The sequence below is a fragment of the Corallococcus sp. M7 genome (assembly GCF_054512695.1).
Window position 1 is genome coordinate 3,347,672 of the sequence record NZ_CM137252.1, and the last position, 57,671, is coordinate 3,405,342.

Annotated in this window: 46 protein-coding genes and 3 pseudogenes (2 of these 49 running past the window's edge); 17 read left to right on the plus strand and 32 right to left on the minus strand. The window is 68.0% G+C overall.

Annotated features, from left to right (window positions below; genetic code table 11):
- The 4 genes and pseudogenes from ACX114_RS13620 to ada all read right to left on the minus strand — a co-directional run.
- Window positions 1-126: pseudogene (locus ACX114_RS13620) on the minus strand (DUF3103 domain-containing protein) (its annotated part extends 933 nt beyond the left edge of the window); the annotation flags it as partial.
- A gap of 91 nt (window positions 127-217) precedes the next feature.
- Window positions 218-1,057 carry a hypothetical protein gene (locus ACX114_RS13625; RefSeq protein ID WP_459298233.1) on the minus strand — a complete coding sequence of 280 codons (840 nt, stop codon included), beginning with the start codon at window positions 1,055-1,057 and terminating at the stop codon, window positions 218-220.
- 185 nt (window positions 1,058-1,242) lie between these two features.
- Window positions 1,243-1,926, minus strand: coding sequence for a 2OG-Fe(II) oxygenase (locus tag ACX114_RS13630; RefSeq protein WP_459298235.1), 684 nt, complete (start codon window positions 1,924-1,926; stop codon window positions 1,243-1,245).
- Window positions 1,923-2,996, minus strand: coding sequence for a bifunctional DNA-binding transcriptional regulator/O6-methylguanine-DNA methyltransferase Ada (ada, locus tag ACX114_RS13635; protein WP_459298237.1), 1,074 nt, complete (start codon window positions 2,994-2,996; stop codon window positions 1,923-1,925). Before ada ends, ACX114_RS13630 begins: the two co-directional genes overlap by 4 nt.
- 219 nt (window positions 2,997-3,215) lie before the next feature.
- Between ada and ACX114_RS13640 the strand changes: the two genes are divergently transcribed.
- On the plus strand, window positions 3,216-6,488 hold the full coding sequence (locus ACX114_RS13640) for a C45 family autoproteolytic acyltransferase/hydolase (protein WP_459298239.1): 3,273 nt from the start codon (window positions 3,216-3,218) through the stop codon (window positions 6,486-6,488).
- 57 nt (window positions 6,489-6,545) lie between these two features.
- On the opposite strand, the gene ACX114_RS13645 is transcribed toward ACX114_RS13640, so the two are convergent.
- A complete protein-coding gene (locus tag ACX114_RS13645; protein ID WP_459298241.1) occupies window positions 6,546-6,773 on the minus strand; it encodes a GMC oxidoreductase in 228 nt (75 codons plus the stop codon).
- A gap of 11 nt (window positions 6,774-6,784) precedes the next feature.
- Window positions 6,785-8,302: a GMC family oxidoreductase gene (locus tag ACX114_RS13650; protein ID WP_459298243.1), complete on the minus strand. Its 1,518-nt coding sequence runs from the start codon at window positions 8,300-8,302 to the stop codon at window positions 6,785-6,787.
- Window positions 8,303-8,530: 228 nt separating this feature from the next.
- On the opposite strand from ACX114_RS13650, the gene ACX114_RS13655 reads away from it, so the two are divergent.
- From ACX114_RS13655 to ACX114_RS13665, 3 genes are read left to right on the plus strand one after another with little or no spacing between them, the layout of a single operon-like run.
- A complete protein-coding gene (locus ACX114_RS13655; protein WP_459298245.1) occupies window positions 8,531-9,151 on the plus strand; it encodes a TetR/AcrR family transcriptional regulator in 621 nt (206 codons plus the stop codon).
- 1 nt (window position 9,152) lies between these two features.
- Window positions 9,153-10,784: a DHA2 family efflux MFS transporter permease subunit gene (locus ACX114_RS13660; RefSeq protein ID WP_459298247.1), complete on the plus strand. Its 1,632-nt coding sequence runs from the start codon at window positions 9,153-9,155 to the stop codon at window positions 10,782-10,784.
- Window positions 10,785-10,787: 3 nt separating this feature from the next.
- Complete coding sequence (locus tag ACX114_RS13665) at window positions 10,788-12,020, plus strand: HlyD family secretion protein (protein ID WP_459298249.1); 1,233 nt, start codon at window positions 10,788-10,790, stop codon at window positions 12,018-12,020.
- A gap of 67 nt (window positions 12,021-12,087) precedes the next feature.
- On the opposite strand, the gene ACX114_RS13670 is transcribed toward ACX114_RS13665, so the two are convergent.
- The 4 genes from ACX114_RS13670 to ACX114_RS13685 form a co-directional block, all read right to left on the minus strand.
- On the minus strand, window positions 12,088-12,579 hold the full coding sequence (locus ACX114_RS13670) for a GNAT family N-acetyltransferase (protein WP_459298251.1): 492 nt from the start codon (window positions 12,577-12,579) through the stop codon (window positions 12,088-12,090).
- Window positions 12,561-13,496 (minus strand): formylglycine-generating enzyme family protein, encoded by a 936-nt coding sequence (locus ACX114_RS13675; RefSeq protein WP_459298253.1) that lies wholly within the window; start codon window positions 13,494-13,496, stop codon window positions 12,561-12,563. The genes ACX114_RS13670 and ACX114_RS13675 overlap by 19 nt, the downstream gene beginning before the upstream one ends.
- A 146-nt stretch (window positions 13,497-13,642) precedes the next feature.
- The gene (locus tag ACX114_RS13680) at window positions 13,643-16,480 is read right to left on the minus strand and encodes a metallophosphoesterase (RefSeq protein WP_459298255.1); all 2,838 of its coding nucleotides are present in this window, start codon (window positions 16,478-16,480) and stop codon (window positions 13,643-13,645) included.
- Between the two features lie 24 nt (window positions 16,481-16,504).
- Complete coding sequence (locus tag ACX114_RS13685; protein WP_459298257.1) at window positions 16,505-17,791, minus strand: MFS transporter; 1,287 nt, start codon at window positions 17,789-17,791, stop codon at window positions 16,505-16,507.
- 193 nt (window positions 17,792-17,984) lie between these two features.
- Here ACX114_RS13685 and ACX114_RS13690 point away from each other — a divergent pair, with 193 nt between their 5' ends.
- Together ACX114_RS13690 and ACX114_RS13695 are read left to right on the plus strand one after the other, a co-directional pair.
- The gene (locus tag ACX114_RS13690; RefSeq protein ID WP_459298259.1) at window positions 17,985-19,556 is read left to right on the plus strand and encodes a glucan 1,4-alpha-maltotetraohydrolase domain-containing protein; all 1,572 of its coding nucleotides are present in this window, start codon (window positions 17,985-17,987) and stop codon (window positions 19,554-19,556) included.
- A gap of 149 nt (window positions 19,557-19,705) precedes the next feature.
- The gene (locus tag ACX114_RS13695) at window positions 19,706-20,692 is read left to right on the plus strand and encodes a hypothetical protein (protein ID WP_459298261.1); all 987 of its coding nucleotides are present in this window, start codon (window positions 19,706-19,708) and stop codon (window positions 20,690-20,692) included.
- Between the two features lie 97 nt (window positions 20,693-20,789).
- Here ACX114_RS13695 and ACX114_RS13700 read toward each other — a convergent pair whose 3' ends face one another.
- From ACX114_RS13700 to ACX114_RS13710, 3 genes and pseudogenes are all read right to left on the minus strand, one after another.
- Window positions 20,790-23,948 (minus strand): efflux RND transporter permease subunit, encoded by a 3,159-nt coding sequence (locus ACX114_RS13700; protein ID WP_459298263.1) that lies wholly within the window; start codon window positions 23,946-23,948, stop codon window positions 20,790-20,792.
- A 27-nt stretch (window positions 23,949-23,975) separates the two neighbouring features.
- Window positions 23,976-25,162, minus strand: a pseudogene (locus ACX114_RS13705) (efflux RND transporter periplasmic adaptor subunit).
- Between the two features lie 26 nt (window positions 25,163-25,188).
- Complete coding sequence (locus tag ACX114_RS13710; RefSeq protein ID WP_459300163.1) at window positions 25,189-26,619, minus strand: TolC family protein; 1,431 nt, start codon at window positions 26,617-26,619, stop codon at window positions 25,189-25,191.
- A gap of 213 nt (window positions 26,620-26,832) precedes the next feature.
- Here ACX114_RS13710 and ACX114_RS13715 point away from each other — a divergent pair, with 213 nt between their 5' ends.
- Window positions 26,833-27,231 (plus strand): MarR family winged helix-turn-helix transcriptional regulator, encoded by a 399-nt coding sequence (locus tag ACX114_RS13715; RefSeq protein WP_459298265.1) that lies wholly within the window; start codon window positions 26,833-26,835, stop codon window positions 27,229-27,231.
- Window positions 27,232-27,332: 101 nt separating this feature from the next.
- Here the strand turns inward: ACX114_RS13715 and ACX114_RS13720 are convergent, their stop codons facing one another.
- Complete coding sequence (locus ACX114_RS13720; protein WP_459298267.1) at window positions 27,333-27,626, minus strand: SPFH domain-containing protein; 294 nt, start codon at window positions 27,624-27,626, stop codon at window positions 27,333-27,335.
- A gap of 260 nt (window positions 27,627-27,886) precedes the next feature.
- Between ACX114_RS13720 and ACX114_RS13725 the strand changes: the two genes are divergently transcribed.
- On the plus strand, window positions 27,887-28,936 hold the full coding sequence (locus tag ACX114_RS13725; RefSeq protein WP_459300165.1) for a type IV pilus twitching motility protein PilT: 1,050 nt from the start codon (window positions 27,887-27,889) through the stop codon (window positions 28,934-28,936).
- A gap of 33 nt (window positions 28,937-28,969) precedes the next feature.
- Here the strand turns inward: ACX114_RS13725 and ACX114_RS13730 are convergent, their stop codons facing one another.
- From ACX114_RS13730 to ACX114_RS13760, 7 genes are all read right to left on the minus strand, one after another.
- Complete coding sequence (locus ACX114_RS13730; protein WP_459298269.1) at window positions 28,970-30,601, minus strand: fumarate hydratase; 1,632 nt, start codon at window positions 30,599-30,601, stop codon at window positions 28,970-28,972.
- Window positions 30,602-30,643: 42 nt separating this feature from the next.
- Entirely contained in the window at window positions 30,644-31,213 is a 570-nt protein-coding gene (locus ACX114_RS13735) for a class I SAM-dependent methyltransferase (RefSeq protein WP_459298271.1), read from the minus strand.
- A gap of 43 nt (window positions 31,214-31,256) precedes the next feature.
- Complete coding sequence (locus tag ACX114_RS13740) at window positions 31,257-31,445, minus strand: hypothetical protein (RefSeq protein WP_459298273.1); 189 nt, start codon at window positions 31,443-31,445, stop codon at window positions 31,257-31,259.
- Window positions 31,446-31,614: 169 nt separating this feature from the next.
- Window positions 31,615-32,898 carry an MFS transporter gene (locus ACX114_RS13745; protein ID WP_459298275.1) on the minus strand — a complete coding sequence of 428 codons (1,284 nt, stop codon included), beginning with the start codon at window positions 32,896-32,898 and terminating at the stop codon, window positions 31,615-31,617.
- 70 nt (window positions 32,899-32,968) lie between these two features.
- Window positions 32,969-34,075 carry an isopenicillin N synthase family dioxygenase gene (locus ACX114_RS13750; RefSeq protein ID WP_459298277.1) on the minus strand — a complete coding sequence of 369 codons (1,107 nt, stop codon included), beginning with the start codon at window positions 34,073-34,075 and terminating at the stop codon, window positions 32,969-32,971.
- 113 nt (window positions 34,076-34,188) lie between these two features.
- Window positions 34,189-34,824, minus strand: coding sequence for a protease (locus ACX114_RS13755; protein WP_459298279.1), 636 nt, complete (start codon window positions 34,822-34,824; stop codon window positions 34,189-34,191).
- A 90-nt stretch (window positions 34,825-34,914) separates the two neighbouring features.
- Window positions 34,915-36,000, minus strand: coding sequence for a M35 family metallo-endopeptidase (locus ACX114_RS13760; RefSeq protein WP_459298280.1), 1,086 nt, complete (start codon window positions 35,998-36,000; stop codon window positions 34,915-34,917).
- Window positions 36,001-36,237: 237 nt separating this feature from the next.
- Between ACX114_RS13760 and ACX114_RS13765 the strand changes: the two genes are divergently transcribed.
- On the plus strand, window positions 36,238-36,933 hold the full coding sequence (locus tag ACX114_RS13765; RefSeq protein WP_459298282.1) for a glutamine amidotransferase-related protein: 696 nt from the start codon (window positions 36,238-36,240) through the stop codon (window positions 36,931-36,933).
- A 28-nt stretch (window positions 36,934-36,961) separates the two neighbouring features.
- Window positions 36,962-38,248, plus strand: coding sequence for an AAA family ATPase (locus ACX114_RS13770; protein WP_459298284.1), 1,287 nt, complete (start codon window positions 36,962-36,964; stop codon window positions 38,246-38,248).
- A 3-nt stretch (window positions 38,249-38,251) separates the two neighbouring features.
- Here the strand turns inward: ACX114_RS13770 and ACX114_RS13775 are convergent, their stop codons facing one another.
- The 3 genes from ACX114_RS13775 to ACX114_RS13785 all read right to left on the minus strand — a co-directional run bounded on the left by ACX114_RS13775 (window position 38,252) and on the right by ACX114_RS13785 (window position 42,219).
- On the minus strand, window positions 38,252-39,592 hold the full coding sequence (locus ACX114_RS13775; RefSeq protein ID WP_459298286.1) for a hypothetical protein: 1,341 nt from the start codon (window positions 39,590-39,592) through the stop codon (window positions 38,252-38,254).
- Between the two features lie 114 nt (window positions 39,593-39,706).
- Window positions 39,707-40,714 carry a hypothetical protein gene (locus tag ACX114_RS13780; protein ID WP_459298288.1) on the minus strand — a complete coding sequence of 336 codons (1,008 nt, stop codon included), beginning with the start codon at window positions 40,712-40,714 and terminating at the stop codon, window positions 39,707-39,709.
- 164 nt (window positions 40,715-40,878) lie between these two features.
- Window positions 40,879-42,219: an OprO/OprP family phosphate-selective porin gene (locus ACX114_RS13785; RefSeq protein ID WP_459298290.1), complete on the minus strand. Its 1,341-nt coding sequence runs from the start codon at window positions 42,217-42,219 to the stop codon at window positions 40,879-40,881.
- A 178-nt stretch (window positions 42,220-42,397) separates the two neighbouring features.
- On the opposite strand from ACX114_RS13785, the gene coaA reads away from it, so the two are divergent.
- Both coaA and ACX114_RS13795 read left to right on the plus strand, forming a co-directional pair.
- Window positions 42,398-43,351: a type I pantothenate kinase gene (gene coaA, locus ACX114_RS13790; protein WP_459298292.1), complete on the plus strand. Its 954-nt coding sequence runs from the start codon at window positions 42,398-42,400 to the stop codon at window positions 43,349-43,351.
- 17 nt (window positions 43,352-43,368) lie between these two features.
- On the plus strand, window positions 43,369-44,358 hold the full coding sequence (locus tag ACX114_RS13795) for a cysteine synthase A (RefSeq protein WP_459298294.1): 990 nt from the start codon (window positions 43,369-43,371) through the stop codon (window positions 44,356-44,358).
- Here the strand turns inward: ACX114_RS13795 and ACX114_RS13800 are convergent.
- On the minus strand, window positions 44,333-45,604 hold the full coding sequence (locus ACX114_RS13800) for a type I restriction enzyme HsdR N-terminal domain-containing protein (RefSeq protein WP_459298296.1): 1,272 nt from the start codon (window positions 45,602-45,604) through the stop codon (window positions 44,333-44,335). The two genes, ACX114_RS13795 and ACX114_RS13800, sit on opposite strands and share 26 nt — an antisense overlap.
- A 323-nt stretch (window positions 45,605-45,927) precedes the next feature.
- Window positions 45,928-46,666: pseudogene (locus ACX114_RS13805) on the minus strand (FadR/GntR family transcriptional regulator); the annotation flags it as partial.
- 471 nt (window positions 46,667-47,137) lie between these two features.
- Between ACX114_RS13805 and ACX114_RS13810 the strand changes: the two are divergent.
- A complete protein-coding gene (locus ACX114_RS13810; protein WP_459298298.1) occupies window positions 47,138-47,764 on the plus strand; it encodes an SgcJ/EcaC family oxidoreductase in 627 nt (208 codons plus the stop codon).
- On the opposite strand, the gene ACX114_RS13815 is transcribed toward ACX114_RS13810, so the two are convergent.
- The 4 genes from ACX114_RS13815 to ACX114_RS13830 all read right to left on the minus strand — a co-directional run bounded on the left by ACX114_RS13815 (window position 47,727) and on the right by ACX114_RS13830 (window position 52,548).
- Complete coding sequence (locus ACX114_RS13815) at window positions 47,727-48,455, minus strand: DUF418 domain-containing protein (RefSeq protein WP_459298300.1); 729 nt, start codon at window positions 48,453-48,455, stop codon at window positions 47,727-47,729. The genes ACX114_RS13810 and ACX114_RS13815 overlap by 38 nt on opposite strands.
- 685 nt (window positions 48,456-49,140) lie before the next feature.
- On the minus strand, window positions 49,141-50,667 hold the full coding sequence (locus ACX114_RS13820; RefSeq protein ID WP_459298302.1) for a phosphatase PAP2 family protein: 1,527 nt from the start codon (window positions 50,665-50,667) through the stop codon (window positions 49,141-49,143).
- Window positions 50,664-51,575: a fatty acid desaturase family protein gene (locus tag ACX114_RS13825; RefSeq protein ID WP_459298304.1), complete on the minus strand. Its 912-nt coding sequence runs from the start codon at window positions 51,573-51,575 to the stop codon at window positions 50,664-50,666. Before ACX114_RS13825 ends, ACX114_RS13820 begins: the two co-directional genes overlap by 4 nt.
- Window positions 51,562-52,548 carry a Rieske 2Fe-2S domain-containing protein gene (locus ACX114_RS13830; RefSeq protein WP_459298306.1) on the minus strand — a complete coding sequence of 329 codons (987 nt, stop codon included), beginning with the start codon at window positions 52,546-52,548 and terminating at the stop codon, window positions 51,562-51,564. The genes ACX114_RS13825 and ACX114_RS13830 overlap by 14 nt, the downstream gene beginning before the upstream one ends.
- Window positions 52,549-52,693: 145 nt before the next feature.
- On the opposite strand from ACX114_RS13830, the gene ACX114_RS13835 reads away from it, so the two are divergent.
- From ACX114_RS13835 to ACX114_RS13845, 3 genes are all read left to right on the plus strand, one after another.
- Complete coding sequence (locus ACX114_RS13835; protein WP_459298308.1) at window positions 52,694-53,881, plus strand: cyclic nucleotide-binding domain-containing protein; 1,188 nt, start codon at window positions 52,694-52,696, stop codon at window positions 53,879-53,881.
- A gap of 82 nt (window positions 53,882-53,963) precedes the next feature.
- Window positions 53,964-54,557, plus strand: coding sequence for a hypothetical protein (locus ACX114_RS13840; protein ID WP_459298310.1), 594 nt, complete (start codon window positions 53,964-53,966; stop codon window positions 54,555-54,557).
- A gap of 131 nt (window positions 54,558-54,688) precedes the next feature.
- On the plus strand, window positions 54,689-55,006 hold the full coding sequence (locus ACX114_RS13845; RefSeq protein WP_459298312.1) for a hypothetical protein: 318 nt from the start codon (window positions 54,689-54,691) through the stop codon (window positions 55,004-55,006).
- A gap of 3 nt (window positions 55,007-55,009) precedes the next feature.
- On the opposite strand, the gene ACX114_RS13850 is transcribed toward ACX114_RS13845, so the two are convergent.
- Window positions 55,010-55,927, minus strand: a complete 918-nt coding sequence (locus ACX114_RS13850) for a hypothetical protein (RefSeq protein WP_459298314.1) — start codon at window positions 55,925-55,927, stop codon at window positions 55,010-55,012.
- 175 nt (window positions 55,928-56,102) lie between these two features.
- Here ACX114_RS13850 and ACX114_RS13855 point away from each other — a divergent pair, with 175 nt between their 5' ends.
- A complete protein-coding gene (locus ACX114_RS13855) occupies window positions 56,103-56,321 on the plus strand; it encodes a hypothetical protein (RefSeq protein WP_459298316.1) in 219 nt (72 codons plus the stop codon).
- Window positions 56,322-56,436: 115 nt separating this feature from the next.
- Here the strand turns inward: ACX114_RS13855 and ACX114_RS13860 are convergent, their stop codons facing one another.
- Window positions 56,437-57,671 carry the 3' portion of a helicase HerA-like domain-containing protein gene (locus ACX114_RS13860; protein ID WP_459298318.1) on the minus strand. 862 nt of this gene lie beyond the right edge of the window, so only the last 1,235 of its 2,097 coding nucleotides appear in the window; its start codon lies beyond the right edge, outside the window; its stop codon occupies window positions 56,437-56,439.

The window sequence follows — 57,671 nt, forward strand, 5'->3', positions numbered from 1 at the left end:
CTTGTCGGCGGCCAGCGACACGCTGATGCGTTCGCGCAGCGCCGCTGGCTTCATGGCGGCGGCTCGAGCTTGAGAGGCTGCGTTCAGGCAAACGAACAGCGCGATGACCATCCCTATCCGCTTCATTGGATCCTCCGGTGGGTGAGAGAGGGTGCTGCGGCAGCCGCCGCAGGGGACCGGGCCGGATGCGCCCGGTCCCCACGGTTGGCTCACTTCATCAGCGCGACATCGAGGCGTAGCCGTCCACGTACCCGATCGTCGGGGTGTACTGGTCCAGGTGCTCGCGGACCGGACCGGGCAGGTCGGAGTTCAGTGCGCTGGCCGAGTCCTGCACCGTCAGGGGCTGACTCGCGACGACCTGCACGGTGAAGGCACCCTGGTTGTTGGTCTCGTTGCCCTCCGCGATGTCATCGTCCAGGTCCGCCACGAGGACCAGGTAGTAGGTCCCCGGCGCGATGGCGCTCGAGAACGTGATGCCCGTGGACGGAACGGAGAACGTGCCCGCGCCCGTGCCCACGGAAATCCCGCCGATGTAGCTGAGCACGTTGTAGCTGGTGTCCGTCAGGAAGACGCCCAGCGTGGACGAGGTCGTCACGGGGCACGCCGTGTAGAGGTCCGCCGTGAAGTTGACCGTGCCCCCCGGCGTGATGGTCGTGGGCGTCAGCGTTCCCGCCGTGAAATAGAAGTCCGGGAGCTTGGTGGTGCCGATCAGCGTGTCGTCACCCCACGGGAGCCCGAAGTCCGCCTCGACCTGGATGTAGAAGCTCTGCGGAGCGCAGGCGCTCGCGGCCGCCGCCAGCACGGTCTGCGCGCTGGCCTGGACCGTGGCGTAGGAGAAGGACGCTGTCTGGGTCCCCGTGGGCGGCAGGTAGAGCCCGTTTCCGGCCCACCCGAGCGTGATCTGACGCGAGCTCATCAGGACCCGGTTGGAGGTCCCCTGCGGCGTGGTCGCCAGGTAGAAACGGATCTGTGACGTGGCGATCAGGCTGCTTCCATTCAGGCCGTAGCTGATCGTGAAGGTGGAATAGGGATTGGGAACCGTCGCGGGCGCGGTCACCGTCGTGATCCCCACCGCCGCCTGGGCCGGAACCGAGGCAATGCAAACCACTGCGAAGGCCGCCAACAGGAGTTGCCTGAGCTTTGTCATTTGCTCAGAGTGGACAATCTCAGGTGTTCAAATCAAGAACTCTCCGGATGGGTGGGAATAGCCCCAATAGTTGAATGTGTGCCCAATACCAGGAGCTACGCCGCATCATGGAAAATGATGCCAGCCGTGTGCCTCATGCCGGAGCGCACGCGGCTGACGCCGTGACGCAGATTGACGCGGTAGGTGCCTCGCGTGCCCTGGACCGGGCGATGATGCACCGCGAAGACGACCGCGTCTCCCTGACGCAGGGGAACGACTTCCGCGCGAGACTGCATCCGCGGCCGCTGCTCCGTCAGCACGAACTCGCCGCCCGTGAAGTCCCGTCCGGGTTCGGAGAGGAGGATGGCCACCTGGAGCGGGAAGACGTGCTCCCCATACAGGTCCTGGTGCAAGCAGTTGTAGTCGTCCACGCCGTAGCGCAGGAGCAGGGGAGTGGGCCGGACCTGTCCAGCTTCATGGCAACGCGCGAGGAAGTCCGCGTGATTGTCTGGATACCGCACGTCGATGCCCATGGCCGTGTTCCAACGGTTCGCGATGGGCGCCAGGCACGGGTACAGCGCCGTGCGCAGCTCCGTCACGACCTCCGGCAGCGGATGGTCGAAGTATTTGTATTCACCCCGGCCAAATCCGTGCCGTGCCATCACCACGCGGCTGCGGAAGGCATCTTCCAGGTCGTAGAGCAGCGCCAACGCTTCGCACGCGTCAGGCGTGAGCAGTTGCTCCAGCACCGCGCACCCACGGGCATCCAGCTCCCGGCCCGTTTCTTCCCAGTTCCTCACCGCTGGGCCTCACGCTCCAGCAGCGCGCGCTTGCGCTCCACGCCCCAGCGGTAACCAGACAGCGCGCCGTCATTGCGCACCACCCGGTGGCACGGAATCACCACCGCCAGCGCGTTCGCGCCACAGGCCTGCGCCACGGCCCGCACGGACTTCGGTGAACCAATCCGCTCCGCGATGTCCGCGTAGCTCGCCGTCTTCCCCGCCGGAATCTCTCGCAGCGCCTGCCACACGCGCTGCTGGAACGCCGTGCCTCGCACGTCCAGGGGCAGGTCCAGCCCCACGCGCGGCGCCTCCACGAAGCCCACGACCTTGGCCACCAGTTGCTCGAACTTCGCGTCTCCACCCACCAACGTCGCCTGCGGGAAGCGGTCCTGGAGGTCCTTCGCCAGCGCGTCCGGATCATCCCCCATCAGGATGGCGCACACGCCCCGGTCGCTCGTGGCCACCAGGATGGGGCCCAGAGAGCACTCCGCGATGGCGAAGTGGATTTGTGTGTTCGCGCCCCCGGCGCGGAAGTTCGTCGGTGTCATGCCCAGGACCTGGCTGGAGGTTTCGTAGAAGCGGCCGCTCGAATTGAAGCCGGCGTCGTAGATGGCCTCGGTGACGGAGCCGCGCTTCGTCAGCCCCGCGCGGATCCGCTCCGCCCGCTGCGCCGCCGCGTAGCCTTTCGGCGTCAGCCCCGTCACGGCCTTGAACACGCGGTGCAGGTGGTACGGCGACAGCCCCGCGCGCTCCGCCAGCTCCTCCAGGCTCGGCATCTCTTCAGCCGCCTGGATGAAGCGGCACAGCTCGGCCACCCGGTCCGCGTGCTTCACGGCGAGCGAGGGCTCCCCCGGCTTGCACCGCTTGCACGCCCGGAACCCCGCCAGCTCCGCCGCCGCCACCGTCATGTGGAAACCCACATTCTCCGGCCTCGGCGTCCTCGCGCCACACGACGGACGGCAGTACACGCCCGTCGTCCGCACGGAATAGAAGAAGCGCCCGTCCGCCGCCGCGTCCCGGGCGACGACCGCCGCCCAGCGCGGGTCGCCCGCCGTCGCCGCCGCGAGGGCTTCCGTCTTCGTCGCCATGTTCCGCCTCCCTTCAATGTCCACGAGGCGAAACCTAACCCCCGGTGCAAAGGCCAGCACTCCGCGCCTTGCTGTCGAATTCGGCCCGTCATGGAACAGGGCGTCATGGCGTGAAGCGGTCCAACCGCGCGGGGAGTGAACCCCGCGCAATGCGTGGCAGCACGTCCGCGTATGACGTGACAGGATGCCGCACCCATTCCTCCTTCCCATGAGCAAGCCATGTCCCACCTGCGTCTGATGTGGAAACGCTCCCGTCTGCTCTGGCCCACGCTGGCCGCATGCGCCTCGGCCTCCGCCTGGGCGGCCCCCGCGTCCATCGCCGTCCCCAACGCCGGCTTCGAGACCGCCGCCGCCACCGGCCTCCCCCAGGGCTGGACTGCGTCCGGCCAGGGCAAGGTGTCCGCCCGCACCGACGCGAAGTCGGAGGGTAGCCGCAGCCTCGTCATCGAAAGCCCCCAGGGTGGCGCCGAGACCACCGTCGTGTCCGAGCCCGTGAAGCTCCAGGTGGGCCGCCTCTACCGGCTCTCCGCCTGGGTGCGCACCCAGGGCGTCCAGGCGGACGCGCAGGCCCGCTACCCCACGGCGCTGGGCGCGTGTCTGTCCATGCAGAGCTTCCCCTTCACCAACTGCTCGCCGCCGCAGGGCGCGGACCAGAGCGGCCGGGTGCAGGTGCTGTTCTTCGCCACCACGTCCAATGACCGCGTGCGCGCGCACCTGGGCCACAACGGCAAGGCCACCGGCACCGCGTGGTTCGACGACGTGAAGCTGGAGCCGGTGGACGACATCACCCAGTACATCCCCATGGAGAGCGTGCGGTGGGCCGGCAAGGGCTTCCGCTACGACGACGGCGGCTGGGTGTACGTGCACATCGAAGGCGAGCCCTACGAGCGCGGCCGTCAGTACGGCGAGCTCGTGTCGCAGGAGATCGTCCGCTACATCGAGAAGCTGGGCATCCAGAAGGACAAGGCGGATGCCGCGAAGGGCTGGGCGCAGGTGCGCTTGCTCGCGGACTCGCTGTTCCTGCGCCGCTTCGACCCCGAGTACCTGGAGGAGATGAAGGGCATCGCCGACGGCGCGAACGTGGGCGGCGCGAAGTTCAAGAGCCCGGACGGCAAGGAGCGCGACCTGGACGTGCTCGACGTCGTCGCCATCAACTCCGCCGTGGACCTGGGCCAGTTGGAGGACGCGAACCGCGTCACCGCGTCCCCGCTCTCCGGCCGCACCTTCCTCAAGGGCGAGGACGAGAACGGCCGGGCAGGGGAGGGCGACCACTGCTCGTCCTTCGTGGCCACGAAGTCCGCGACGAAGGATGGCCGCGTCGTCATGGGCCAGATCTTCATGTGGAACGGCTACACCGGCGTCCACTGGGACGTGGTGCTGGACGTGCAGCCCACCAAGGGCCACCGCTTCGTGATGCAGACCTTCCCGGGCGGCATCCACAGCGGCTCCGACTGGATGCTCAACGACGCGGGCATCGTCATCGGTGAGACGACGGTGGGCCAGACGCCCTTCAACATCGACGGCACCCCGCAGAGCAACCGCATCCGCAAGGCCGTGCAGTACGCGAACTCCATCGACGACGTGGAGCGCATCCTCAAGGACCGCAACAACGGCCTCTACACCAACGACTGGACGCTCGCGGACACCAAGACGGATGAGGGCGCGTGCCTCCTGCTGGGCACCGCGAAGACGCGGCTGTGGCGTACCGGCAGCAAGGGCAAGGCCTCTGACACGCCCGGAAACCTCAAGGACTTCATCTGGGCCAACAACAACAACCGCGACCCGGAGGTTCGCAAGGAGTCCGTGCCCAACGCGAGCAACGCTCCGGTGGACCTGGCCTTCAACACCTGGAACCGCGACATCGCCTTCCAGGAGTTCTACGCGAAGTACGGCAAGGGCGGCTTCGACGTGGACAGCGCCACGCGCATGATGGCGTCCAGCCCCATCAACCGTCCGCACGCGTGTGACGGGAAGATCACCACCTCGGAGATGACCGAGAAGCTGATGTTCCTGGCCCACTACGGCAAGACGACCCTGCGCGAGAAGATGGTCGGCAGCCGCTGGATTCCGGACCTGCCCGGCGCCACGCCGCACCTGTCCCTGGGCTACACCGCCTTCAGTCCCATCTACGTGGCGGACCAGTTGAAGGCCGCCAAGGCGAAGCAGAAGCCGGAGCCCAAGGCGGACAAGCCCAAGCGCGACTTCGCCCGCGTGAAGGACGCGCTGTCCTTCGACGAGAAGAAGCTCTGGGCCAACACGGTGTTCCCCGCGACGGACGCGGACAACTGGTTCGGCAGCGGCTCCGCCGCGTACTGGACCCAGCTCAAGGACCTGCCGGAAGGGGATGACCTCTCCAAGGCCTTCGACGCCCAGCGCGACGCGCTCGCGGACCTCAACGCCCGCTACCTGTACGTCACGGCCCGCGAGGGCGACGTGGTGCCCACCGCCGCGCGCACGGACTACGGCCGTTATGGCCAGTACGCGGTGCCTCGCATCAAGGGCACGTACCTGCTGCACCAGCTGCGGCTGACCCTGGGCAACGCGAAGTTCGCCAAGGTGATGGGCGCGGTGCACTCGAAGTTCGCGAACAAGAAGCTCACCACCCAGGACTTCATCCGCACCGCTTCGGAGGCCGCGGGCCAGGACGTGGGCCCCTGGGTGAAGCAGTGGGTGGAGCGCGGAGGCCTGCCCGCGCCGCGCCTCACCTCCCGCGCCCAGAAGGCGAAGGAGGGCTACGAGGTGACGCTGAAGGTGGACCAGTCCGGCACGCCCTGGCGCTTCGCCACGCTGGTGGAGGTGCAGACGGAGAAGGGAAGCGTGCTGGAGCGCGTGGAGGTGAAGAGCGGCAGCGACACCTTCACCGTGAAGGTCCCGGACCGGCCGGTGCGCGTGGTGTTCAACGTGGGCAACGACATCCCCGTGGCCCGCGAGCGCTACCAGACCCTGGCCAACACGCTGGATGACTGGGACAAGCTCCTCTTCGTGTACGGCTCCGCGCGCCAGGTGGAGTCCATGCGCACGCTGGCGACGAACTACCGCGAGCAGCTGGCGGACGCGTCCCCGGAGCGCCTGGCCCCGCTCAAGCCGGACGCCGAGGTGACGGACGCGGAGCTGGCGGACCGCGACCTCGTGGTCTTCGGTGGCCTGGAGGACAACGGACTCATGGCGCGGCTGGCGGCGGAGAAGAAGCTGCCGGTGGAGCTGGGCCGGCGCTACTTCCGCTGGCAGGGCAAGACGTACGGCCGCGCGGATGACGGCCTGGCCCTGGCGCTGCCCAACCCCTGGAACCCGAAGCGGACGCTGTACCTCTTCGTCGCCAACAGCGGCCTGGAGCTGTGGCACATGACGCGCTCGTTCCAGCGCGGCCTCCAGAGCTGGGCGCTGTTCCGCGCGGGCGAGGTGAGCGGCAAGGGCTTCCACGCCACCGAGGGCTTCACCCAGGAGCTGTCCGTGGACCTGCCCGCGCCCAAGCTGGGCATGCTCACCCCCTGAAGAAGGGGGCGCCCGGGACCGCGCGGAAGGAGCCATTCCTTCCGCGCGGCAGGACATTCAGGGCGTGGGCGCGGGGCCGTGGTACTTCGGGACCAGCCTGGCCGCGAGGTCCATGGCCAGGGCCACCATGGTCAGGGTCGGGTTCCAGGAGCCGCCCTGGGGCCAGAGCGCGCCTCCCGTGACGTAGACGTTCTTCGTCCCTCGCAACAGGTAGTCCAGGTTGACCGGCGCGCTGTCGTCCTCGCCAATGTGGAGCGTCGAGCTCTCGTGCACGAGGGCGTCCACCCGTCGCTCCTTCACGTCCGGGCGGCTGGAGGTCCAGGTCCCCGCGTCGGGAGGACCGTGCCAGTACTGCACCCGGTCCGGCCCTTCGGGCTGAGCACCTTCTCCAGGACCTCGAAGGTGCTCCGGTCCATGGTCTCCCAGGTCTGCTGGTCGGACCCGTTCACCGTCACCCGGAGCAATGAGTTCGTCGTGGGGTTCGCGTCCGCGCCGTTCGCCCGGAACCACGAGTTCGGATTGCGGTAGTCCAGCTCGCCGAGCACCGCGCAGACGAACACCACGTACTCCTTGGAGGACTGGAGCTGCGCCATGGAGGCGGTGGCCACCACGTCCGGCATGTACCGCAGCGCGGTGCCCGCGTTGCGCTCGGGAGCGCGGTCCGACAGCGCTGAAAGCTGGATGTGGAACTGCTGGGACCAGTCCTGTGCCTTGCCGGCGACGTAGCACGCCCCCAGCTCCAGGCTCCCCAGCTCCCCCTGGGGGTCCAGGTCAGCGCGGGGCACTCGCGCGACCACGGAGGTGATGAAGTGAGCGGAGAAGCGCTCCCCGACATTCTTGAGAGGGGGAAAGGAATTGCGCACCAGCGTCGTCGGAGGAAGCGTGCCCATGGCCAGGACGAGCTTCGCGTCATTGAGCGGCAGCACCCCGCGCGAGGTCACCAGCGCGGTCGCCCGGCCATCCTGCTGCACGATGCTTTCGACGATGCACTCCGTGGCGATGTCCAGCGGCGCGCCCTTGTGCTCCAGGTCCAGCTGCCGCTGCTTCATCACCAGCTCGAGCAGCGGCCCGGTGGCCGCGTACTTCTGGAAGTCGATGCCGTTCGTGTCGGGGTCGCCGGAGGCGAGCGGCGCCGGTTCGGACCGGTAGATGGAAGGCACCTGGCCGCGGCCCTGCTCCAGCAGGCGTTGGACGGTGAGCTGCAGGGCGCCGTACACGGGCCGCTGCTGCTGGATGAGTCTCAACTCCTCCGGGCTCCGGTGGGTGTCCACCTTGTCCGCGGGCCGCACCTGGAGCAGCGCCTCCGCGCGGGCGAAGTTCTCCTCGGCCGCGGCGATGGTGCGCGCCGGCCATCCCTCCAGCTCCTGGTCCTTGGGGCGAGGGCACCACGCGCTCCACTGGATGGACCGCCCTCCGAAGAAGGGCACCATGCCGTGCTGCCACCTGACGGTGCCATCCGCGCCGCTCGCCGTGGACGCCGCCAGCGTCCACGGGAACGTCTCCGACAGGCCGCCCAGCGTCCCGACGAAAGGCAGCGGCAGGTTCTGGAAGTGCTCCGGCAGGAAGAAGGGGCCCCGCTCCAGCATCAGGATGCGGCAATGCGGGTTCTGCTCCAGCGCGCGGTGAGCGACGGCGAGCCCGCAGAAGCCCGTCCCGACAATCACCAGGTCATACTTCTTTTCCTCCCGGGCCTTCTTCCAGCCTTCGTTGGACAGGAAGAAGACATGGTCCATCACCCGCTGCCCCGTGGGCGACTGGGGGCCGGGGGTGGGAAAGCCATGCTGGAAATTGGGAGTCGACGAAGCAGCGGACATGAGCGCTCCTTGTGGACAGTCCCGCGGGCCGGGATTGTCAGACAAAATCCTCTCATCAGGGATGGCGCGTCTGTCAATGATGGTAGGGATTGAAAAGACTGGCACCGCGGTCGCGGGTCTTTGAGGACCTGACATGGCGGGTAGGCCGCCGCCTGCCTGCTCCCCCCCCTCTGGAACCACCGGTCGATTTGACTCTGGCGGGCAAGAGGTTAAATCTCCCTTCAGATAATGAATCGAGATTCAAAATCTGAGGCGCCCGTCAAAAGGCTGCGCTCCCGTCTGAAGGAAGCCACCGCCGACGCCATCCTGGCGGCGGCCGCGGCGGTGTTCGCTCGTGACGGGCTGCACGCGGCGAAGATGGAGTCCATCGCCGAGCAGGCAGGCGTGTCCGTGGGGACGCTCTACAACCACTTCACCGACCGCGCGGCCCTGCTGGACGCGCTGCGCGCGAAGCGCCGCCAGATGATGCTGGACCGCCTGGACACGGCCCTGGCCCCCGTGGAGGGGCGGCCCGCGCGCGAGCAGCTGCGCGCCTTCGTGACGGCGCTGTTCGCCCACGCGGCCGAGCGCGACGCTTTCGTGCGGGTGCTGGTGCAGCTGCCGGAGGACCCGGCGCGCAAGAGCCGCATCCTGGCGGAGCTCGGCAAGCGCGTGGCGGTCATCGTGGAGCGGGGCATCCAGGCCGGGGAGTTCCGCGCCGAGGGGCGCGCGTTCTACCCGAATCTCCTGATGGGAATGGTGCGCGGCGCATTGGACCGCCTGCGCGAGGACGACGCCGCGAACCCTCCGGCAGCCGCCTGGGCGGAGGAGATCCTCCGCGTCTTCTTGAAGGGCATCGAGGTCGACTGACATGGCGACAGCCGTCGCAACACCGGAGGTCCTGGCACCCGTGGTGCCCAAGGCCCCCGTCAACAAGTGGCTCGTCACCCTGTCGGTGACGTTCGGCACGCTGATGGGCGCCATCGACTCGTCCATCGTGAACGTGGCGCTGCCGCAGATCCGCGGCGCGGTCGGCGCCACGGTGCAGGAGATCACCTGGGCCACCACCGGCTTCGTCATCGCCACGGTGATGGTGATGCCGCTCACGGGCTTCCTGGGCCGCATGTTCGGCCAGAAGCGCGTGTATCTGGCGTGTCTGGTGCTCTTCGTGGCGGGCTCGTTCCTGTGCGGGCTCGCGTGGAACCTGCCCACGCTGGTGCTCTTCCGATTCCTGCAAGGGTTGGGCGCGGGCGCGTTGCAACCCACCGAGCAGGCCATCCTCCGCCAGACGTTCCCGCCGAAGGAGCAGGGCACCGCGATGGCCATCTTCGGCATGGCCGTGATGGTGGGCCCGGCCATTGGCCCCACGCTGGGCGGCTACATCGTGGACAACTGGCACTGGTCCTGGATCTTCTTCATCAACGTGCCGGTGGGCATCCTGGGCTTCTTCATGGTGGCCCGCTTCGTCCAGGAGGACGAGCAACTGCGCGCCACCGCGCGCCAGGAGGCCGAGAAGCAGCGCAAGCACATGGACTGGTCCGGCATCACGCTGCTCTGCATGGGCCTGGCCACGCTCCAGTACTTCCTGGAGGAGGGACAGGCGGATGACTGGTTCGAGTCCCCCGTCATCGTCATCTGCGCGATCCTCTCCGCCACGTGCCTCATCGCCTTCGTCATCCGCGAGCTGACCGCGGAGGTCCCCGCGGTGAACCTGCGGCTGTTCAAGGACCCGGTGTTCGCGTCCGGCACGCTGTTGGGCGCGCTGGTGTTCGCGGTGCTGATGGCCAGCATGTTCCTCCTGCCGGTGTTCATGCAGGAGCTCCTGGGCTTCACCGCGACGCAGTCGGGCTTCTCGCTGATGCCTCGCACGCTGGTGATGATGTTGATGATGCCCATCGTCGGGCGGCTGTACGGCAAGGTGCCGGCGCGCATCCTGGTGGGCATCGGCATCGTGTTCGCGGGCTTCGGCGCGTACGAGATGAGCCACTTCTCGCTCGCGACGGGCTCCAACAACATCATCGCGGCCATCGCGCTGCAGGGCGTGGGCTTCAGCCTGATGTTCGTGCCGCTCAGCGCCACGGCGCTCGGCAGCATCCCTCGCGAGCGGATGGCGGACGCGACGGGCCTCAACTCGCTGTTGCGCCAGATTGGCGGGTCCGTGGGGCTGGCCATCTTCACCACGCTCCTGTCGCGCTACACCGTGCTGTCCAAGGCCTCCATCGCCGCGCACGTGAACCCGGAGCGGTGGGAGGTCGCCAGCCGCATGGCCGCCACGCAGAAGGGGCTCATGCAGCACGGCCTGGATGCCGCGAGCGCCAGCATGGCCAGCCTCCAGATGATGGTGGGCAACGTGTCACGGCAGGCCATGGTGCTCGCGTTCGACAAGCTCTTCGTACTGGCGGCGCTGATGTTCGTGGTGGTGCTGCCGCTCATCTACTTCCTCAAGGATCCCCCGAGCGTCGGGGGCTCCCACGAGAAACCGCACATCGACGTGGAGATTTAAGACATGGCAACGACAACGACTGCTCCCCAACTCGTCCCCGAAGCGGCGCCCGCGCCCGCCGCCGCGGCGCAGGCGAAGCGCGGCAAGCGGGGCTTCCTCATCCTCGGCGGCGTCGTGGCCGCGCTCGTGCTGGGCATTGGCGGCTTCAAGCTCGTCACGGCCGGGCAGGAGTCCACCGACGACGCGCAGGTGGAGGCGGACGTGGTGCCCCTGGCGGCGCGCGTGTCCGGCCCCGTGGTGAAGGTGGCCGTGCTGGACAACGCCACCGTGCACCAGGGTGACGTGCTCCTTCAGATCGACCCGCGTCCGTACGAGGCGCGCGTGAAGCAGGCGGAGGCCGAGCTGGAGTCCGCGCGCGCCCAGGCGGCCGCGGCGGACGCGCAGGCCACGGTGGCGGAGGCCGGCGCGAAGGGTGGACTCTCCAGCGCGAAGGCGCTCGTGTCCACGAGCACCTCCGCGGTGAGCGGCGCCCAGGCGCAGGTGGCGGCGGCCCGCGCGGCGCTGTCCCGCGCGGAGGCCCAGGCCCGCAAGGCCACGCTGGACCTGGAGCGCACCCAGAGCCTGCGTCAGCAGAACGTGGTGGCGCAGAGCGCGCTGGATGACGCGCAGACGACCAACGAGACGGCGCAGGCCGCGCTTGAGGGGGCCCGCGCGCAGCTCGCCCTGGCGGAGGAGGGCCGGCGCACCGCGGAGAGCAAAGTGGCGGAGGCCAGGGGCCAGCTCGACGTGAGCGCCCCCATCGACGAGAAGATCGCCGCCGCCCAGGCCAACGCGTCGCTGGCGCACGCCCGGGTGAAGGGCGCGGAGGCGGCGCTCGACCAGGCGAAGCTCCAGTTGGAGGACACGCGCATCATCGCCCCGGCGGACGGTCAGGTGTCCAAGCTGTCCGTGCACGCGGGCCAGTTGCTCACCCCCGGCCAGGCCGTGGCGGAGCTGGTGCCCACGACGACCTACGTGGTGGCGAACTTCAAGGAGACGCAGGTGGGCCACATGCAGCCCGGCCAGCACGTGGAGGTGGAGCTGGACGCCTTCTCCGGTGAGAAGCTGGAGGGCAAGGTGGAGAGCCTGTCCGGAGGCACCGGCTCCCGCTTCTCGCTGCTGCCGCCCGACAACGCGTCTGGCAACTTCGTGAAGGTGGTGCAGCGCGTGCCCGTGCGCATCTCCTGGGTGCACCCGCCGCAGGGGATGGCCCTGCGCGCCGGCCTCTCCGCCGAAGTGACGGTCCACACGAAGTAAGCCTCGGGCCCGAAACACCGCACCCCAGCGCCGCGCCCCTCACGGGTCGCGGCGCTTTTTCATGCCGTCAGAGCGTGACGAACATCTCCACGTCCGCGCGCGAGTAGCCCGTCTCTCGCGCCACCTCGGGGCCCTCTCGCGTGGTGACGAAGCCGTGCTTGCGGTACAGCCCCAGCGCGGGCCCCAGCGCGCTGTTGGTGACGAGGTACATCCGCTTCGCGCCGCGCTCCCGGGCCGTGGCCAGCGCGGCCCGCATCAACGCGTCGCCCAGGTCGCGGCCCCGTGCCTCCGGGGCCACCGCCATCTTGCACAGCTCGAACGTGTCCGCGTCCTCGCGCCTCAGCGCGCACGTGCCCAGCACCTGTCCATCCACGAGCGCGAAGAACACCTCGCCCCCCGGCGCCACGAACATCCCGTGGGGGTCCGCGAACGAGGCCTCGTCCGAGCCCTCGATGCGGAAGTCCTTCTCGATCCACTGCCGGTTGAGCCGCGCGAAGTGCTCGCGCAGCTCCGGCCGGTAGGGGACGATAGTTGTTCTTATTACTCCTCTAGCACACATCGAAATCCCAAGATATCGGCACGCGTATCGGGAAGAACCAGTGGTGCATATCGTTCAATGGTGAATGCGCGAGAATTGTCTGTTCTGTCCATTATTGCGCTGCCGAGAATCCGCACGGCATCCCTTTGATGTATTTTTCGTGCTTTGGGGGCTCCCTTTTTTGGGCGTGCATGGCCGATTGAAACCCTGCCTTCAGTTGCACTCCATTGATATATAACTCCAGTCAAGTCTGCGACACCTCTTGCGTCGCCCTTTAAAAAAGCACCGACTGGGCCAAGATGAAGTCGATGTGTCAGGTCGGAGGGGTCGACCCGTGTGTCCCGCCAAGCAGGCTTGCCCGTTTTCGGATCGATCACAGCCATCACCCATTCATCGGCTGTGGGTAAGCGAACGACGTTGCCGTCACTTCTCTTTGACGTTAGCCAACTGCAGTAGGCAGTTGCTTCAAACCATGTGACGCTAGTAACCGCTGCATTAGGACGACGCAGTTGCTTTTGCCAATTCAGTGGCGAAATAGGGGGCGTTGTATACTTGGTTCGCCCTGTCCACCAATCTGGCGATGTGAAATCAGAAGACTCAACGAACGCACGGTATTGCTGCACTGTTACGGGTGCCCAACCAAAAGATATTCTCTTTCCTCCCTTGGCGCGAATCGGGACCCACCGCTCGTTTCGGAATCTTGGGTCTCCCAGTGCGGAGTCCAATCGCCCAAGTCCCTGCAACAGAAGCAACCTGTCCGCGAGTGGCCACTGCTCGCCCTCTTTCTCGTATTTGTTTGCCATTCTCTGAGCAAGAGAGGAGGTGTCGACTGTTGGGAATAGCGCTCTACTTTCAATGATTGCGGCCGCTATGAGGCCATAGAAACGACCCCATTTGCCTTTTTCTTTCTCGGCGAGCGATTGAAGGCTGTGGAACATTCCCTCGGCTTTTTCTCTAGTTCCGAGAGAGCGAGCCAGAAGTCTTATTACGTCTTCCCAGAACGGGTCGACCAAGCGGCCATTTTGAGCTAACTTTCGAACCAGTTCCGCAACAGTGATGTCTTCTCGGCTAAGCCGGCTCGCAGCTAGGTATTCTCTGAAAAGGCGATGCCAGAATCTGATTTCTTCTGGGCCGTTTTCTGGCTGCTCAAATCGTAATAGACGTCTGTATGTTCGGCTACCCACTGGACATGTCTTGCCGCGCGAGCTGTTCTATCGAGTTCCGAAGCAGGCACCCCACGCAGTGCAACTTCATTGGCTAGAGACACTGCCCAGGATTGGCTGCCAGATTCCTGCATTGCCAGCGCAATGCGTTCTAGTAGGTCGCGTTTATCTGCGTCGCTAAAGGTCCAGCCTCTGTTGGAGTCTTTTGACGTGCGGGAGCGGCATAGGTCGTCTACTAACAATGCGCACAATTCCGCTCGGTCATCAGGTAGGCTTCTATGCCTCTCGTAGACCATGCAAATTGCGGTTAGTGTCAAAGGGTTGCCGGTAAGACTTCGATCGTCGCCCTCTGTCACTGCACTGTCTGCGAGACCTGATACTGCGGAAAGTAGCGCAGTCAGGTAGTCGCGGCGTCGGTGCTGTGTCCAGCGTTCGCAGAAAGCGCTTATTTGAGGGTCGTTGAACGGGGACACGGTAACAACTTCAAATTCTGGCCCAAAAGAGAGTGTGCCAGTATATCTTGCCGAACGCGTGCTGATGATTATGCGTGTTTTTGGGAAGAACTCGCTGCCGGACATGCCTTTGATGATGTTTAACGCTTGTCCTCGTTTTGTTGCGTCCGAAATCTCATCGAGGGCATCAACAAGAAGAAGATAGCGTCCTTCTCTCAGTCCATCCTCAAGGTCGCGCAGGGGAGGGGATGAGCCGTCGGATAATGTTGTCTCATTTGATATCGTTGTCAGTATTGCCGAAATGTTTCCGCAGTCATGGTCTGCGATTCGGCTGGCCTCGATGACAATGGGAATCGGCATTTCGCCGCCGACGCCTCTGAGCGCATTTAGGTCTAGAGTTTCTAGTTTTACGGGACGGCCCAGGCAAAGAGAGCCTAGGTGGGCTGCGATTCGCGTTAAAAAGACCGTTTTCCCGCCGCCAGGAGCCCCAACCATTGCTATTCGTGGGAGTTCTGGGTGCGAAATCCACGCACTTAGGGGGGCGTAGTTGTTTTTCTCTAGTGTGACAGCTTGCTTTTCGTCGGTGGCGACGAATGGTCTGTCGGGTCGCCCATCCTCGCAAAGCCAGCGAGGATTTTCTCCTAACAGGGGGACGTATAGTTCTGGGCGATAAAGCTCAGTCGCCTGTTCTGTGTCTATGAGATGAGTTCTTCCTCCTGCAGTTCTTCCGGTTGTCCAATTGGGGAGGCGAAGCTCAAGATACTTTCGTTCCCACGTCCGCAGTCCTCTGCCTTTCCATCCAGACTTCGAATGTCGTTCTTCAATGATGGATGCTACGTGCTTGCCAATTAGTTCGGGCAGTTTGTCGGGAGAATCAAAGGTGGTAGTTGGCTTCGCGGAGGCGAGAAATGACCGGATTTCTGAGTGGGCTGAAATTTCAGCTAGTTTGAGTGGGGGCCAAGAAACGCCTTCTTCAACTGCTAAGAGAATTCGGTCATGGGATGGCGTTGTGCGCCATTTGTCTGCGGCGACTCCATTGTCCCACCACCATCCTTGTATTAGGAATGAGGCGTCGAAATTGCTTGTTGATGCGCTGCTGGAGCCATTGTCGTGTTCGACGTGAATGCCTAGTACTTGGCTTAGATAGTCGGCAGTGCGCTGGCGGTGTTCTTGTAGGTCTTTGTCTGTTGAAAGAAGGAGGATGCGTAGCGTTTGAGGGCGTGCAGACGTGCGGGCTGGCTGCCTTATGGGGATATTGTCCGGTGTGGTTGCTTCGTCTTCTTGGAGGTCTGCATTGGTGTGGTCTGGGACTATTTTCCAACGACCGGAGGATTCTCTCACTGCTTGTCTGGGCCATTGCCGAAGTTCCGCAACTTCAGCCCCAGGTGCCAGCGAAATTCTGCCGACCGAGTAGCCATGAGTACGAGCCACTTTCCCATTGCCGTACGATTCAAGACCGAAGACCGACGCACCTTGCCACTGTCGCCAAGCAGCTTGCCCCCCCCCAATCGATAGCTTGCGCATGGCCTGTGAGTGCATGTGTCCGAATAAGTGAATGGCGAATCGTCCAGGTGGAGCGATTTCTCCATTAAGCACCTGTTGCGATTCTGCGGAGAGCCAGTCGGGCGGATGGTGTGTCATTAAGATGCAGATATTGTGTTGGCTGGCCCATGAAGGACCGTCTCCTGTAGTTGCTTCCTGAAATTGAGCTGGACTGAGTGCGAGCCGATTTGTGTATCGGCCGGCTGCTATTTGCAGGAATGCTGAGTTTAGGCCAAGGAAGCCGATGCTTAGTTCGTCCTTCTTTAGGGTCGCCGAGAAGTCTCCCGGTAGCGCCCCGTGTTTCATCTGGGAGGGACGAGGGAAGGGATGATTGTTTAGCCAGTCGGTGTATGCCGAAAAGTTGCTGCGGGTGAACGTCCGCAATGCGGAGTCTCTCTTTGACCAGAATTCTCGCCGCATTGAAGCGTTTTTGTGCCATTGCTTTAGCGCGATCGACTCTGGCGCCGTAGTCGATGGGCGAAACAGATCGTGATTCCCGGGGACGGGAAGGAGGACCGGATTCGAACCTAGCTCCCTAAATGTTTTCCAGAGTTTCGATAGTTCCTTGTTTAGGTTTTCAAACTCTTCTTTTGTTCCTTTTTGTGTCAGATCGCCAGTGAATAGAACGGCATCCCATGGGCCCGTTTTTTTGTGAATGGACTTAAGGTCGTTTATTAGGATTTCGCTGACTTGGGGCCAAAGCCACTTTTGGTCTGACATGCCCTGGTGAAGATCGCTGAAGTGTACCCAGGTGAATTTTGTCATGTGTTTTGTTTGGGTGCCTGTGTGTTAGGAAAGAGCAGTGTTTTCGGTGGGCTTCTTGCGCAGGAAGAGCACGAAGATGAGCGCCACGATGCTGATGCCCACCAGGGTGATGAGCCCGTCCGCCGCGATGGTGGCGCGCGTGCCGATGCCCCGGAACTCCGACGCGTGCCCGTCCAGCGCCGTGGTGTAGCTGATGGCGAAGTTGGAGGCCGCGACGAAGAGCGAGTACTTCGTCGTCACCGCCGCGCCGTCGCTCACCATCTCCAGCACCATGCCGGCGAAGGCCGCGAAGCCCGCGCCGTTCGCGAAGCTGTACGCGAGCGAACCCCAGATGTACGTGCTCGTCGTCATGGGCCCCGCCGCCATGGCGAACGCGGCCATCGCCGTGGCGCCGCCCATCAGCGCGTACGCGAGCTTGCGGTTCATCCGGTCGGACAGCCAGCCGCCCATCAACGAGCCCACCGCGCCGGTGACGGCCATGCCCGGGCCGTTCACCATCTCCACCGTGTGCTCCGGCACCTGGTAGGCGCCCGCCATCGCGCTGAAGAGGTTGGTGAGCGCGCCGCAGCTCACCGGCGCCAGACAGAGCACCAGCATGATGAGCCCGTCGCGGCTGAAGGCCGTCCTCACCAGGTCCATCACGATGCTCTTCACCCGGTCCACCGCCGCCTTGAACAGCGGCCCGGTGGGCACGGTGGAGGGGTCATGCCGCTCGGTGATCCAGAAGATGCCCGCGCCGCTCGCCAGCACCAGCGTGGCCAGCACGATGCCCGCCACCTGCCGGGAAAACTGCGTCGCCAGGAAGATGGCCAGCGCGCCCATCATCGCGGTGGAGCCCACGTTGCCCGCCATCTGCCAGCCGCCCGTGCGTCCCTTGTCGGACGGCTTGGACGTCGTGGCCATCAGCCCGTTGAGCGCCGCGTGCGCCGTCGTCGCCGCCGCCTGCAATGCCGTGAGCAGCAGCGTGAAGACGCCCAGGTGCTGCGCGGGCTCCGGGAACATCGCGCACGCCAGCAGCAGCAGCGCGGTGAGCAGCGTGCTCACGCCGTACCAGACGCGGCGCCACGGCCCCAGGTCGATGAGCGGCACCCACAAGAGCTTCCACGCGTGCGGTGAGAAGGCCGTGCCGGACAGCACGCCAATCTCCGCCAGCGGCATCCCATCCTTCGCCAGCCAGTACGGCACCGCCGTCTGCAGGTAGCCCACCGCGGCGCCGAACTGCACCTCCAAGAGGCCGAACAGCGGGGGCCAGGCCCAGCGCGGTTCCTCAGCGGAAGCGGTGGCCGGAAGAGCGGTCTCTTGTTCAATCAAGGGCGACACCTACAGGGGAGGACAGGGGAGGGTGGGATTCTAGACACCTCTGGCGTCCTGCACAGCCCAACGCACCGCGCCGTCCCCTCGGATGCACCGGGTGGGAGGGCCCCCTCCAACGGGGAGTCCTGGTCCGTGTCGGAAGCCGGGACTAGCTTGCCCGCGCTTCCCCCCACAACCCCGAGGTCCCCCGATGACGTTGAAGACCCGACTGCTGGTCGTCTCCACGGCTGGCCTGTTCGCCGCCGCGCCCGCCGTGGCCAAGCCGCTGGATGGCGCCAGCACCGACGTGATGATCCAGGGCTTCCACTGGAACTCCGCCAGCGCGGGCGGGTGGTGGAACACGGTGAAGAACAACGCGGCCGCGGTGAAGGCCGCGGGCTTCACGATGATCTGGCTGCCGCCGCCCTCCGACGCGGCGTCCACGCAGGGCTACCTGCCCCGGCAGCTCAACGTGCTCAACTCCAGCTACGGCACGGAAGCGGAGCTCACCCAGGCGCTGGCCGCGCTCAACGCGCAGGGCGTGAAGCCCATCGCGGACATCGTGGTGAACCACCGCGTGGGCACCGCCAACTGGGCGGACTTCACCAACCCTACCTGGAGCGGTTGCAGCGCGGTGGCCGCCGGTGACGAATGGACCAGTGCCTGCGGCAACGCGGACAGCGGCGAGGGCTACGCCGCGGCGCGCGACCTGGACCACTCGCAGGCGAACGTGCGCGCGGACCTGAAGACGTGGATGGGCACCCGGCTGAAGGGCGTGGGCTTCGCGGGCTGGCGCTTCGACTTCGTGAAGGGCTTCGCGGGCGGCTACGTGAAGGAGTACGTCACCGCGACGGACCCGTGGTTCTGCGTGGGGGAGTTCTGGCCCACGAACTACTTCGACGCGAACAACCCCGCGAACTGGAAGCAGCAGATCACCAACTGGGTGGACGCCACCACGGGCACCTGCGCCGCGTTCGACTTCGCCACCAAGGGCCTGCTCAACGACGCGCTCACCAACAACAACTACACGCGCCTGAAGGCGTCCGACGGCAAGCCCGCGGGCGGCATCGGCTGGTGGGCCAGCCGCCACGTCACCTTCGTGGACAACCACGACACGGGCCCCAGCGAGACCTGCGGCAACGGGCAGAACCACTGGCCGGTGCCGTGCGCCAAGGTGATGACGGGCTACGCCTACGTGCTCACCCACCCGGGCATCCCCACCGTCTACTGGGCGCACTACTTCAACTGGGGCCTGGGCAGCTCCATCAAGACGCTGATGGACATCCGCAAGAACGCGGGCCTCACGTCTGAGTCCACCGTCAGCATCCAGCGCGCGGAGGCCGGTCTGTACGCGGCCATCATCGGCGGCAAGGTGGCGGTGAAGCTGGGCACCGGCTCCTGGACCCCCGGCACCGGCTGGACGCAGGCCGCCTCCGGAACGGACTACACCGTGTGGACCACCGGCACCACGCCGCCCCCCACCGGCACCACCGCCAACGTGGAGTTCGTGTGCAACAACGGCACGACCGTGATGGGCCAGAACGTCTACGTCACCGGCAGCGTCGCGGCGCTCGACAACTGGAGCCCCACCACCACGAAGATTCTCAGCCCCACCGCGTACCCCACCTGGCGCGGCACCTACGCGCTGCCCGCGAACACCACCGTGCAGTGGAAGTGCCTCAAGCGCGACGGCAGCGGCAACGTCGTCTGGCAGGGCGGTAGCAACAACACCGTCACCACCCCGGCGGCAGGCGGCAGCATCACCGCCACCGCCAGCTTCTAAGACGCCGAGACAGGCGCCCCTGTTGCATGGCTTACCGGGGGCGCCTGTGTTTCATCTGTTACTTGAGTTCCAGTCTTCAAGCTGTCACAGGGAGCGTTTCACTCCCAGGGCGGGTTCCCCCCTCCGCCCTCCTTGAAAAGGTGGACGCGATGAAGCGTGGATCCGCAGTGGTGTTGTGCATGTCCGCGGTGGGCCTGATGGGCGCCTGCGGTGGCCAGCCGGAGCAGACCCCGGCCCCCGAGGCCGGCGACACGGTGACGACGGCGACGCAGCCGCTGGTGCCGGCTCCGCCCACGCCGTTCGATTCCTTCCTCTACATCGCGGGCAACCTCTCCGTGGGCAGCGCGGTGACGGGGAACACCGGCACGTCGGCGAACTACGAGGGCTACAAGCTCACCGTCCCGGCGCACACGCAGGTGGCGCTGGAAGTGACTCACCTGGGCACCGGCATGGGCGTGGACACCGGCCTGTACGTGTACGGCCCGAAGACGCAGTACGGCTACGGTTACTGGCCGCGCTACGGGGACGACGACTCCGGCTACGGCGAGCTGAGCAAGATTCCGCTCGCGACCCTCAACCTGCCGGGCGAGTACCTGGTGGTGGTGGGCTGGAGCAACGGCCTGGCCAAGAACTACCGCCTCCAGGCGTCCTGCGTGGGCGGCGCGTGCGTGGCGAATCCCAGCCCGGCGCCCGCCAATGCCCCGGTGACGCTGAAGGCATTCCCGCTCGACGGAGAGCTCAACGCGGTGCTCGGCGGGGGCAATGCGTACCGCGAGGACATGTACTCCTTCCTGGACCGGTATGACTTCGCGTGGCCGTACTCGACGCCCGCGTCGCTGGACGCCGCCGCGGCGGTGATTCTCGCGCGCAGCGAGTACTCGGGCTACCGCAACGACCCGAACCCGGGCACGTACACCTACGCGGCGTTCCTGCCGCGGATGTACAGCCAGTTCCAGCCGCTGCACCAGGCCATCCTCGACCACTACGGCGACAGCGGCGCGAACGCGCAGGTGAAGAGCTACTTCCGCGAGTTCAGCACTGGCCCCAACGGCGACAACTGGCGCACGCTCAACATCATCCTGCTGCCCGAGTCCCGCCACGTCCTCGTGTACGAGCAGACCGCCCACGAGATCTGACGCGCGGCGAGCAGTCCCCCGAAAACACCACCGCCCTCCTCTTCGCGAACCGGAAGGGGAGGGCGGTCTGTTTTCAGCGCTGCGCTGCTTCTTCAGCTCACGGCGCGTGGGCCGGAGCGGGCTCGTGCGACGGGGGCGTCTCCTCCTCACCGCTGGAGCGCTTCGCGTCCCCACGCACCTTCTGCATGAGGATGTAGAGGCCCGGGATGAAGATGAGGTTGACGATGGTGGACACCAGCATGCCGCCGAACACCGCGGTGCCCAGCGAGTTGCGCGCCGCCGCGCCCGCGCCGGACGCCGTCATCAGCGGCACCACGCCCAGGAGGAACGCGATGGACGTCATGAGGATGGGGCGCAGGCGGACTTCCGCCGCCGTCACCACCGCCTCCAGCGCGCTCTTGCCCTGCTCACGCAGCTGCTCCGCGAACTCCACGATGAGGATGGCGTTCTTGGAGGCGAGGCCCACGAGCATCACCAGACCCACCTGGCAGAACACGTCGTTCGCGTAGCCGCGCGCCACCTGCAACCCCAGCGCGCCCATGATGGCCAGAGGCACGGACAGGATGATGACGAACGGGAGGCTGAACGACTCGTACTGCGCCGCCAGCACCAGGAACACGAAGAGGATGCCCAGGCCGAAGATGATCATCGTCTGGCCGCCGGACTCCTTCTGCTCCAGGCTGATGCCCGTCCACTCGGACGACATGCCCTGGGGCAGCGACGCCTGGGCCACCTGCTCCATGGCCTCCAGCGCCTGGCCGGACGACACGCCCGGTGCGCCCTGGCCGTTGATCTCCACGGAGCGGAACAGGTTGTAGTGCTTGATGACCTGCGCGGAGACGATGGGCGTCACCTTCACCAGCGACTCCAGCGGGATCATGTCCCCCGTGTCCGTGCGCGCGTAGAACGAGCCGATGTCCTGGGGGCTGTCGCGGAACTGCTGCTCGGCCTGGACGTACACGCGGTAGGTGCGGCTGGCGTAGTTGAAGTCGTTGACGTACTGGCTGCCCATGTAGAGCTGCATCACGCCGAAGATCTGTTCAATGGGCACGCCCAGCGCCTTGGCCTTCTGGCGGTCCACCTCCACGTCCAGGATGGGCGTGTTGGCGTTGAAGGGGGTGAAGACGCCGCGCAGGCGGCCCTCCTCGTTGCCCTTCTGCACCATCTCCGCCGTGGCGTTGGCCAGGTCCTCCAGCGAGTGGTTGCCGGCGACGTCCTCCACGATGAACTGGAAGCCGCCCACGCTGCCCACGCCGCGGATGGCGGGCGGCTGGAAGGGGATGACTCGCGCGCTGCCAATCTTGCCCAGCGGCCCGCGCAGCCGCTCCACCAGCGCGGCCACGGACTGGTCCTTCCCCGTGCGCTCCTCCCACGGCTTCAGGGCCGTGAAGACGGTGGCGTAGTTGGAGCCGTTGCCGTTGGGGGAGAAGCCACCGATGGCGAACATCACGTTCACCTCCGGCTGGGCCTTGAGCACCGCCTCCACCTCCTGGAGCACCTTCTCCGTCTGGCTGAGGGACATGCCCTCCGGCCCCTGCACGGAGATGATGACGTAGCCCTGGTCCTCATCCGGGATGAAGCCCGTGGGCGCCGAGCGGAACAGCATCACCGTGACGCCGATGCAGGCGAGGAACGCCACCAGCACGATGAGCGGGTGCACCAGCAGCTTGCGCAGCCCCTTGCCGTACATGTCGCGTGTCCAGTCCAGCACCTGGTCCACCTTGCGGAAGAACACCCACTTGGGGCCGTGGTGGTGCTTGAGCAGCCGCGCGGACAGGGCAGGCGTGAGCGTCAGCGCGCAGAAGGTGGACAGGGCCACCGACGCGGCGATGGTGAGCGCGAACTGGCGGTAGATGGAGCCCGTGGTGCCCGGGAAGAGGGCCACCGGGATGAACACCGCCACCAGCACCACGGAGATGGCCACCACCGCGCCGGCCACCTCCTTCATGCCTTCACGCGCCGCCTGGAACGCGTTGAGCCCGCGCTCCGCCATCAGGCGCTCGATGTTCTCGATGACCACGATGGCGTCGTCCACCACGAGGCCCGTGGCCAGGGTGAGGCCGAAGAGCGTCAGCGTGTTGATGGAGAAGCCCATCAGGTAGACGAACGCGAACGTGCCCACGAGCGACACCGGCAGGGTGAGCGCGGTGATGAGAACGCTGCGCCACCCGTGCAGGAACAGGAAGATGACCAGGATGACGAGCGCGATGGCTTCGATGAGGGTGTGGATGACCTCGTTGACGGAGGCGCGCACCGCGAGCGTGGTGTCCGTGCCGGTGCGGTACTCCAGGCCCGGCGGGAAGGACTGCGCCAGGCGGTCCAGCTCCTTGATGACGCCGTCGCGCACGTCCAGCGCGTTGGCGGTGGGCAGCTGGAAGATGGCCAGGCCCACGCCGGTGCGGCCGTTGAAGCGCAGCAGGGTGCCGTAGTTCTCCGCGCCCAATTCCACGCGGCCCACGTCCTTCACCGTGACGGCCTTGCCGTCGTTGTTGCGCATGAGCACGATGTCGCCGAACTCCTCCGGCTCCACCAGGCGGCCCCGGGCGCGCACGGCGATCTGATACGGCTGCTCGTCGCTGGACGGCGGCTGGCCCACCTGGCCCGCGGCCACCTGGAGGTTCTGCTCCTGGAGCGCGCGCACCACGTCCTGCGGCGTCATGTTGCGCCGGGCGAGTTCCGACGGGTCCAACCACAGGCGCATGGAGAACTTGCGCTCACCGAAGATGCGCACCTCGCCCACGCCGCGCACGCGCTTGATGGCGTCCTTGAGGTTCACGTCCGCGTAGTTGGAGAGGAACTTCGCGTCGTAGCGGTTGTCCGGGGAGGACAGGCCCACCGTCAGCAGCATCTGGCTGGAGGCCTTGTTCACCACGATGCCCGTCTGGTTCACCTGCGCGGGCAGGCGGGCCGCGGCGCGGCTGACGCGGTTCTGCACGTCCACCGCCGCCACCTCGATGTTGCGCGTGGGGGCGAAGGTGACGGTGATGGTGCTGGTGCCGTCGTTGCTGCTGGTGGAGGTGATGTAGCGCATGTCCTCCACGCCGTTGAGCTCCTGCTCCAACGGGATGGTGACGGCGGACTCCACCACCTCGGCGCTGGCGCCGACGTAGGTGCTGGTGACGGTGACTTGCGGCGGCGCCAGGTCCGGGTACTGCGCGATGGGCAGCGTCGGGATGGCGATGACGCCCACCAGCGTCAGGATGATGGAGCAGACGATGGCGAAGACAGGCCTGCGGATGAAGAAGTCGACGAACACGGTGTGGCGCCTCTCTGGATCCGCCTGCTAGCGGCTGCCGCCGGTGGTGCCGCCGCCACCGGACGCGGTGCGGGGCAGCTGGGCATTGGTGGGGGTCTCGTCGGCCCGCACGGTGCCCGCCGGCTGGGGGGACTCGTCGTTGTTCAGGGTGACCTGCTTGGGGATGACGGGCATGCCGTCGCGCAGCATGTGCAGCGACGACACCGCGACGAGGTCGCCCTGCTTCAGGCCCCCTCGACGACGTAGGACATGTCACCCAGCTGGCCCAGGGCCACCGGGCGGCGCTCCACCAGCGTCTTGCCGTCCTTCTTCTCCACCACCATGGCGAAGGGCTGGCCGCTCTGGCGCACCACCGCGAGCGCCGGAATCTGGAGCGCGTCCCGCGTGGAGTACACCAGCCGCGCCCGCAGCAGCTCACTGGGGCGCAGGCCCACCGTGTTGCGGAAGGCGGCCTTCACCTCCACCAGCTGCGTGCGCGGATCCGTCTGCGGCGCCACGTAGAAGACGGTGCTGGAGAGGATGACCTTGCCCTGCTGATCCAACAGCTCCAGCTGGGTGTCCGGCTTGAGCGACCGCGCGCGGAACGCCGGCACGGACACGCTGACCTCCAGCGCGTCCGCCTGGGCCACGGACGTGAGCACCGTGGTGGCGCTCACGTAGTCACCCACGCGCACCACCACGTCGCCCATGGTGCCCGCGAACGGCGCGCGCACCACGTGGAATTGGAGCTGCACCTGGCGCTGGGCCACGTTCGCGCCCGCCGCGCGCGCCGCCGCCTCCGCCGCCTTCACCGCCGCCTGGGCGCGCTCCAGCTCCTGCACGCTGGCCAGACCCTCGCGGTTGAGGGACTCGGTGCGCGCGAGGGTGCGCTTCGCCAGCTCCAGCTCCACCGCGGAGGAGCTCTGCTGGGCCTGCGCGCTGTCCAGGGCCGCGGTCTCCTGACGCGCGTCCACCTCAATCAGCGGCGCGCCGGCCTCCACTTTCTGGCCGGGCTTCACGAGAATCTTCCGGATGTAGCCGTTCACCTGCGGCAGCACCGACACGCTCTGCCGCGACAGCAGCGAGCCCAGGTACTCCCCGGTGTCCCGCACCTCGTGCGGCGCCAGGGCCACGACCTGGACCTCGCGCGGCGGAGGAGGGGCCTTCGCCTCCGGCTTCCCCGAGCACCCGGCCACGCCAGCCACCAGCGCCGCGCCCAACACCGTCTTCGTCATCAGCGCCTTCAGGGGGCGTACCCTCGTCACCAGTCGCACCGGGCCTCCGTCAGGAACGCGTCCAGGCGGGCCTGGACGAGCTCGAATTCCCTCAAAACCAAAGCGAGCTGGGCCTGGCGGAGGGCGGCTCCGCTCTGCACCAGCTCCAAGCTGCTACCTCGTCCCACCTCGAAGGCCCGGCGCGTGAGCCGGTCCGTCCGGTCCGCCAGCTCCAGGGACTCAGCGGCGGTCTTCAACAATGCTTCGGCCACTTCCACTCCACGCCGGGCGCGGGAAACCTCCACCCCCACGTTGCGGCGGGTGGCCTCGGCCGACTGGGCGGCCTGCTCTTCAATGCCCTTGCGCTCGCGCACGAGCCCTTCGCGCTGGCCGCCCTCCCACAGGGGGACGGACAGCACCGCGGACACGTTCCAGGTGGCGAAGCGGCCAAAGCCGGGGTCGGTGGTGAAACCCACCAGCGTGCTGCTCAATCCCAGGGTGGGCAGGTAACCGGCGGAAGCCTGGCGCCGGCTCTCCCGGGCCGCGTCCACGTTGGCCCGCTGGGCCACCAGGTCCGGGCGGTTGGCCAGGTCCTGCAGGGGGGTGCACTGCTGGCGCGTCTCCTCCACCAGCCCGCCCAGGTTGAACGCCGGGTTGACGCCCACGCCGTGGTCCTCGCCCAGGGACAGGCCCAGCGACTCGCGCGTCCGGCGCAGCTGCTCGTCCCCGGCCACCAGCGCCTGCCGGGCCACCGCCACGTCCTGGCTCACGCGCACCACGTCCAGCTGCGTGCCGGCGCCCAGCTCGAAGGAGCGTTGGGTGATGGCGTAGCGCTCCAGCGCCTGACGCAGGCCCACGCGGTTGATCTCCGCGGCGCGCTCGGCGGCCACCGTGGCCACCAGCACCTGCGCCAGCCCCTGGGTGAGGCGGCGCTGCACGTCCTGGAGGCTGGCCACGGACGCGGACTCGGAGGACTTCGCGGACGACAGGCCCCGCCACGCGCCCACATCGATGATGGACTGGGTGAGGGACGCGGACACCGTGCCCAGGGGCGCACTGGGAGCGCTGACCCCGGTGCCGGTGTTGGAGCCGCCCACGAAGCCGCCGCCCGCGGCGGAGGGCACGTCCGGGTGGAGCACGTCCACGCCCACGCCCGCGGTGGCCCGCGCGTTGGGCAAGAGCAAACCCAGCGACTGGCGCCACCGGCCCTGCGCGCGCGTCACGCCGGCTTCCGCGTTGCGCAGGTCCGTGGACTTCTGGCGCACCCGGGTGAGGGCGTCATCCCACGTCTTCACCTGCTCCGGCGCGGGCGGGACAGGCGTGAGCATGGGGTCGTCCACCTTCGGCTGGAAGGGGACGGTGGCCGGCGCGGAGGCGGCGGCGCTGGCTTCAGGCGTGGGCTGCGGGGCCGGGGCCGGCGCTGGCGCCTGCTGCGCGCCGGCGAGGAGAAGGACGAGGAGGGCGCTGGGGGTGGCCATACTCAAGGAGCGGCAGGTCTTTCCGGCAGGAGCGAGTGGTGGTACCCACCCCGGGTTCTCTGCGCGCAGTCAAGTCAAGATGTAATTGACAACCGTTGTTGAATGCAATCATCTCTTACGCCCATGACCATCGCTGAGCAAGTGGCATCGACGCGACGCGCAGTGGTCCGGCTGCTCACCCAGAAAGTTGGTGAGCAAACGGACCGGCCGCTGATGCAACTGCTCGTGCTCAAGAACATCGGGATCCACGGCATCCACAGTCAGGCGCAGATCGCGGAGCGGCTGCTCATCGACGCGCCCGCCGTGAGCCGGCTGGTGGACCGGTTGGAGGAGGATGGGCTGGTGGAGCGCCGCGCGGGGGAGAACCGCCGCTGTGTGCGCCTGGAGATCACCGACGCGGGGCGCCGGGAGATCCAGGCCCTGGAGCTCGCCGCGAAGTACGTGGATGCCCAGGCGCGAGAGTTCCTGACGCCGCCGGAGGTCGACGAGCTGTCGCGCCTCCTGGAGAAGCTGCAGACGGGGCTGTGCCAGTTGCTGGGCAGCGAGCCCGCGCAGCCGCCGCGCAAGGACGACCCGTCCTGCGCGCCGCCCCCCTCCAACGACAACGGGTGACGACGGGAGGCGGAAGGTCCGGGCGCGATGCCCGTCCCGCCGCCGCCCCGCCGCCACCCGCGTGCCACGTCCGGGGGGGAGGAGGTGGTGGTCTGTCGTGACTACCGGTGCCGCGGGATGTTGCGGGCCACGTGCAGGGCCCACGCCTCCGCCGAGTCCAGCTCCGCGCGGGCCTCGGCGTAGCGGTCCTTCGCCTTTTCACTCAGGTCGTTGGCGAAGATGGCGTCGTGCAGCTCCTTCTGGGCGCGGGTCAGCCGCAGGCTCGTCTGAAGCCACAGCCGGGCCGCCATGCGCGGCGTAATCACCACCTGGGTGGGATCCCACACCTCCAGTGCGGCGTAGTCAGCGGAAGACAGCTCTTCGTAGTGGGGGGCCTGCTCGGTTTGTCCGTTCATGCCCGGATGTTCGCCACGGATTTGGGGCAGGGCATCCGGGCCGCCTGGGCAGGAAGACGGCCACTGGTGAGCAGTCGAGGACAGTTCCTTCATCCCCCGGGGTACTCGCCTTCCTTGATTTGCGGGAAAACTTAGTACAGTGAGGCTGGGGAATGCTTCCCACATTGCAACCATGGAGGCGATGGGTGCCCTTCTCCTAGAATCCTCCGCTCCATTCGTGAAGTGAGAGGGATTACCTGGACCAGAACACCCTGAACAAGCTGCTCACCGTCGGCGTCCAGAACGGGGCTTCGGACATCCACTTCCGCCCTGGGGATCCGCCCATCTACCGGGTGAACGGCGTGTTGCGGCCGTTGAAGATGGAAAAGCTGCAGGCTGATCACACGAAGCAGGTCGCGCTGCATGTGATGAATGATCAGCTGATGAAGGCGCAGATCGACAGTGTGCAGGAATGCGACTCGTCCTACAGCCTCCCGGGCGTGGCGCGTTTCCGGGTGAACATCTACCGGCAACGCGGCTCGCTGGCCTGCATCCTGCGCATCATCCCGGATGAGATCCCCAGCATCGACGGGCTGGGCCTGCCGCAGGTGTTGAAGACGATCGCCGGCAACGAGCGCGGGCTGGTGTTGGTGACGGGCGCCACGGGCTCCGGCAAGAGCTCCACGCTGGCGTCGATGATCAACCACATCAACCACACGGAGAGCCTGCACATCCTCACCATCGAGGACCCCATCGAGTTCATCTACAAGAACGTGAAGTCCTCCATCTCCCAGCGCGAGATTGGCCCGGACACGGCGAACTTCGCCATCGCGCTCAGGGCCGCGCTGCGTCAGGACCCGGACGTCATCCTGGTGGGCGAGATGCGCGACACGGAGACCATCGACATCGCGCTCAAGGCGTCGGAGACGGGCCACCTGGTGCTGTCCACGGTGCACACCACGGACGCGTCGCGCACCATCAACCGCCTGGTGTCGGTGTTCCCCGCGGAGGAGCAGACCATGGTGCGCATGCGCCTGGCGGACTCGCTCAAGGCGACCGTCTCCCAGCGCCTCTTGCCCAAGGCCACCGGCAAGGGCCGCGTGGTGGCGCTGGAGATCATGGTCCAGACGAAGACGGTGGAGCAGTACATCCGGGACGACCGCGCCGCGGAGCTCAAGGACGTCATCGAGAAGGGCCGCGACATGTTCGGCATGCAGTCCTTCGATCAGCACCTGACGCAGCTGTACCGCAACGGCGACATCACGCTGGAGACGGCGCAGAGCGCGGCCTCCAACCCGGCGGACTTCCAGCGCGCGCTCGAGTTCGACTGAAGAGCGCGCGCCGGAAGGTGACTTCGAAGCGGCCTACTTCTTCGCGGACGGCTTGTTGATGTTCGCGAAGAAGTCGTTGCCCTTGTCATCCACGACGATGAAGGCCGGGAAGTCGACCACGTCGATCTTCCACACGGCCTCCATGCCCAGCTCGGCGTACTCCAGGACCTCCACCTTCTTGATGCAGTCCTGCGCCAGGCGCGCGGCCGGGCCGCCGATGGAGCCCAGGTAGAAGCCGCCGTGCTTCTTGCAGGCCTCCGTGACGGCCGGGGAGCGGTTGCCCTTGGCGAGCATCACGAAGCTGCCGCCCTCCGCCTGGAACTGATCCACGTACGCGTCCATGCGGCCCGCGGTGGTGGGGCCGAAGGAGCCGGACGCGTAGCCCTCCGGCGTCTTCGCCGGGCCCGCGTAGTAGACCATGTGGTCCTTGAGGTACTGGGGCATGCCCTCGCCCCGGTCCAGGCGCTCCTTGATCTTCGCGTGCGCGATGTCGCGCGCCACCACCAGCGAGCCGGACAGGGACAGGCGCGTCTTGATGGGGTAGCGCGACAGCTGCGCGCGCAGGTCGCTCATGGGGCGGTTGAGGTCCAGCTTCACCACGTCGCCGGACAGGTCCGTGTCCGTGGTCTCCGGCAGGTACTTCGCGGGGTCCGTCTCCAGCGCCTCCAGGAAGACGCCGTCGCGCGTGATCTTGCCCAGCGCCTGGCGGTCCGCCGAGCACGACACGGCGATGGCCACCGGGCAGGACGCGCCGTGGCGGGGCAGGCGGATGACGCGCACGTCATGGCAGAAGTACTTGCCGCCGAACTGCGCGCCAATGCCGGTGCGCTGCGTGAGCTTGAGCACCTCCTGCTCCAGCTCCACGTCGCGGAAGCCCCGGCCCAGCGCGTTGCCGCTGGTGGGGAGGGTGTCCAGGTAGCGCGCGGAGGCGTACTTCGCCGTCTTCAGCGCGAACTCCGCGGACGTGCCGCCCACCACGATGGCCAGGTGGTACGGCGGGCACGCGGCGGTGCCCAGCGAGCGGATCTTCTGCTCCAGGAACGCCAGCAGGCTCTGCGGGTTGAGGACGGCCTTCGTCTCCTGGAAGAGGTAGCTCTTGTTCGCGGAGCCGCCGCCCTTGGCCATGAAGAGGAACTTGTAGGCGTCACCGTCGGTCGCGTAGAGCTCGATCTGCGCGGGCAGGTTGTTGCCCGTGTTGACCTCCTTGTACATGTCCAGCGGCGCCATCTGCGAGTAGCGCAGGTTGGCCGTGAGGTACGTGTCGAACACGCCCCTGGAGATGGCAGCCTCGTCGCCGCCGCGGGTGAGGACGTACTGGCCCTTCTTGCCCATCACGATGGCCGTGCCGGTGTCCTGGCAGGAGGGCAGCACGCCGCCCGCGGCGATGTTCGCGTTCTTGAGCAGCTCCAGCGCCACGAACTTGTCGTTGGACGACGCCTCCGGGTCCTTGAGGATGTTGTTGAGCTGCTGCAGGTGTCCCGGACGTAGGAGGTGCGAGATGTCCCGCATGGCCTCGCGGGTGAGCAGCGTGAGCGCCTCGGGCTCCACCTGGAGGAAGCTGCGTCCGCCGGCCTCGAACGTGGAGACGCCCTCCTTCGTGAGCAGGCGGTAGGGCGTCTCGTCCTTGCCAAGCGGCAGCATGTCCTGGAACTGGAAGTCACTCATCGCGGGAGGGTCTCTTCGAGAAGGGGTGGACGGGGGTGGACTCTACTCACGGGGCGGCGCGCGGGGCGGCACTTCGTAGAGGTAGACAGGCGTGCGGTACAGGTCCTGGAGCCGCACGCTGCGCACGGGTGTCCAGCCGCGCAGGCCGAAGGTGTGGCTGAGGATGCGGGCGCCTGGCGGCAGCTCGGCCGCGAAGCGGGGCGCCAGGCGCGTCATGATGCCCGGCGACAGGTAGCAGACGACGCAGGTCGCGTCCTGGAAGGACGCGGCGAAGAAGTCCCCGTGGAGGAGCGTGAGGTTCGCGCGGGGGAAGAGCCGCTGGCGCAGCCGGCTGAAGAGCCACGGCAGCCAGGACAGCTCGTACGCCATGATGCGCGCCTCGGGGCAGTGATCCGCCAGGTTGAAGGCCACGTCCCCCCAGCCCGAGCCCAGGTCCAGCACGGTGCCCCGGGTGTCCCCCGGGAGCATGGCCAGCAGCGCCCGCCGTACCCGGGGCGAGCTGGGCATGGGCGGCGCGCCGGTGCGCAGCGTGGAGACGACGATGGACAGCACCCCCACGAGGAGCACCGCCCAGAGCAGCAGGAAGAGGAGGAAGGAGCCCGTCGCGCTCACGGTCGGCGTGCATCATCGCGCGCGGGGCGCCCCGCGTGGGGCCCTACTTGCGAGGGTGGTGGCCGGCGTCCATGCGGACCACGCGGGGCGCGCCCGGGTCCGGCTGGGTGGTGACGGGGACGGGTGTGGGTTCGTCAGGATCGAAGAACGCCCGGCCGAGCACGAGGCACAAAGCGGTCCCTACGCAGAGTGCCAGCACGTGGAAGTAGTACGCCATGGGACGAGAGTCCAAGCACGGACCATACCACCGGCGCCCCTCCTCTGAAGGTGGGGGCGGGCGCGCCCCACTTGTGTCCTTCCAGGCTACAAGCCCCGCCGACAGGTGGCCGTCCAGGCAACAGCCCCCTCACCGAGCGTCAAACCTTCGCGAGCCGTGGTTTTCACCCGGCGACCGGGAGGCCTCAGACGGAGGGGGCGGATTCGGTGGCGTCCTGTTCGGGTTGGGGCGGCGGGTGCGCGGCGGATTCCAACCGGTCCACGTTGCGCAGCTCCGGGAAGAGCCAGGCCCAGAGGCCCACGACGACGAGCGTGCCCACGGCGCCAATCACCACCGCGTGCACGGCGCCCAGCGCCTCCGCGAGCGAGCCCGCGCGGAACTCGCCCAGCTCGTTGGAGGCGCCGATGCACATCATGTTCACCGCGCCCACGCGGCCGCGCATGTCATCCGGCGTGGAGACCAGCTCCAGCGTGTGGCGCACCACCACGCTCACCATGTCCGCAGCCCCGCCAATGGCGAGCGCCGCGAGCGACAGGGGCAGGGACGTGCTCACGCCGAACACCAGCGTGGCCGCGCCGAACACCGCCACCGCGCCGAACATCTTCCACCCGGCGTGGCCGCCCAGCGGACGGAACGCGAGCAGCACCGCCACCACCGCGGCGCCCGCGGCCGGAGCGCTGCGCAAGAGGCCCAGGCCCCACGGGCCGGTGTGCAGCACGTCGCGCGCGTAGATGGGCAGCAGCGCCACCGCGCCGCCCAGCAGCACCGCGAAGAGGTCCAGGGTGAGGCTGCCCAGCAGCATCCGCTTCTGGCGCACGAAGCGCAGGCCCGCGACCAGCGTCTTCATGGAGATGGGATCGCGCGACGCGCTGCCGGTGCGCACCTGGAGCGAGAGGATCCACACGATGGTGAGCGCGCACAGCGACGCGGACGTGATGTAGACGCCCTTGCCGCCCAGCCACCCGTAGAGCAGGCCGCCCACGGCGGGGCCGGCGATGGTGGCCACCTGCCACGTGGTGGAGTTCACCGCCACCGCGCGCGTCAGCTCCTCCTTCGGCACCAGGTAGGGCGTGAGCGCGGAGCCCGCGGGCGCGTAGAAGGCCCTCGCGGTGCCGAACAGCACCAGCACGCCGTAGACGAACCGCACGTCCTCGAAGTGGCCCAGCGTGAAGGACAAGAGCAGCAGGCTGCACACCAGCATCACGCCCTGGCACAGCGCCAGGATGCGGCGGCGGTCGTAGCGGTCCGCGACCTGACCGCCCAGGAGGCTGAAGGCGAGGAAGGGGACGAACTGGGCCAGGCCCGTGTAGCCCAGCGCGAGCGCGCTCCCGGTGAGCTCGTACACCTGCCACCCGATGGCCACCGACTCGATCTGCGCCGCGAGCACCGCGCACAGACGGGCGATTTGATACAGCCGGAAATCGCGGTGACGGAAGATGGACGCGGCGAGGGTGGACGAGATGGCCATGGGGTGGCTGCGCTGTAACGCAGCCCGTCCACCTCCGCCAGCGACAAGGGGCCGGTGGTCCCGGCGCGGCTTATGAGGTCGCGCGCATCCGGTTCAGCCGGTCGTAGTGGCGGTAGCCCAGCTTGTCGAGCGCGGCGGGCGGCGCGAGGCCAATGTCCACCAGCGTCTTGATGTCGTACGTGCCCGCGAGCACCGGCGGCGCGTAGTTGGCCACCGCCTCCGGCGTGCGGAAGCCGGGCAGGGGAAAGAGCACCTGGCTGGTGTGCACGTGCATGAAGTGCGCGGCGGACTGGCGCTGCCACCCCGGCACGCCCGGCGCGGTGATGACGTGCGGCGTGGCGAGGAACGTGCCGCCCGTGAGGATCTCCAGCTGCTGGCCCACCTGCGCCACGATGCAGCCCGCGGGCGCGGTGCCGCGCACCATGTGGCCGTTGGGCGCGTCCGGCGCCGCGCGCGTGCGCAGGTACAGGCCGCTCTGGTCATCCGGCTTCGGCGCGGGGCGGCCCTCCGGATCGAGGAACCGGCCTCCGGGCAACAGCGTCAGCAGGTTGAAGTCGGTGTGCTCCTCGCCCCAGAGGATGCCGGTGTTCACCTGGGACGGGCCCAGCGGCAGGTACTGGAGCGCGCGCGTGACGTGGGGCGCCTTCTCGCACGCGGCGGTGAAGGTGTCCTCGGGCAGGTTCAGCGCCAGGGCGGCGCCGCGCAGGAGCTTGAGGCCGGCCTCGTGCAGCGCGGTGCCCATGGTGAGCAGGCCCTCCTGGAAGAAGGGTGGCGCGTCGTCCGGCCAGATGTTCTCCGGGTACAGCTCCGGGAACTCCATGGCGGACTGCGCGTCCGTGGGCGTGGGCGCCGCGAAGTAGCACTCCTTGAAGTCCGGCTGCCCGTTGCTGGCGACGGCGACCTCCGTGTTGGGAGGCGTCCAGCCGCGCTGGTACCAGAGGTCCGCGCGGCCCAGGGGGCGCTTCTGCGCGTCCGGGCGGGCCACGAAGGCGGAGAACGCGTCGTAGAAGCGCTCCAGCGCCGGCGCGTCCACGCCGTGGTTCTTCACGAACACGAGGCCGAAGACGCCGAAGGCCTCGCGCAGGGCCGCCGCGGCGCGCTCCAGGCGCGCCGGTTCACCCGACGCCAGGTCCAGCAGGTCGACCGTCGGGATGTTCATCGTGGGGGTGTCCGCCATGGTGGGCCCAGGTGTATCGCGCCCGGGCCCGGCTGAGGAGGGGGACCGTGCCTGCCCGCCCTCCTCGTTCCAGGGAAATCCGGAAGGGGCCCCCTACCGCCTCGCGGCTCCCCTCAGCGCGCGGCCACCGTCACGTCCACGGGGGCGCACGTCACCGGGGTGGACTGGTATTCGCCGCCGGCCCGGGGGATGTCCTCCTTGCGCGTGGCCACGTCCATCAGCGCGTCGCGGAAGGTGATGCGGTAGGTGCCCGGCTTCTTGAGGTCCCAGGCCTGCGTCACCTCCACCGTGTTCTCCACCGTGGCGCCCGGGGCGATGGCCGCGTAGCTGTCCGCGTTCGGGGCGGCGCGCTTCACCATGGGGCCCTGGTACGGCAGCTCCTCGCCGTCGCGGGTGATCTGGAACACGGTGCCCAGGATGCCCTCCAGCGGCGTCTGCCACTTGAGCACCCAGACCGGGGACTCCGAGCGGTTGGTGAGCTTGAAGAGGACTTCAATGGGCTCGCCCGCCTTCGCCTTCGGGTGGACGCTGAGGGCGCACTCCAGCTTCGGGGTCGTCACGGCGGTGGGCTCCTTCGCGGGCTCGACGGCGCTGGGCTCGGGGGACGGCGGGGGCGCCGCGGGCGGCGGCGTCGCGGCGACGGGGGCCTGCGCTTGCGCGGGGGCTTCCGCGGGCTTCGGGGTACAGGCGGTGACACCGGCGGCGGTGAGCACCGCGAGCCATGCGAGGTTGCTTCGTCCCATGCCCATGACGTGACGCTCCTTGAGTGCGTACGGCGAAAAGAAAAGGGGCGCGAGCCCATGTGGCCCGCGCCCCGAAGTCAACGGCCCGGCGTCACCTTACGGCAGCGACGGGGTGTTCTCCGCGAAGTATTCGTGGCTGTCCGCGTTGTCACGCGCGCGCGTGGGGTTGGACTTGGCCAGGTTCTTCGCGGCCGTCTGGCCGTAGGCCCAGTCGTCCGTGCCGGCCACGACGGTGAAGTGGCTCATCTCGTGGACCAGCGTGCCCGCGCGCGAGTCCGTGCCCGTGTTGGGGGCGCTCCAGAAGGCGCCGCACACGTAGATCTTGTACGGCGAGGACGGGTACACGTACGCGTACGTCCCGCTCTCGTTGCAGCTGCAGTCCACGACGACGGCCTGGTTCGCGAACGCGTTCTTGATGCTGTTGAAGTGCGTCTTGATGGTGCTCCAGTTGGTGGTGGAGTACGTGCCGAACCAGGTGGTGAATCGCGTGGTCGCGGACGGCGTGCCGTTCAGGTAGCTGTACGCGTTGTTGGAGTAGGTCTGCGCGCTGCTGAACGCGGTGGCGATGGAGCTCTGCTCGGAGCTGGTGCAGGCGCCGGAGTAGGACAGGCTCTGGCCCGTCACCTGACGCATCGCCTCGGCCTCGTCGCGGCTGTTGCGGCGGCCCTCGATGAAGAGGCTGACCGAGTTGGACGACAGCGCCGTCACGCCCGCGCGCGCCTCCAGCTCGTAGCGGATGGTGTACGTGCCGGAGACGGACAGGTCATACGCGTCCGACACGACGACCGGACCGGAGATGCTCTGGCCGGGGGCCAGGGTGATGAGGTCCTCGGCGCGGCCCTGCACGCGCTTGAAGTGCGCACCCGTGTACTCCACCGGCTGGCCGTCGCGGGACACCGACAGGCGGCCCTCGTTGAGGCCCTCGCCCGGCGCATCCCACTTGTAGATGCTCACCGGCGCGGAGGAGGTGTTGGTCAGCGTCACCTCCACCGTCACGCGGTCGCTGGCGGCCATGGAGGCCTTGCCCGCGGTGACCTGCGCCGTCAGGGCGCCCTGGGCCTGCTCCGTGGCCTCGGCCGGGGTGGTCTCACCCTCCGCCGGAGGAGCGCCGCAACCGCTCAGCAGGGAAACGCCGACCACCGTGCCCATCAGCCACTTGAAACCGCGAAGGCTCTTGCTCACGAGGAACTTCCTTTCGGAAACGACGCGACGAAAACGCCCAAGGGGGAATGCCCGGGTCCGCATGCTTATAGGGGAAACCGGGCCCGCTGATGATGGCACGAAATACTGTGAAATAAATGCCTACCGGCTATCCGGGTTCACGCCGCGTCGCGGCCAACCGTGGCATGCAGCGTTAGTCTTCACGCGGCAGGCATTGCCTGCGGCACCAACGAAGACACAGCGAAGGGGTGGCGGACGATGCGCGCGGTGGTGTTCGAGCACGAGGAGCACGAGGGCCCTGGCCTGTTGGGGCCGGCGCTGGAGGCGGCGGGCTTCACGCTGGTGAGGCGCTTCCGGACGGTGAAGCGCGAGGACGTGGACGCGCCGCTGGTGGTGGTGATGGGTGGGCCCATGGGCGTGTACGAGGCGGACGCCCATCCGTTCCTGAATGAAGAGCTGGCGTTGCTGGGAGAGCGGCTGGCGAATGACCGCGCGTGCGTGGGCGTGTGCCTGGGTGCGCAGCTGTTGGCGGCGGCGGCGGGCGCGACGGTGTCGCCGGGGAAGAACGGCTTCGAGGTGGGCGTGGGGCCGGTGCGCTGGACGCAGGACGCGCTGTCGGATCCGGTGGTGGCCGGCGTGAAGCCGCGCACGGCGGTGGCGCACTGGCACGGGGACACGTACACGCCGGTGCCCGGCGCGACGCTGCTCGCGTCCACGGACCGGTACACGCAGCAGGCCTTCCGGCTGGGGAAGTCGTATGGCTTCCAGTTCCACCTGGAGCTGACGGCGCAGGAGTTGGGGCGCTGGTTGGAACTGGGGGCGGAGGACCTGGTGACGCGGGGCAAGGACCTGGCGGCGCTGAAGGCGCAGCTGCCCAAGCTGAAGGCGGCGGAGGCGGAGAACACGGAGCTGCTACACCGGCTCGCGCATCAGCTGGCGAAGGGCCTACGCTGACGGTGGTCCAAGGGGAGGGCCGGACGCCATGAAGCTGACCCGTCTGCACGTCCACCACTACCGAGGGCTCGCGCCGGACACGGTGCTGACGTTCGGCCCTGCCCTGAACGTGGTGGTGGGCGCGACGGGCAGCGGACGCACGACGCTGCTGGAGCTGCTGTCCGCGGTGCTGTGCTCGGACTTCTCCGGACTCCTGCGGGAGCCGTTCGCGCTGGACTACGCGCTGCGCTTCGACGCGCTGACGGTGGACGTGGCCGTGCGCAACGAGCCGCCCGCGGCGCTGCCCGCGAATGCCGGGGAGGGCGGCCCGGGTGACGCCCTGGCGCTGCCGCCCGCGGCGTTGGCGCACGGGCTGATGCCCTCCATCGTGGCGACGGTGCGGTGGGACGCGGCGGAGGACGCGCGGCTCGTCATGCGCGCCAGCGCCACGGGCTTCGCGTGCGAGGTGGCTGGCGCGGCAGGCTTCTCCAAGCGCATGCACTGGTCGGTGTTGGACCGCTCCGTGTGGACGCTGCTCTTCATGGCCGCGCAGTACCTGGAGCGCGGCGTGAAGGACCGGCTGAAGGACCTGCTCCGGGAGACGTTCCTCTTGGCGCCGCCGCGCTTCGACGAAGCGCTGGGCATGTTCGAGCGCATCGGCGCCATCCGCTACGCGATGGAGCAGCGCGGTGAGGAGTTGTTCCCGCTGGGGCTGATGGCGCTGCCCACGTGGATGCCCGGCTGGCTGCGTGAACAGGTGGAGCGCGAGCCCGTGCCGCCGTCGCTGCTCCTGCGTCACGAGGCAATGCCCCAGGGCTTCCTCGCGCGCTTCGTGACGCTGGCGGGGTTCGCTTCCGGCACGCTCTCGGTGGACGTGACGGAGACGACGCCCCTGTCCCAGGGCGGACGGCTGGGCTTCAGCGGCTTCCGCTTCGCGTTCGTGCGTCCGGACGGCACGCCGGTGGCGCAGGAGCAGCTGGGCCATGGCCAGAAGCGGCTCTTGTCCTTCCTCTACTACCTGGACGTGCACGAGGCCTTCGTCATCGCGGACGAACTGGCGGACGGACTGCACCCGGACCTGGTGCGCGCGTGCGTGCGGGACATGGGGACGCGGCAGGCCTTCGTCACCAGCCAGAACCCGCTGCTGCTGGAGCAGTTGGAGTTCACCCACGTGGAGCAGCTGCGCACGTCATTGATCCGCTGCGAGGTGGGGGGCGGGCCCGGGCACTGGCGGTGGACGCAGCCCACGCCGGAGGAGGCCGCGCGGTGTTTTGACGCGTACCGCGCGGGCTCCGTGCCGCTGGGCGCGGTGCTGCGCGCCCAGGGCTTCGGGTGACCGTCAGGGCGCCGTCGACCCCTTGAAGAGGAAGTCGTCGTCGAAGCCGCGCGAGACCAGGGGCCTTCCCAGGTGGAGGGTGCCGGAGAAGTAGCCAATGCCCACGAACGCGCCCTGCTTGTTCACCGCCACGTCCGTGAAGAACGGGCGCCCGGTCGAGGCGTACGTGTGCCGCCACTGCTGCTGGCCCTCGATGCGCTCCAGCCTCGCGGTGAAGAGCGTGTAGCCGGAGGCCGTGTCCGGATCGATGGAGGCACCGCCCACGACCACGGCGTCGTCCTCGGCCATGGCGACCGCGCCCACGGCCTGCGGGTAGCCACGGGCCCAGCGCTCCTCTCCGGCGCGGGTCCACGCGACGAGGAAGCCGGCACCTGGGACCGGGGGAGTGATCGTCTGGCCCCGGAACGTGAAGGCGCTGCTGAACTGGCCGCCCACCACCACCCGGTTGCCGTGCACGGCGATGCCCGCGGCTCCTCCCGACGCGCCCACCAGCGACCGGGTCCACACCACCGTGCCCGAGGAGGTCACCTTCCAGGCCTCCGGGTCGGGATACCGGATGCCCGCGAAGTAGAAGGCATCCGTCTCATCCACCGCGACGCTGGATCCGCTGCTCAGGTCCAACTGTTCCCTCACGGTCCACTGCGGGGTGCCAGCGGCATTGAACTTCGTGAGGAAGGCGGTCACGACGTCCGTCACCTGCGAGGAGTTGGGCCCCTGGCCGAAGTCCACCGTGCGGAAGGCATTGCCCGTCATTGCGATGCCGTCCTGAGAGTCGGTGACCAGGTCCTGGGGCGAGATGCTGCCCGTGAAGTGCCGGGCCCACTGGAACTGCCCCGTCTTGCGCAGCTTCAGCAGGAACGCGCCCGCCGGTTGGAGTCCCCCGCCCAGGTCAATGGACTCGTTCGAGTTCCCCGCGATGAGGACGCTGCGCTCCCGGTCCACCGTGAGCGCCACCGCGTTGACGAAGTTCTGTCCGCCGGGAGGAAGCACACCCTCGTAGGCGCGGGTCCACAGGAGCGCGCCCGCCGTCGTGTACTTCGCCACCGCGAAGCCAAAGCTGTCCGGGTTCCCGGAACCGACGGGGCCCGCGCCCAGGTCCACACTGCCTTGGTAGAGGAACAGCGCGAGGATGTTGCCGTCGCGGTCGAAGGCCACGGCGTGGGCCTGATCAAACCGGGGCGAGCCCAGGTGCTTCACCCAGACGAAGTCACCCCCGGTGTGCGCCGCCTCCTGTGTCCGGGGGGAAGCCTCCGGCGCATTCGAGGGGCCGCACCCTCCGAGCATCACCGCCGCCACGACGCTCCAAAGCAGCCGCCAGCCCATCACTCCGCGAGTCGTTCCCATAGGTCCCCCTGCTGTCCCCAACGACAGACAGGGCGAGTTAGGAACGGCCCTGACCCCGGCACACTGCCCTGGAGCGCAGGAGGAGCTTGATGTCTGAACAGGCCGCGGCGCGCTTCAGCGGCCGGAGAGCAACTCCGTGGTGAACGAGAAGCCGCCCAGGAGGTAGGGCATGGCATTCACCCGGTTCTCATGCTTGAGGTACCAGCCGGCGATGAGCAGCACGGTGGGCTTGCTCATGAGGCCGCCCGGCTTGGTGTCAAAGGCATACGCGACGAGCGGGCCCACGCGGATGTGTTCGTTGCTGGGGAGCGTGCGGCCGGGCAGCGGATCCACCGCGCTGGTGTCCTCATCGTAGCGGGGCCACACCGCGGAGAGCCGGGCGCCCAGCGTCCACTTCCCGGCCAGCCAGAGGAGATCCGTGTCGTTGGCGAGCACCCAGCCCTTGCCGGGCACCAGCGTGTCCAGCGTCGGGTCGTAGAACGTGCCGCGGGCCCCGCCATCGCGCAGCGCCACGTTCCAGTACTCGATGGCCAGCTTCGTGCGCAGCGCCACGGACTTCACCTTCGCCTGGAGCATGGGCTCCACGAAGAAGTGGTGCCCGGAGGTGCCGTAGGCGGCGTCGTTGGTCGCGCTGCGCAGGTCGTCGTCGTAGGGCTGGAAGGAGTCCGGATAGGACTGGACGCTGCCGAACGTGCCGAAGAACTGCACGTACTCGTAGCCGGCGCGGAGGTTGAAGATGGCCAGCGGCTGCAACTCCACCGTGGGCCCGGCCTTGAAGAACGCGGGGCTCAGCTTGAGGCTCGCGCCGGCGCTGGCGTACGTGTCGCGCAGGAGCAGCGACGGGCTGTCGAAGAGGCGCTTCTGGTAGACGAGCCGGTTCTGCGACTCGAGCCCCAGCGGGTTGTAGCGGACCACGTTGAGGGTGGTGAAGTAGACGCGGCTGTCGGGCAGGGGCGGCTGCACCGGGGGCGGCACGTCCTCCGTGATGGGCGCCTGGGGCTGCTGCGCGGCCACGGGCGCGCCCAGGCCCAGGAGGGCGAGGAGCGCGGCGCGCGTGAGCGCCTTCGACAGGGACGGGGAGCGGACAGGTGTCGGGCGCTGCGGGAACACGTTCGCGGGCATGCGTCCTCTCGGCGGAGTCCGCGCGAGCGGCCCCCGGGCAAGGGCCACCCGTCGCGGGCGGCGGGAGCGTCGTGCACCTGACGTGGACGCTTCAAGACGCACCAGGACGAAGCCGGATGACACCCGGCGTCACCGGATGTTTCACGGCTCGCGGGCAGGGGCTTTCAGAACGTGAGCTGGAAGCGGGACAGGAGGGCGTTCTCGGGGGCGCGGTCGCCGTCCGGGGCTCCGCCCTCGAAGTTCGTGCGGTGGAAGTTCAGGGCGAAGCGCACGCGCCGGTTGAAGGCGAACGTCGTGGCGACGCCGAAGCCCTTCGCCGCGCTCACGGACCGCGCGGGGTTGGCGAAGCGGGGGAAGGCGGCGTCGTCCAGGTCCAGCGCGTGGTAGCGCGCCGCGACCTCCAGCGCGCCGCCCGTAAGCGTCTTCGGGTTGAAGGACGTCGTGGGCCGGGCGCCTTCGAAGGACGCCTTCCCTCCGAACACCCACGACACCGCCGTCTGCCAGGCGTGGTGGTGCAGCCGCGCGCGCGCATCCGCGATTCGCACCTCCTGTGACGAGCGCACATACTCCGCGAGGAGGCCGAAGGACCCCCGGTAGAAGTGGCCCTGGGGCGCGATCCGCAGGTGCTGACCGTGCGCCGTCACCGTCTCGCCGGTGTCCGCGTTGCTGAGGTAGCTGAAAATGACCTGCTGGCCCGTGCTGCGAAAGGGCGCGAGCCCGGTGTTGGTGGCGGTGCCGAACTGGAGGCCGCGCGTGACCGCGAAGCCCAGGCCCAGTCCCTGGAGGAAGGACGGCTCGCGGCCCTTGAAGGGCAGGGCGAAGACGCGGGCCACCAGGTCGAAGCTGTCGTCGGTGTTGGCGTCGGTGCTGGCGCCGTCGGGGTCTCCATTCACCACCGCCAGCGAGTACTGCCACCGGCCGCCTTCGCCCTCGCCGTGCAGCTCCAGGCCCTCGTCGCGATTGGGGACCAGGTCCACGGTGAGCGAGCGCTCGATGAAGGGGTTGTCCATGTCGGACTGGAGCAGCTCCAGGCCGAAGGGCGTCTTGAACCGGCCCGTGCGCAGGCGGACCCACTCCCCTGGGCGGAAGTCGATGTACGCGTCCTGGATGATGGATTGCCCGACGCCGAAGTCCGGCATGAAGCGGAAGTCGATGAAGCCGAAGAGCGTCCCGTCCAGGATGGGGCGCATGCGCCGCACGAGGAACGTGTTGGTGCCGGTGCGGTCCGTGTCGTCCAGGAAGAAGCGTCCGTCGCCCTGGAGCTGCCCGCGCAGCTTGAGCACGAAGGCCTTGTCCGCGGATGACAGCGTGAAGCCCTCCTCGGAGATGTGGATGACCGGCGGCTGCGTGGCCCCAGGAGGCTTTGAAGCCGGCTCTGAAGCCGGCTCGGGCGCGGGCTCGGACGCAGGCGTGGCGGTGGGCTCGGCGTCCTGGGCATGAACGCCGGGCGTGGCGAGCAGCAGGGCCGTGGCGGCGAGGAGGGCGGGAGCGGAGAAGGAGGACACGCGGGGACCTCGGGGGACGGGCTCCGGGAGGGCGGAGTGCCCCCGCGTCAGTCGGGCGCGACCAGGAAGCGGACGGGCACGTTGGCGACGGGAAAGTCTTGCTGTCAAGAATCGCGGGGAAGACCTGTTGTTACCTTCACTTGCCGGATCCGGGGCGGTCTGGTTCAAGCTGGGGGGCATGTCCGTGACAAAACCCCGCGCCGCATCGATGTACGTCGACCTGGACCGCGACGCGTGGCGCGAGCTCCGGGCCTCCACGCCGCTGACGTTGACGGCGGAAGAGGTGGAGAAGCTGCGGGGCCTGGGCGACCGGCTGGACCTCCAGGAGGTGGAGGACGTCTACCTGCCGCTGTCGCGACTCCTGCACCTGCAGGTGGCGTCGGCGCAGTCGCTGTGGGCGGCGCAGCAGGCGTTCCTCGGCTACTCGGTGCGCAAGGTGCCGTTCATCATCGCCATCGCGGGCAGCGTGGCGGTGGGCAAGAGCACGACGGCGCGCATCCTCCAGGCATTGCTGGCCCGCTGGCCGGATCATCCGCGCGTGGCGCTGGTGACGACGGACGGGTTCCTGCATCCCAACCGGGTGTTGGCCGAGCGGGGCATCATGAACCGCAAGGGCTTTCCGGAGAGCTACGACCGGCGCGCGCTGGTGCGCTTCCTGGCGGAGCTGAAGGCGGGGCGCGAGGAGGTGACGGCGCCGGTGTACTCGCACCTCGTCTACGACATCGTGCCGGAGGAGGCGCAGTCCATCCGGCAGCCGGACATCCTCATCCTGGAGGGGCTCAACGTCCTGCAGACGGGGCCGGTGGAGGGCGGGCGGCTGCCGCAGACGTTCCTGTCGGACTTCTTCGACTTCTCCATCTACGTGGACGCGAGCGAGACGGACATCCGCCACTGGTACGTGGAGCGCTTCCTACGCCTGTGGGAGACGGCGTTCCGGGACGAGCGGTCCTTCTTCCGGCGCTTCTCGGAGTTGACGCGCGACCAGGCGATTGCCCGGGCCGCGTCCGTGTGGGCGGAGATCAACGGGCCCAACCTGGCGGAGAACATCGCGCCCACTCGCTCACGCGCGAGGCTCATCTTGGTGAAGGGCAACGACCACAAGGTCCGCCGCGTGCGGATGCGCAAGCTGTAGCTCGGGGGAGGACGGACATGGCGCCACGAATCGGTTCGCTCTGGGACGCGGTGGGAAACACACCGCTGTTGCGCATTGGCTCACTCAGTCGTCAGACGGGCTGTGACATCGTCGCCAAGGCGGAGTTCATGAACCCGGGCGGGAGCATCAAGGACCGGGCCGCGAAGGGGATGATTCAACGCGCGGAAGCGACGGGGCAGCTCAAGCCCGGCGGCACGATTGTCGAAGGCACCGCGGGCAACACCGGCATCGGCCTGGGCCTGCTGGGCCGCGAGCGCGGCTACCGGGTGGTCGTGACAATGCCGGACAACCAGGCGCGAGAGAAATACGAGTACCTGGAGGCGATGGGCGTGGAGGTGCGGCGGGTGCCGGCGGTGCCGTTCTCCAATCCCTCGCATTTCTTCCACCAGGCGCGGGCGTTGGCGGAAGCGAACGGCTGGGCGTGGATGAACCAGTTCGAGAACACGGCGAACGGCGACTTCCACTACGAGACGACGGGGCCGGAGATATGGGAGCAGGCGGAGGGCCGGGTGGATGTGCTGGTGGCGTCGGTGGGCAGCGGCGGCACGCTGTCCGGGACGAGCCGCTACCTGAAGGAGAAGAACCCGGCCTTGCGAGTGGTCCTGGTGGATCCGCCGGGGTCGGGGCTCTACTGCCAGGTGCGCACGGGGAAGATGGAGACGGCGGGGAGCTCCATCACGGAAGGCATTGGCATCATGCGGCTGACGGAGAACTTCCGGCACGCGCGAGTGGATGAAGCCATGCGCCTGGAGGACCAGGACATGCTGGAGATGCTCTACCACCTGGCGCGAGAGGACGCGTTGGTGGTGGGCACCTCCGCGGCCCTGAACGTGAGGGCCGCGTGGGAGGTGGCGCGCAAGCACCAGGGCCAGGGCCTGCGCATCGTCACGTTCCTGTGTGACCACGGCAGTCGCTACGCCTCCAAGGTGTTCAACCCGGAGTTCCTCGCGTCGAAGAGCCTCACGGTGAAGCCGCTGCCAGCTTGAGCATGGGCTCCGCGGGGACCTCTTCCTTGGCGGTGAGGGACAACTCCAGGCTCCGGGCGACCAGGGCCTTGAGCGCCCACACCTCTGGGATCGTCTGGATGTAGACCCGGCTGATACCGAACGCCGAAGGGGACGCTTCGACCTCGAACCCCGCGGCGAGCGTCTTCGCCTCCTCGACGGGAACCCAGGTGGCGATGCACTTGCGCTTGCCATTGCCAAAGAACCGCACGAACCACTTCGTGGGCTTCTTGAAGGACACATTGAAGTAGTTCGAGGTGTCCCGGTAGAGGACGTCCTCCGCCGCGTGGCCGTTCTTGGTGCAGATGTCCCGGACGACGCCGAAGAAGGCCAGTTCCTCCTCGGTGGTCTCCACTGCGACGCGTGTCTTGTCGTCACCCGGGGCACGCGGCTCCACGTCGAAAGGCTTCGCGCTGTCGGCCTTCACCACGTTGGGCCCGTCCTTGGCGGCGGGGGCCTCGGTGCCTTCGTTCAAGCGCTGGAGGCGCTCCTTGAGCTTGTCGAGGAAGTCGTCGCCCATGACACGGAGGAGGGTGGGCTCGATGGCCTCCTTCGCGACCTCCGCGAGGCGCTCCATCACGGCGGTCGTCCGCTTTCCCTTGTAGATGTCCTCGGTGAGCCACTTGAGGAAGCCCTCGTGCTCGCCGGGTGATTTGAGGGCGGCGGACAGCTTGTCGATCATCCCCTGGCGGTAGCGGCTGTTCTCCGCGTCGGTGATGAGCGTCGTGGCGTTGAAGGATTCGCGGCTGAACTTGGAGAGGAACTTCGCGACCTTGGCCCAGTCCGACTTCGTGTCCTCCAGGGAGAACGTGAAGAAGGGCTCCGGGTCCATGACGTTGGGGTTCTCCAGGTCTCCGAAGAACAGGTAGTGGCACCCATCCGTGATGATGCCGAAGTGGAGCTCCGGGAGCTGGGAGAGGTAGCGGGCCAGTTGCTGGGCGCGCGACTTGAGGTCCGTGCCCAGAGGCTTGGTTTCGATGACGATGAGAGGCTTCTGCCCCGTCTGGTCGAAGATGGCGAAGTCCATGCGGTCCGGCAGCTTCTTGCCGTCGCCCTGGACGAAGTCCGCCGCGTATTCGAGGCGGACCTCCCGGGGAAGACCGGGGTCATAGCCAAGCAGCCGGATGAAGGGGACCACCAGCGCGAGCTTGGCGGTCTCTTCGTTGGAGATGAAGGATTTGGAATCCTGATAGCGCTTGACCAGCTCCAGCAATTGATTCGCGTCCACGGTATCCCCCTGCACCCCGTCGAGCCCGGGCCACGCCAGCAGTGAGAACAGACTGGCGACGTCCAGAACTACAATCGGTTGGATTCCGCTTGGCCATACCTCCTATGGGTTATCCGGTGGTAACGCAGGGTGCCGTGCCTCCAGCACATCGTCCTGTGCAATGGATGGAGCCAGGTGGCCAGGGCCACGTTCCTCGTCGCGGGGGCGTGGCTCCTGCGGCTCGTCCTGTGCGGCGGCTGGAGTCAGGCTGACGACGCCATCTTCCGCGTTGCCCGGGTGTGTCTCAGGCGCATCCTCCAACCCGGTGGCTGACGAGGGAACGATGGGATCCGTGGGAGACACAGGCTCCTTGGGGACGGGAGCGAAAGCATTCAGCACCAGCTCATCGCAAGCCTTCAGCAGCTCTGGCAGCTCGTGCTGAAGCTTCTGCACGTTGCGCTCCGACAGTGCCCCCATCGCGCAGGTGGCCCACTCACGCAGCGCCTCTCCGCCCAGGAGCGGCAGCAGTTGGGAGGCTCCTCCCAGGAATGCCCGCTGCAGGGACTGAACGAGGAGCACGTGCCCGGGGCGGTCCGCCACCCGCGCCGCCAGCCGCAGCAACTCGAATTCCACCTGGGCGCAGGTGGCCCCGGGCTCCCAGCGCCCCGCGTTCCAGAGCTGGAAGCACAGGCTCCCCAACTGGTCCAGGTCGAGATCCGAAGCCTTCGCGCAGCAGTCGACCAGCAGCTCCACCAGCACCTGCCGCTTGAGGCTGAAGTAGCCCTCCAACAGCCGCCGGGCATCCGGGTTGCTCGCGTCATGCAGCGCCAGGCCCAGATTCTCCAGCGTCAGCGACTCATCCAGCGCCACCGCGCGAGTCCTGCGTCCGGGGTGTTGCACCACCAGGCCCCGTGCCGCCAGCCGACGCAGCGCCTCGCGGATGGTGCCCCGGCACACTCCATAGCGCTGCGCCAGCTTCGCTTCAGGGCCGAATTGCCCGCTCGGGTGCAGCCGCCCCAGCGCGATGTCGCGCTCGATCTGCGCCTCCACATAGGCCACGAGTCCTCCCCGTTCCATCCCCATTCCCCTCCTCGTTTCAGCATCGCCATCCAACCACAGGGGTCTGACATGGACTCGCAGGCCCGCCATTCTCATTGATTGCCAGCCAGGAGGTCGCCCTCCCGGCCCGGGCGGCGAAAAACCTGTCCGACTGTCGGACAAGTTTTGAGGCAACCGGGCCCGGGCGGGCGCCTCTGGCCGTGCCCTACCTTGGCGTTCGCGTGCGCGACGTCGCGCCCCTTCCGGTCAATCTCGGGGTCGCGCCCAGGCGGCGGGAGCCTGTCCGACTGTCGGACGCGTTTTGATGGGACCGGCCCGGGTGGGGGCTTCCTTCGTGGCCTCATTCTGGCTTCCGCGCATGCACTCCGGCGCGAACCACCGCCGCGCCTCGTAAGGCGCGCGTCATCACGAGGACCCTTGATTCGACGGGTTTGTTAACGAACCTCTGGCGACCTGCTTAGGATGCTCGCCGTCCTCTTCCTTCATGGAGCTTCGATGGTGCGCACCCGGTTCGTAGGTCTCCTGGCGTTGCTGTTCGTCGCGGTCCCCTTCGTGTCGGGGGCTCAGGATGCCGTGGCTCCGGCGGCGGTGGCTTCTGGCGATGAAGCGACGCATCAGGCGCTGCGCGCCATCAAGCAGGACATGGAGGATGCGCTCAACAAACAGGACCTGGACCGGCTGCTGTCGCACCTGCACCCGGACGTCGTGTTCTCCACCATGAACAACGACGTTCGCGTGGGGAAGGATGCCATCCGCGCGTACTACGCGGAGATGCTGGGGGGCCCGAACAGCGTCGTGAAGAAGGTCACCGCGAAGTTCGACGTGGATGCGCTCACGCGCCTGTATGGGAACTCGGGCGTCGCGTATGGCTCGTCGCTGGACCACTACATCCTGAACGACGGCACGGACCTGGTCGTCAATGGGCGGTGGACGTGCACCCTGGTGAAGGAGGGCGACCGGTGGCTCATCGCCGCGTTCCACTACTCCACCAACGTGTTCGACAACCCCCTGCTCACCAAGGTGAAGAACGCCGCCATGGGCTTCGGGGCCCTGGTCGCGGTCGCCGCGCTCGGCGCTGGGTTCTTCATCGGGCGCCGGGGACGCCGGCCGGCGACGGCTTGAGCGCGAGCCGCATGGGCTGGCGCTGGCCGTAGGTGAGCGAGCGCCACAGCCACTCGGCCGGACCGAAGCGGAAGCGCGCGAGCCACCAGTGGCTGAGTGGAATCTGGAGCGCGAACACCAAGAGGGTCAGGGCCACGCAACGGGACGGCGGCAGCTTGCCGATGAGTCCCAACCCCCAGCCGTCATACAGACAGAGGCTCACCACCGTCTGCATCAGGTAGTTGGTGAGCGCCATGCGACCCACCGGCGCCAGGATGCCCAGCCACCCGCGCCAGCGCTCCTTCTGGAAGAGCAGGGTGAAGGCGGCCACGTAGGCCGCGGCGAGGCCCAGGTAGCCCATCTCCTGGACCGCGGACAGGGTGAACATCCAGTGGGCTTTCGCCGGGTCCAGCAGTCCCGCGAGCCGCAGGTGCTGGACCACCACCCCCGCGCCATTTCCGAGCACGCCCAGCACCAGACCCCAACCCAGCATCTTCCGGTGCCAGGCGCGATGGCGCTCCACGTCCTGGAGCAACAGGTGCCGGCCCGCGAGCAGCCCCAGCAGGAACCGGCCCAGGATGAAGATCATCCACAGCAGCCTCTTCAGCGTGGGCAGCATGTACTGGAGGAAGTGCGCGTTCGCGGCCTGCGTCGTCCAGAGCGAGTTGCTCTTGAGCCCCAGCAGCAGTTGCTCCCGCGTCCGCGCCTCCATGGCTTCCGGAGGCCTTCGCCGCGTCCGCCGCCGCCTGCGCTCCGTGTAGCAGGATGGGACCGAAGTGCAGGAGCGCTGGCACCAGCAACGGCACCACCACCACCGACAGGCCGACCCACACCAGCAGCGTCCGGTCCGAACAGTCGCGGAAGAGGAGCAGCGCGAAGCCCAGCAGGGCATAGGTGGAGAGGACGTCTCCCGTCCAGAGCACCGTGAGATGCATCACTCCGATGCCCAGCAGTACCAGCAGACGCCGTGAATACACCGGCACGACGGAGGCTCCTCGTGACGCGGCCCGTGTCAGCTGGATGGAGAACCCCAGCCCGAAGAGGAAGGCGAACAGCGTGACGAACTTCTGGTTCACGAAGAAGTGGTAGAGCGCCGTGACGGCCGCTTCGAAGGGCGGCGCCGCCAGTGCCTGAGCCTGCTCTCGCGGCATCAGGACCCGGCCGCTGAACCAGGCGAAGCTGTTCGACACGAAGACGCCCCACAGCGCGAAGCCGCGCAGCACGTCCAGGAGCGGCAACCGTTCGGAGGCATCCACCGGACGCGCGCTGGAGATGGCGGAGACGGAGTCGGACATGCGTCCAGCAGATGCCTCCGCCCGCTTCGCGTCAACGCATGCGCCTCGTCATGCTCCAAGGCCTCACTCCACGCGCAGGGAGGGTGACCGCGCGTGAAGGGCTCAGGTGATTTCGAGCACCGGTGCTTCGCGCAGGAAGGACATGCGGCGCGGTAGCTTCCGCGCCCAGAAAGCCTCCACCGACCTGTGGAAGAGCCGCAGCAGCGCGGCGCCTTGCCTGCCTTCCAGTTGAGCCAGTTCCTTCGCGGAGCGGTCCAACAGAGCGCGGGCCCGCTGGTACTCGCCGCGCACCCAGGACCGTCCTGCTTGGGCCGTGAGCAGTGAGTCGAAGTCCTCGGGCACATGCCCCTGGGCGCGCACTTCCGCGGCGACGTCGGCGGGTACGTTGAAGAGACCCTGGGCCAGGTCCTCGCGCAGGTCTCGCATCACGGAGCACCAACCCAATGCCGCGAGCAGGGATGGGGCGTCTTCTGCTCGCACCTTCGCGTCCGCGACGTGCAGCATCAGGCTCACGGACAGCCGGAAGGTGTTTTCGAGCTGGGTCTGGAGCGTTGCCTCGTCCCACCAGTGCCCATCACGCACCCGCTCGCGGTCCCGGCGCATCGTGCGCACCAGTTCGAGCACCTGCTCGCGGGCCGCCGGGTCGGTCAGCGCTGTGAGCAGTACCTGTCCCAACGTCACCGCCGTGTCGTGGAACTCCGTCGCGGGGCCCGGCGCTCCTGACTCCAGCGTGCGCAGGAGCGCGTCGATGGCATCCAACGGTTCTCCTTCGACGGGGCGGTCTCCATCCAGCACGTCATCCACCATCTGGAGGAAGCAGAACCCTGCTCGTGCTCTTCGCGCCTTGCGCCAACGTCCCAGGGACTGCTGATACAGGGCGAGCGCGATGAGCCCGTAACGCGGATGCCTGCGCGCGAAGCGGTACATCTCCCTCGCGCAGAGGGACTCCACCCGCACGGCTTCGAGGAATGCTTCTTGCCGGACCCGGGGCGCCACGACACGCCACGTGCCCCAGGCGAGCAACGCTCCCGCGAGTACGTCCACCAGGTGGTGCTCGTGGATGAGCAGCGTGGACGCCGCGATGGCCAGGGCCCACAGCGCGAAGAAGGTGCTTGCCAACGGTCCTGAACGCTCGCGATAGGCCAGGGCTGCCGTGCAGGCGAAGGCGACGTGGAGCGACGGCAGGTAGTTGCGCTCCAGGTTCATCGTGTCCGCGGCCTGGAAGATGGATGCCCAGAGTCCGGTGACGGCACGCGGTGGCCACGCCACCTCCACCGGCAGGACGAGGAAGCAGAGCGCGCCCAGTACCGTCTCCGCGCACAACGCCAGTGCGAAGGGGAGCATCTGTCTCCACGTCCGGAAGATGAACAGGGACAGGAGCAACAGCACGTCCATGCTGACGTAGACGGCGGCCCAGCCGGGCATGAATGGGAGGTGCTGCTCGAAGGGCAGGTCCACGCGCAGGCCGCCGGAATAGAAGCCCGTCACCCAGCTCGCGCCGCCGTACACCATCAGGAAGAACAGCGCGAAGCCGCACGTCATCGCGCCCGTGCGTTTCAGTTCTTCTCGCGCTGGCCAGCCGAAGAGCGCGCCTTCCGTGTGCGCTTTGTTCCCATCGGACGCGCTCACTTTGGCTGCTCTGGGAACGGCCGGGGCCCTCGCCACATGGACAGCCAGATGGTCAGGAAGGATGGCCGGGGCACGTTCTCGTCCACGTAGCGGCCCAGGTAGAGCCAGGGCACCTGCGGGTACCGGTGGTGCGCCCGGTGGTAGTGGTAGTTGAGGAACACCCAGCGCACCGGCGCGGTGACCTTCAGGTCCCATGCACCTTCGCGCACGTCCAGCGGTGACCACGCGTGGTCCGCGTACTGGAGCGAGCTCCAGTTCACCGCGAACGCCGCGTAGCAGAGAGCCCACCCCACGAGCGTCAGGTCCAGCGCGTAGGCCAGCCCTGCCTGCACCGCCGCCATCCCCAACACCTCCATCCGGATGGCCGCCCCCGGTGCGTCCTCCAGCCGCCCCAGGTACGCGTCCGCGCCCGTCTGTTCCCCATAGCGCGTGCCCGGTCCTCGCAGCCTCCGTAGCAGGCCCGGCGCGAGCGCGAATGCCAGCGCTCCCAGCGGTACGAACAGCCAGTAGATGCCGGTCAGGATGACGTACCACTGCGCATACTTGAGGAAGCGGTGGTCGCCCGGGTGCAGATAGTCGAACTGCTCCCGCGCCGTGCGGTTGTACCGGTGATGCGTGAGGTGGAAGGCTCGCTGCAGCGTGAACGACGTGGGGAAGAACGCAGCCGCCAAGCGGCCCAGTCCGTCGTTGATCCGCCGCGACGGGTGCAGCACCCCGTGCGTCGCTTCATGCAACAGCGAGAACACCGTGTTGTTCACGTAGGAGAACACCCCAGCCGCCACCAGCCGCACCCAGAGCCCTTCCGCGTGCGACGCCGTCCACAGGCACAGCGCCCCCGCGCCCATCGCCGCGACGAGCAGCACCGCGTTGAGCGCGGCGGGAATCGGCGGAGCGTCATCGGCGCGCATCGTCGCCGTCCTCGGGCAGGCCCACCGCGAAGTCCAGCAACTGGCGCATCACCGGATCCGCCGTCGCCGTCGCGACGTTGAAGCGCATGCCGTCCAGCACGGACAGGTCCCGGCGCAGGAACGACGTGTACAGCCACCGCGACACCCCGAGCACCAGCGCCGCCGCGCCCGGAATCCGCCCCCGCCTCGCCGCGACGGCGAGCCGCACCGACGTCCCCTCCGCCACCGGCGTCAGGCTCGCGAGCAGCAGCCCCCGTGCCCGGCCCAGGTCGCTCTTCACCGAGATCAACGTCCCGCCGTGCAGCGTGAGCTCCACCCGGATGCGGTTTCCCGACAGCGCCTTCATCAGCCGGTCGCTCGCGCCCGTGCCGATGACGCGCGACGTGTAGCGCAGCCGCAGGGTGTACCGGTCCGGGGTCTCCCAGGTCGGCGTGTCCCACAGCTCCCGGTGGTGCACCGTGCGCAGGTGGTCCAGGTCGAACGAGTTCGCCGCCAGCGGCAACCACGGACAGCCCACCGTCACCGGAGGTCCCACGTTCCAGAGGTGCTCCCCACCTTCCAGGTCGGGTGGGGGAAAGAGCGCCTCGGGGCCGTTGAACACGAGCACGCCACCGAAGCGCTCCTCCACCGGCCACGCCCGGGGGCCCGGTAGGGCGGACACGTCGCTCCGGCCAGGCACGGCCCGGCAGCGGCCCCCTCCGTCGAAGCTCCAATGATGCAGCGGGCAGCGCAGCAGCTCGCCCTGGACGGTGCCGTGCTTCAGGTGCGCGCCCAGGTGCGGGCAGTGCGCGGACAGGGCGTGGACCCGGCCCTGCTGGCTTCGGAACACCACCACCTCCTGGCCACCCACCTGAACGCCCATCGCGTGGCCGGGCCGCAGGGCCGCGGACGGAGCCACCAGGTACCAGGAGCGTGGGCGCGAGGGCCCGGGGAGACGGTCCGGAACCACCCCGGCCAGGACGGGAACAACCATGCCCGGACCCTACCGGACCCGGTGTCTCCAGGGCCACGGGGGGGCCGGTCGAGACTGGCTTTACGCCCGGGTTCCTGGTTTGTCAGGCGCTGGCGGAACCGGGCACGCCGCCCCGACGGGGCGGGTCTGGGAAGGGACGTGTGACATGGCAGGCGATACGGCGGGCAGCAGTCGGGGCGGTTCGTTGCGGGGCGGCACGCTCCAGGTGGTGCAGTCCCTGGCGGCGCAAGGCGAGCCGGAGCGCGCGGCGCAGCTCTACGAGGAGCTGGGCGCGGCGCAGCGCGAGCGGCTTCGCAAGGAGGCCGCGCAGGGGACGGTGAAGGAGCGCCACTGGCTGGTGGACGTGCTGCGCCGGGCGCGTGACTTCACGGGCGCGGCCCGGCTCCTGGACGGCAGCGGCGACGACGTCTCCGTGGCGGACCTGTACGCCCAGGGCGGTCAGCACGTGGCGGCCGCGGAGGCGTACCTGCGCGCGGGCGAGGTGGAGCGCGCCGCGGCGGCTTTCGAACGGGGTGGGGCGCTGGAGCGCGCGCTGGAGGTCTACCGGGGCCTGGGGGCTCGCGAGTCCATGGCGCACTGCCTGGTCCGCCTGGGCCGCCCCTTCGAGGCCGCGGACCTCTACAGCGAATTGGGACAGGCCCACGCGGAGGCCGAGGCCCTGGGCGGCGTGCTCGCGGAGGACCCCCGCTACGTCGAGGCCGTGCTTCGCACGTGCAAAGTGTTGGACGCCGGCGGCTTCACGCACCGGGCGCTCGCGGTGCTGGCGGACGCGCTGAGCAGCGCTGACCACCTGCGCGCGGATCCGGTCCTGGTGACGGAGAAGGCGCGGCTCTTGCGGCGCATGGGCCTGGACGTGGAGGCGGAGGCGCTCCTCGCGCGGCTGGCCGCGGGCGCGACCGTGCCGGAGGCCAGTGGCTACCGTTTCCTCAAGGCCATCCCCATCTTCGGCGAGTTGCCGCTGGAGGACATGAAGGACCTGTACCGGCTGGCGCGGCCCGTGACGGCGGCGCCGGGCACGGTGCTGCTGGAGAAGGGCGCTCCCGGCACGGGGCTGCTCGTGCTGCTGGAGGGCACCGTGGACGTCTTCTCCGGCAATGAGGCCAACGCGCGGCACCTCAACACGCTGGGGCCGGGCTCGTTCCTGGGAGAGATTTCGCTCGTGCAGGACGGACCCGTGTCCGCGAACGTGCGCGCGAAGACGGCGGTGCGCGCGCTGCGCATCACCCGCGAGAGCTTCCAGCACTTCCTGGCCACGCACGACGCGGCCTCGCTGCACATCTACCGGCTCTTCACGCAGAACCTCGCGGCGCGCGTGCGGGCGCTGAGCGGCTGAACGCGGCCGTGTCCCCGCGGGCCCGGGCTTGCTACGGTCCCGCACCATGGGTGATGCGACAAGGCTTGAAAGCGCACGCAACGTGCGCGTGTCCGCGGAGTTCTGGAAGCAGTGCGCGGCGCTCCAGGGCAGGAATGCCTTCCTGGATGCGGTCCTCCTGAAGGGCCCCACGAAGGCGGGCGAGCTCCAGCTGGCGCTGCCGGAGTCGACGCGGTTGCTCGGCTACGCGCGGCAGGAGAAGGACTATCTCGCGTTCCTCCGCACGGTGGAGTCCTACCTGCCGCGCACACCGGAGGTCGGGTACCGCTCGTGGGGAGAGGCCCTCTTCGAGTCGGAGGCCCAGGCGCGCTGGCACGTCACCTTCCACTTCGGCACGAAGCCCCAGGTGCGCGTGCGCCGCGCGGCCTGGGTGGACGTGAGCTTCAAGGACGCGAAGCCCCTGGTGGCGCCGAAGAAGCCCGCGGGCGGCAAGGGTGAAGTGCTCTACGCGCACGAGGACGGCGAGTTCTGTGCGGTGCGGGTCGCTCGCAACGTGCTCAACCTTCGCAAGGGCCACCTGGGGTCTCAGGGGCGCACGTCCTCCAAGCGCTTCGCGCATGAGTGGCAGGCGAAGGCCGCCGCGGACCGGCTGATGAAGAAGCTGCGCGCGGAGGGCTTTACCCGGCGCAAGAACTGAATCGGAGGCGTCATGCGAGCACTCCAGCCCCGCCCGTGAGGAGGCAGGCGAGCGCGACGAGGGGGCCTTTCATCGGACCCCGGTCCATCCCCATCCTCCTGGACAACCTCCCTGTCCGGAAGGATGCCCCGATGGCTTCAATCGACGCACTGAGGCAACAGGCCCGCGCGAACTGGCGCACGTGGTTGGCGTGGGTGGCCACGCCCATCGCCGCGCTGCCGCTCCTGGGGGTGGGCGGCCTTCGCCGGGTGGGCCTCGTGGACGAGGCGGCCGCGGGCGCCGTGGGGCTGGGCCTGGTGTCGCTGACGCTCATCGGCCTGGGGCAGCTCCCTCGGGGGCCCGTCCGCCCGGCGGGTGGGAAGGCGTGGAAGCGGGCGTCGAAGGACTTCCCGATCTCCGGTGAGATGGTGCCGGAGGAGTTCGCCGCGTCGATGGCGTCCGGCCACTGACGCTCAGGGACGGCGCTCGATGCCGATGGCGATGGAGGGGCCGGTGAGCGCCTCGCCGGTGCCGTCGTACAGCGACACGACGCCCAGGCTGGCGGAGAGCACGGTGGTGCCCGAGCCTCCGGTGCCCTTGATGAAGCTGCGCACGCCCAGCTCGCCGAAGCCCCATCCGCTGGCCGAGCCGCCGCCCGCGCCGAAGAGGGAGAGGCTGGGCGTGAGGGGCACCTGGACCTCGCCGCGTCCGGAGCCGAAGCGGAACTGGTTGTCACGCGAGAGGATGGCGGAGTTCCACGCGAGGTGGAATCCGTCGAGCGCACCCAGCCGCAGCACCTGCTGGAAGGACACGCCCGCGTTGGAGTCGCACACGGTCCTGGGATTGATGGGCTCGTAGGTGTTCGGGTCGTAGTCGACCAGGGTGGTGCACTCCTTCTGTCCGAACAGCGCGCCCGCGCCGATGCCGACCTCCAGGAAGTCGGTGGAGTAGGCCGCGGCGACATACGCGGAGCCCGGCGAGTGGCGCAGGCCGGTGCCCAGGCCGAAGCCCACGGGGTCCAACTGCGCGCTCAGCACCAGGGGCAGGTCCCCGGGCCGCCACGCGATGAACGCGTCCAGGAGCAGACCGCCCGCGCGAGCGGACTTGCCCTCCCGCGTCTTCGCGTCCAGTGCGAGGAAGGGCCGGGCATGGAAGCCGTAGCGCAGGCGTGGCAATCCGGGCTCGGGGAAGAAGAGGCGCGCGGTGGCGGGGGCGTCGGTGATGACGGCGGTGTCGCCCACGCGCACGTTCTCCCCGCGGCCCAGACGGGCGATGGCGGTGTCCTCGCGAGATTCGATGACCTTCAGCACCACTTCACGGGAGTCCTGCGTGCGCACGCGGACGCGGGTGCCTTCGCCCAGGCCGGCCAGGGCGCCACCGGAGAGCGTCACGTCGCCATCGTGCACGGCGGTGACGGTGAGCCGGGAGGCGGAGGGGACACCCGTGGGCGGCGGGGACCTGGGGCGGAGGCGGCGCCTGGGTGACGATGGTGAGGTCGCGTGCCGCACCCAGCGCGGAGGCCAGCGAATCCGGCTGGGGCTGTTCCGGCGAGGCGAGAGAGAACGCATGGGCCTCCTCTCGCTGTTCGATGGCGAGGAGCGACTGGCCCACGACGACGAGCCGCACGAAGCGCCGGCCCTCCTCGATGCGCCGCACGAGCTGAGGCGAGGCGCCGTCGAGCTTGAGCACGGCGATGCCGCCACGGCCGAGCGCGACGTAGGTCACGCCCTGGTGAACGACGGAGTCGAGGACGGGGCCCAGGCCCAGTGTTTCCGCGGCACGTGAGGCCGGGGACACAGGAGCCTGGGCGACGATGACGGAGGCGAGGAGCGCGGAGCCGAGCATGAGGCTCGCTGTATATCGCTCCTGGCCTCCGGGGTTCCTGGACTTTGGGTCAATCCTAGTCGACGAGCAGCCGCTTCACGGGGGCAGGGTCCACGGCCACCATCAGGGGGCGGGTGAAGTGGCTGAACGACATCAGCGCCTGTCCTGGAGCGAGCCGCGACACACGGTTCCAGAGGCTTTCGTCGATGCTGCCCACCGACTTCTGCATCCGGCTGATGACCGCGCCGTCGGTGATCTTGTGGATGATGAAGTTGTTGAGCAGGGCCAGCACCTCGTTGGGCAGGTGCTGGGGCAGCTGCGTGACGAAGACGAGCCCCAGCCACCGCTTGCGGCCCCGCTTCGCGATGCGCGACACCTGCTCGAACAACACGGGCATCTGCTTGATGCGGCTGGTGGACAGGAACTCATGGGCCTCCTCGATGATGATGAGCACGGGCGTGACGGGTTTGTTCCGCTCGGCGGCTTCCTGGTAGCGCCGCTCCTGGTGTTCCTGGAGCCCCCGGAGGATGTCCGCGATGACCAGGTTGTTCAGCTGCGGCGAGTCCGTGTTCGACAGGTCGATGACCGACACCCGCCCGGCCTGGAGCATGGAGTCGTAGTTCACGCCAGGGGTGTTCTCGACGTCGAAGACCTTCAGCCGCTTCAGCAACTGGAGCTTGTTGCCCAGGGTCTTCCAGCTCGACTCATGGGTGCTCTTCTGCGCCCTGGCCCGCCCCTTGACCAGGTTGACCTTGGTCCGGAACTCGCTGAGGAGCGTGAGGCCCCGTCGCATGGCGGGGCCATCGTCGGCGTTGTCATCATCGGCCTCTGGCTCCGCATCATCGGCCTGCTTGCGGCGACCACCGCCCCCCTTCGTGGCCGACTTGCTCTCGCTGCCCAGGATGTATGTATAGGTATTTACGACATCCAGGATGTGATCGATGGTCATCCGCGGATAGCCGGTGTCCTGTTCATCCAGCTCCAGGACCTGCTGCTTCTCGGCCTCGTTCCGAGGGAAGATCTCGAAGTCCTCGAGGAGCAGCTTCGTGACGTCGAAGGCGCGCAGGAAACGCTCATGCTGCGCTTCCGTCATGCTTAGGATCTCCGAGATGGCATAGGGCGACAGGCTTGAGAATTTCAGTGAAAAGCCATGCCGGTGCTTATGCCTGGGATTGCGACTGTCCCGGCCCGTGAGGTGATGGATATGAAGGTCCTTCACCCCTTCCGGCTTCTGCTTCCGCTGCGTGAGCAGCGGAATCATCGTTTTGTGGTCGGTGGGCTGGTCCACGTGGGTGTATTCACCCTCCACGT

Bases quoted from the DNA above. Each gene is read 5' to 3' on its own strand.
- ada (WP_459298237.1), bottom strand. From the start codon at position 2,996: ATGGCGACGAAGACGGAAGCCCTCGCGGCGGCGACGGCGGGCGACCCG.
- ACX114_RS13640 (WP_459298239.1), top strand. From the start codon at position 3,216: ATGTCCCACCTGCGTCTGATGTGGAAACGCTCCCGTCTGCTCTGGCCC.
- ACX114_RS13650 (WP_459298243.1), bottom strand. From the start codon at position 8,302: ATGTCCGCTGCTTCGTCGACTCCCAATTTCCAGCATGGCTTTCCCACC.
- ACX114_RS13655 (WP_459298245.1), top strand. From the start codon at position 8,531: ATGAATCGAGATTCAAAATCTGAGGCGCCCGTCAAAAGGCTGCGCTCC.
- ACX114_RS13660 (WP_459298247.1), top strand. From the start codon at position 9,153: ATGGCGACAGCCGTCGCAACACCGGAGGTCCTGGCACCCGTGGTGCCC.
- ACX114_RS13665 (WP_459298249.1), top strand. From the start codon at position 10,788: ATGGCAACGACAACGACTGCTCCCCAACTCGTCCCCGAAGCGGCGCCC.
- ACX114_RS13670 (WP_459298251.1), bottom strand. From the start codon at position 12,579: ATGTGTGCTAGAGGAGTAATAAGAACAACTATCGTCCCCTACCGGCCG.
- ACX114_RS13675 (WP_459298253.1), bottom strand. From the start codon at position 13,496: ATGTTCCACAGCCTTCAATCGCTCGCCGAGAAAGAAAAAGGCAAATGG.
- ACX114_RS13680 (WP_459298255.1), bottom strand. From the start codon at position 16,480: ATGACAAAATTCACCTGGGTACACTTCAGCGATCTTCACCAGGGCATG.
- ACX114_RS13690 (WP_459298259.1), top strand. From the start codon at position 17,985: ATGACGTTGAAGACCCGACTGCTGGTCGTCTCCACGGCTGGCCTGTTC.
- ACX114_RS13695 (WP_459298261.1), top strand. From the start codon at position 19,706: ATGAAGCGTGGATCCGCAGTGGTGTTGTGCATGTCCGCGGTGGGCCTG.
- ACX114_RS13710 (WP_459300163.1), bottom strand. From the start codon at position 26,619: ATGGCCACCCCCAGCGCCCTCCTCGTCCTTCTCCTCGCCGGCGCGCAG.
- ACX114_RS13715 (WP_459298265.1), top strand. From the start codon at position 26,833: ATGCAACTGCTCGTGCTCAAGAACATCGGGATCCACGGCATCCACAGT.
- ACX114_RS13720 (WP_459298267.1), bottom strand. From the start codon at position 27,626: ATGAACGGACAAACCGAGCAGGCCCCCCACTACGAAGAGCTGTCTTCC.
- ACX114_RS13730 (WP_459298269.1), bottom strand. From the start codon at position 30,601: ATGAGTGACTTCCAGTTCCAGGACATGCTGCCGCTTGGCAAGGACGAG.
- ACX114_RS13745 (WP_459298275.1), bottom strand. From the start codon at position 32,898: ATGGCCATCTCGTCCACCCTCGCCGCGTCCATCTTCCGTCACCGCGAT.
- ACX114_RS13750 (WP_459298277.1), bottom strand. From the start codon at position 34,075: ATGGCGGACACCCCCACGATGAACATCCCGACGGTCGACCTGCTGGAC.
- ACX114_RS13755 (WP_459298279.1), bottom strand. From the start codon at position 34,824: ATGGGCATGGGACGAAGCAACCTCGCATGGCTCGCGGTGCTCACCGCC.
- ACX114_RS13765 (WP_459298282.1), top strand. From the start codon at position 36,238: ATGCGCGCGGTGGTGTTCGAGCACGAGGAGCACGAGGGCCCTGGCCTG.
- ACX114_RS13770 (WP_459298284.1), top strand. From the start codon at position 36,962: ATGAAGCTGACCCGTCTGCACGTCCACCACTACCGAGGGCTCGCGCCG.
- ACX114_RS13775 (WP_459298286.1), bottom strand. From the start codon at position 39,592: ATGGGAACGACTCGCGGAGTGATGGGCTGGCGGCTGCTTTGGAGCGTC.
- ACX114_RS13780 (WP_459298288.1), bottom strand. From the start codon at position 40,714: ATGCCCGCGAACGTGTTCCCGCAGCGCCCGACACCTGTCCGCTCCCCG.
- coaA (WP_459298292.1), top strand. From the start codon at position 42,398: ATGTCCGTGACAAAACCCCGCGCCGCATCGATGTACGTCGACCTGGAC.
- ACX114_RS13795 (WP_459298294.1), top strand. From the start codon at position 43,369: ATGGCGCCACGAATCGGTTCGCTCTGGGACGCGGTGGGAAACACACCG.
- ACX114_RS13810 (WP_459298298.1), top strand. From the start codon at position 47,138: ATGGTGCGCACCCGGTTCGTAGGTCTCCTGGCGTTGCTGTTCGTCGCG.
- ACX114_RS13815 (WP_459298300.1), bottom strand. From the start codon at position 48,455: ATGGAGGCGCGGACGCGGGAGCAACTGCTGCTGGGGCTCAAGAGCAAC.
- ACX114_RS13825 (WP_459298304.1), bottom strand. From the start codon at position 51,575: ATGCGCGCCGATGACGCTCCGCCGATTCCCGCCGCGCTCAACGCGGTG.
- ACX114_RS13830 (WP_459298306.1), bottom strand. From the start codon at position 52,548: ATGGTTGTTCCCGTCCTGGCCGGGGTGGTTCCGGACCGTCTCCCCGGG.
- ACX114_RS13835 (WP_459298308.1), top strand. From the start codon at position 52,694: ATGGCAGGCGATACGGCGGGCAGCAGTCGGGGCGGTTCGTTGCGGGGC.
- ACX114_RS13845 (WP_459298312.1), top strand. From the start codon at position 54,689: ATGGCTTCAATCGACGCACTGAGGCAACAGGCCCGCGCGAACTGGCGC.
- ACX114_RS13855 (WP_459298316.1), top strand. From the start codon at position 56,103: ATGGGCCTCCTCTCGCTGTTCGATGGCGAGGAGCGACTGGCCCACGAC.